Annotated in this window: 53 protein-coding genes (2 of these 53 only partly in view); 22 read left to right on the plus strand and 31 right to left on the minus strand. The window is 62.1% G+C overall.

Going from position 1 to position 57,671, the window contains the following annotated elements:
- The 3 genes from ABR989_RS00530 to ABR989_RS00540 form a co-directional block, all read left to right on the plus strand.
- On the plus strand, window positions 1-547 hold the 3' portion of the coding sequence (locus ABR989_RS00530) for a ketopantoate reductase family protein (RefSeq protein WP_428125037.1). 449 nt of this gene lie to the left of the window's left edge; only the last 547 of its 996 coding nucleotides appear in the window; the start codon falls outside the window, past its left edge; it ends in the stop codon at window positions 545-547.
- Complete coding sequence (locus ABR989_RS00535; protein ID WP_428125039.1) at window positions 544-1,047, plus strand: M67 family metallopeptidase; 504 nt, start codon at window positions 544-546, stop codon at window positions 1,045-1,047. Before ABR989_RS00530 ends, ABR989_RS00535 begins: the two co-directional genes overlap by 4 nt.
- Window positions 1,048-1,281: 234 nt before the next feature.
- Window positions 1,282-1,668: a HigA family addiction module antitoxin gene (locus ABR989_RS00540; RefSeq protein ID WP_428125040.1), complete on the plus strand. Its 387-nt coding sequence runs from the start codon at window positions 1,282-1,284 to the stop codon at window positions 1,666-1,668.
- 162 nt (window positions 1,669-1,830) lie between these two features.
- Here the strand turns inward: ABR989_RS00540 and ABR989_RS00545 are convergent, their stop codons facing one another.
- The 4 genes from ABR989_RS00545 to ABR989_RS00560 all read right to left on the minus strand — a co-directional run bounded on the left by ABR989_RS00545 (window position 1,831) and on the right by ABR989_RS00560 (window position 6,116).
- Window positions 1,831-2,112: a type II toxin-antitoxin system Phd/YefM family antitoxin gene (locus tag ABR989_RS00545; protein WP_428125042.1), complete on the minus strand. Its 282-nt coding sequence runs from the start codon at window positions 2,110-2,112 to the stop codon at window positions 1,831-1,833.
- A gap of 476 nt (window positions 2,113-2,588) precedes the next feature.
- Entirely contained in the window at window positions 2,589-3,905 is a 1,317-nt protein-coding gene (locus ABR989_RS00550) for an MFS transporter (RefSeq protein ID WP_428125043.1), read from the minus strand.
- A gap of 18 nt (window positions 3,906-3,923) precedes the next feature.
- Window positions 3,924-4,367 (minus strand): nitroreductase family deazaflavin-dependent oxidoreductase, encoded by a 444-nt coding sequence (locus ABR989_RS00555; protein WP_428125044.1) that lies wholly within the window; start codon window positions 4,365-4,367, stop codon window positions 3,924-3,926.
- 120 nt (window positions 4,368-4,487) lie between these two features.
- Entirely contained in the window at window positions 4,488-6,116 is a 1,629-nt protein-coding gene (locus ABR989_RS00560; protein WP_428125045.1) for an NAD-dependent malic enzyme, read from the minus strand.
- A 171-nt stretch (window positions 6,117-6,287) separates the two neighbouring features.
- Between ABR989_RS00560 and ABR989_RS00565 the strand changes: the two genes are divergently transcribed.
- The 3 genes from ABR989_RS00565 to ABR989_RS00575 all read left to right on the plus strand — a co-directional run bounded on the left by ABR989_RS00565 (window position 6,288) and on the right by ABR989_RS00575 (window position 9,700).
- Complete coding sequence (locus tag ABR989_RS00565) at window positions 6,288-8,102, plus strand: phosphoenolpyruvate carboxykinase (GTP) (RefSeq protein ID WP_428125047.1); 1,815 nt, start codon at window positions 6,288-6,290, stop codon at window positions 8,100-8,102.
- Between the two features lie 294 nt (window positions 8,103-8,396).
- Window positions 8,397-9,173 carry a hypothetical protein gene (locus ABR989_RS00570; RefSeq protein WP_428125049.1) on the plus strand — a complete coding sequence of 259 codons (777 nt, stop codon included), beginning with the start codon at window positions 8,397-8,399 and terminating at the stop codon, window positions 9,171-9,173.
- Between the two features lie 47 nt (window positions 9,174-9,220).
- Window positions 9,221-9,700: a hypothetical protein gene (locus ABR989_RS00575; protein WP_428125050.1), complete on the plus strand. Its 480-nt coding sequence runs from the start codon at window positions 9,221-9,223 to the stop codon at window positions 9,698-9,700.
- Window positions 9,701-9,955: 255 nt separating this feature from the next.
- Here the strand turns inward: ABR989_RS00575 and ABR989_RS00580 are convergent, their stop codons facing one another.
- The 16 genes from ABR989_RS00580 to mraZ all read right to left on the minus strand — a co-directional run bounded on the left by ABR989_RS00580 (window position 9,956) and on the right by mraZ (window position 26,378).
- Complete coding sequence (locus ABR989_RS00580) at window positions 9,956-10,381, minus strand: type II toxin-antitoxin system VapC family toxin (protein ID WP_428125051.1); 426 nt, start codon at window positions 10,379-10,381, stop codon at window positions 9,956-9,958.
- Window positions 10,382-10,621 carry a type II toxin-antitoxin system Phd/YefM family antitoxin gene (locus ABR989_RS00585; RefSeq protein WP_428125052.1) on the minus strand — a complete coding sequence of 80 codons (240 nt, stop codon included), beginning with the start codon at window positions 10,619-10,621 and terminating at the stop codon, window positions 10,382-10,384.
- 133 nt (window positions 10,622-10,754) lie between these two features.
- On the minus strand, window positions 10,755-12,029 hold the full coding sequence (ftsZ, locus tag ABR989_RS00590) for a cell division protein FtsZ (RefSeq protein WP_428125053.1): 1,275 nt from the start codon (window positions 12,027-12,029) through the stop codon (window positions 10,755-10,757).
- Between the two features lie 68 nt (window positions 12,030-12,097).
- Window positions 12,098-13,315, minus strand: a complete 1,218-nt coding sequence (ftsA, locus tag ABR989_RS00595; protein WP_428125055.1) for a cell division protein FtsA — start codon at window positions 13,313-13,315, stop codon at window positions 12,098-12,100.
- Window positions 13,312-14,106 carry a cell division protein FtsQ/DivIB gene (locus ABR989_RS00600; protein ID WP_428125056.1) on the minus strand — a complete coding sequence of 265 codons (795 nt, stop codon included), beginning with the start codon at window positions 14,104-14,106 and terminating at the stop codon, window positions 13,312-13,314. The genes ftsA and ABR989_RS00600 overlap by 4 nt, the downstream gene beginning before the upstream one ends.
- A gap of 20 nt (window positions 14,107-14,126) precedes the next feature.
- Window positions 14,127-15,029, minus strand: coding sequence for a UDP-N-acetylmuramate dehydrogenase (gene murB / locus ABR989_RS00605; RefSeq protein ID WP_428125057.1), 903 nt, complete (start codon window positions 15,027-15,029; stop codon window positions 14,127-14,129).
- Complete coding sequence (gene murC / locus ABR989_RS00610; protein WP_428125285.1) at window positions 15,016-16,437, minus strand: UDP-N-acetylmuramate--L-alanine ligase; 1,422 nt, start codon at window positions 16,435-16,437, stop codon at window positions 15,016-15,018. The genes murB and murC overlap by 14 nt, the downstream gene beginning before the upstream one ends.
- 5 nt (window positions 16,438-16,442) lie before the next feature.
- Window positions 16,443-17,525: an undecaprenyldiphospho-muramoylpentapeptide beta-N-acetylglucosaminyltransferase gene (gene murG / locus ABR989_RS00615; RefSeq protein ID WP_428125059.1), complete on the minus strand. Its 1,083-nt coding sequence runs from the start codon at window positions 17,523-17,525 to the stop codon at window positions 16,443-16,445.
- Window positions 17,522-18,670: a putative lipid II flippase FtsW gene (ftsW, locus tag ABR989_RS00620; RefSeq protein ID WP_428125060.1), complete on the minus strand. Its 1,149-nt coding sequence runs from the start codon at window positions 18,668-18,670 to the stop codon at window positions 17,522-17,524. Before ftsW ends, murG begins: the two co-directional genes overlap by 4 nt.
- The gene (gene murD / locus ABR989_RS00625; RefSeq protein WP_428125061.1) at window positions 18,624-20,000 is read right to left on the minus strand and encodes a UDP-N-acetylmuramoyl-L-alanine--D-glutamate ligase; all 1,377 of its coding nucleotides are present in this window, start codon (window positions 19,998-20,000) and stop codon (window positions 18,624-18,626) included. Before murD ends, ftsW begins: the two co-directional genes overlap by 47 nt.
- Window positions 19,961-21,040, minus strand: a complete 1,080-nt coding sequence (gene mraY / locus ABR989_RS00630; protein WP_428125063.1) for a phospho-N-acetylmuramoyl-pentapeptide-transferase — start codon at window positions 21,038-21,040, stop codon at window positions 19,961-19,963. The genes murD and mraY overlap by 40 nt, the downstream gene beginning before the upstream one ends.
- 18 nt (window positions 21,041-21,058) lie before the next feature.
- Entirely contained in the window at window positions 21,059-22,597 is a 1,539-nt protein-coding gene (locus ABR989_RS00635) for a UDP-N-acetylmuramoyl-L-alanyl-D-glutamate--2,6-diaminopimelate ligase (RefSeq protein WP_428125064.1), read from the minus strand.
- A gap of 3 nt (window positions 22,598-22,600) precedes the next feature.
- Window positions 22,601-24,697: a penicillin-binding transpeptidase domain-containing protein gene (locus tag ABR989_RS00640; protein ID WP_428125065.1), complete on the minus strand. Its 2,097-nt coding sequence runs from the start codon at window positions 24,695-24,697 to the stop codon at window positions 22,601-22,603.
- A complete protein-coding gene (locus ABR989_RS00645; protein WP_428125066.1) occupies window positions 24,694-24,981 on the minus strand; it encodes a hypothetical protein in 288 nt (95 codons plus the stop codon). The genes ABR989_RS00640 and ABR989_RS00645 overlap by 4 nt, the downstream gene beginning before the upstream one ends.
- Window positions 24,978-25,898 (minus strand): 16S rRNA (cytosine(1402)-N(4))-methyltransferase RsmH, encoded by a 921-nt coding sequence (gene rsmH / locus ABR989_RS00650; RefSeq protein WP_428125067.1) that lies wholly within the window; start codon window positions 25,896-25,898, stop codon window positions 24,978-24,980. Before rsmH ends, ABR989_RS00645 begins: the two co-directional genes overlap by 4 nt.
- A gap of 6 nt (window positions 25,899-25,904) precedes the next feature.
- A complete protein-coding gene (gene mraZ / locus ABR989_RS00655) occupies window positions 25,905-26,378 on the minus strand; it encodes a division/cell wall cluster transcriptional repressor MraZ (protein WP_428125069.1) in 474 nt (157 codons plus the stop codon).
- A 296-nt stretch (window positions 26,379-26,674) separates the two neighbouring features.
- On the opposite strand from mraZ, the gene ABR989_RS00660 reads away from it, so the two are divergent.
- On the plus strand, window positions 26,675-27,466 hold the full coding sequence (locus ABR989_RS00660) for a 3-keto-alpha-glucoside-1,2-lyase-like domain-containing protein (RefSeq protein WP_428125070.1): 792 nt from the start codon (window positions 26,675-26,677) through the stop codon (window positions 27,464-27,466).
- 93 nt (window positions 27,467-27,559) lie between these two features.
- Window positions 27,560-27,808 carry a hypothetical protein gene (locus ABR989_RS00665; RefSeq protein WP_428125072.1) on the plus strand — a complete coding sequence of 83 codons (249 nt, stop codon included), beginning with the start codon at window positions 27,560-27,562 and terminating at the stop codon, window positions 27,806-27,808.
- 47 nt (window positions 27,809-27,855) lie between these two features.
- Here ABR989_RS00665 and ABR989_RS00670 read toward each other — a convergent pair whose 3' ends face one another.
- The 9 genes from ABR989_RS00670 to ABR989_RS00710 all read right to left on the minus strand — a co-directional run bounded on the left by ABR989_RS00670 (window position 27,856) and on the right by ABR989_RS00710 (window position 38,548).
- Window positions 27,856-29,277, minus strand: coding sequence for a hypothetical protein (locus ABR989_RS00670; RefSeq protein ID WP_428125073.1), 1,422 nt, complete (start codon window positions 29,275-29,277; stop codon window positions 27,856-27,858).
- Window positions 29,174-30,316: a hypothetical protein gene (locus tag ABR989_RS00675; protein WP_428125075.1), complete on the minus strand. Its 1,143-nt coding sequence runs from the start codon at window positions 30,314-30,316 to the stop codon at window positions 29,174-29,176. The genes ABR989_RS00670 and ABR989_RS00675 overlap by 104 nt, the downstream gene beginning before the upstream one ends.
- Window positions 30,317-30,500: 184 nt before the next feature.
- The gene (locus ABR989_RS00680; RefSeq protein ID WP_428125076.1) at window positions 30,501-31,223 is read right to left on the minus strand and encodes a hypothetical protein; all 723 of its coding nucleotides are present in this window, start codon (window positions 31,221-31,223) and stop codon (window positions 30,501-30,503) included.
- A 138-nt stretch (window positions 31,224-31,361) separates the two neighbouring features.
- Entirely contained in the window at window positions 31,362-31,829 is a 468-nt protein-coding gene (locus ABR989_RS00685) for a hypothetical protein (protein ID WP_428125078.1), read from the minus strand.
- Between the two features lie 90 nt (window positions 31,830-31,919).
- Window positions 31,920-33,191, minus strand: coding sequence for a serpin family protein (locus ABR989_RS00690; RefSeq protein ID WP_428125286.1), 1,272 nt, complete (start codon window positions 33,189-33,191; stop codon window positions 31,920-31,922).
- A 152-nt stretch (window positions 33,192-33,343) separates the two neighbouring features.
- On the minus strand, window positions 33,344-34,156 hold the full coding sequence (locus ABR989_RS00695) for a mechanosensitive ion channel family protein (RefSeq protein WP_428125079.1): 813 nt from the start codon (window positions 34,154-34,156) through the stop codon (window positions 33,344-33,346).
- Window positions 34,157-34,279: 123 nt separating this feature from the next.
- A complete protein-coding gene (locus ABR989_RS00700; RefSeq protein ID WP_428125080.1) occupies window positions 34,280-35,473 on the minus strand; it encodes a CaiB/BaiF CoA transferase family protein in 1,194 nt (397 codons plus the stop codon).
- A gap of 22 nt (window positions 35,474-35,495) precedes the next feature.
- The gene (locus ABR989_RS00705) at window positions 35,496-36,659 is read right to left on the minus strand and encodes an acyl-CoA dehydrogenase family protein (RefSeq protein WP_428125081.1); all 1,164 of its coding nucleotides are present in this window, start codon (window positions 36,657-36,659) and stop codon (window positions 35,496-35,498) included.
- Window positions 36,659-38,548: a DUF4838 domain-containing protein gene (locus ABR989_RS00710; protein WP_428125083.1), complete on the minus strand. Its 1,890-nt coding sequence runs from the start codon at window positions 38,546-38,548 to the stop codon at window positions 36,659-36,661. The genes ABR989_RS00705 and ABR989_RS00710 overlap by 1 nt, the downstream gene beginning before the upstream one ends.
- Before the next feature lie 128 nt (window positions 38,549-38,676).
- Here ABR989_RS00710 and ABR989_RS00715 point away from each other — a divergent pair, with 128 nt between their 5' ends.
- The 6 genes from ABR989_RS00715 to ABR989_RS00740 all read left to right on the plus strand — a co-directional run bounded on the left by ABR989_RS00715 (window position 38,677) and on the right by ABR989_RS00740 (window position 46,556).
- Window positions 38,677-39,744, plus strand: a complete 1,068-nt coding sequence (locus ABR989_RS00715; protein ID WP_428125084.1) for an Mrp/NBP35 family ATP-binding protein — start codon at window positions 38,677-38,679, stop codon at window positions 39,742-39,744.
- Between the two features lie 3 nt (window positions 39,745-39,747).
- Window positions 39,748-40,500 (plus strand): glycosyltransferase family 2 protein, encoded by a 753-nt coding sequence (locus tag ABR989_RS00720; RefSeq protein ID WP_428125085.1) that lies wholly within the window; start codon window positions 39,748-39,750, stop codon window positions 40,498-40,500.
- A gap of 215 nt (window positions 40,501-40,715) precedes the next feature.
- Window positions 40,716-41,657 (plus strand): IS110 family RNA-guided transposase, encoded by a 942-nt coding sequence (locus ABR989_RS00725; protein ID WP_428125087.1) that lies wholly within the window; start codon window positions 40,716-40,718, stop codon window positions 41,655-41,657.
- Window positions 41,658-41,820: 163 nt separating this feature from the next.
- Window positions 41,821-43,572 (plus strand): ABC transporter ATP-binding protein, encoded by a 1,752-nt coding sequence (locus tag ABR989_RS00730; protein WP_428125088.1) that lies wholly within the window; start codon window positions 41,821-41,823, stop codon window positions 43,570-43,572.
- Between the two features lies 1 nt (window position 43,573).
- The gene (locus ABR989_RS00735; RefSeq protein WP_428125089.1) at window positions 43,574-45,415 is read left to right on the plus strand and encodes an ABC transporter ATP-binding protein; all 1,842 of its coding nucleotides are present in this window, start codon (window positions 43,574-43,576) and stop codon (window positions 45,413-45,415) included.
- A 22-nt stretch (window positions 45,416-45,437) separates the two neighbouring features.
- A complete protein-coding gene (locus ABR989_RS00740) occupies window positions 45,438-46,556 on the plus strand; it encodes an aminopeptidase (protein WP_428125090.1) in 1,119 nt (372 codons plus the stop codon).
- Here ABR989_RS00740 and ABR989_RS00745 read toward each other — a convergent pair.
- Window positions 46,553-47,176 carry an alpha/beta hydrolase gene (locus ABR989_RS00745; RefSeq protein ID WP_428125092.1) on the minus strand — a complete coding sequence of 208 codons (624 nt, stop codon included), beginning with the start codon at window positions 47,174-47,176 and terminating at the stop codon, window positions 46,553-46,555. The two genes, ABR989_RS00740 and ABR989_RS00745, sit on opposite strands and share 4 nt — an antisense overlap.
- Before the next feature lie 86 nt (window positions 47,177-47,262).
- On the opposite strand from ABR989_RS00745, the gene ABR989_RS00750 reads away from it, so the two are divergent.
- The 6 genes from ABR989_RS00750 (at window position 47,263) to ABR989_RS00775 (ending at window position 54,039) form a co-directional block, all read left to right on the plus strand.
- On the plus strand, window positions 47,263-47,718 hold the full coding sequence (locus ABR989_RS00750) for a Mut7-C RNAse domain-containing protein (protein ID WP_428125094.1): 456 nt from the start codon (window positions 47,263-47,265) through the stop codon (window positions 47,716-47,718).
- Window positions 47,719-47,836: 118 nt separating this feature from the next.
- Window positions 47,837-49,111 carry a DUF7453 family protein gene (locus ABR989_RS00755; RefSeq protein ID WP_428125096.1) on the plus strand — a complete coding sequence of 425 codons (1,275 nt, stop codon included), beginning with the start codon at window positions 47,837-47,839 and terminating at the stop codon, window positions 49,109-49,111.
- A 9-nt stretch (window positions 49,112-49,120) separates the two neighbouring features.
- On the plus strand, window positions 49,121-49,786 hold the full coding sequence (locus ABR989_RS00760; protein ID WP_428125097.1) for an O-methyltransferase: 666 nt from the start codon (window positions 49,121-49,123) through the stop codon (window positions 49,784-49,786).
- Window positions 49,787-49,810: 24 nt separating this feature from the next.
- Entirely contained in the window at window positions 49,811-50,341 is a 531-nt protein-coding gene (locus tag ABR989_RS00765) for a GNAT family N-acetyltransferase (protein ID WP_428125098.1), read from the plus strand.
- An 87-nt stretch (window positions 50,342-50,428) separates the two neighbouring features.
- Window positions 50,429-52,864, plus strand: coding sequence for a leucine--tRNA ligase (gene leuS / locus ABR989_RS00770; protein ID WP_428125099.1), 2,436 nt, complete (start codon window positions 50,429-50,431; stop codon window positions 52,862-52,864).
- Between the two features lie 404 nt (window positions 52,865-53,268).
- Window positions 53,269-54,039, plus strand: coding sequence for an enoyl-CoA hydratase/isomerase family protein (locus ABR989_RS00775; RefSeq protein WP_428125100.1), 771 nt, complete (start codon window positions 53,269-53,271; stop codon window positions 54,037-54,039).
- 12 nt (window positions 54,040-54,051) lie between these two features.
- Here ABR989_RS00775 and ABR989_RS00780 read toward each other — a convergent pair whose 3' ends face one another.
- Window positions 54,052-55,089 carry a hypothetical protein gene (locus ABR989_RS00780; RefSeq protein ID WP_428125102.1) on the minus strand — a complete coding sequence of 346 codons (1,038 nt, stop codon included), beginning with the start codon at window positions 55,087-55,089 and terminating at the stop codon, window positions 54,052-54,054.
- A 233-nt stretch (window positions 55,090-55,322) separates the two neighbouring features.
- On the opposite strand from ABR989_RS00780, the gene ABR989_RS00785 reads away from it, so the two are divergent.
- Window positions 55,323-56,474 (plus strand): pyridoxal-phosphate-dependent aminotransferase family protein, encoded by a 1,152-nt coding sequence (locus ABR989_RS00785; protein WP_428125103.1) that lies wholly within the window; start codon window positions 55,323-55,325, stop codon window positions 56,472-56,474.
- A gap of 7 nt (window positions 56,475-56,481) precedes the next feature.
- A protein-coding gene (gene serA, locus ABR989_RS00790; protein ID WP_428125104.1) for a phosphoglycerate dehydrogenase crosses the window boundary here: on the plus strand, window positions 56,482-57,671 show its 5' portion. The gene runs 406 nt beyond the window's last position; 1,190 of the gene's 1,596 nt are visible here — the first part of the coding sequence; the start codon lies at window positions 56,482-56,484; the stop codon falls past the right edge of the window.

The following is a 57,671-nucleotide window of genomic DNA, read 5'->3' on the forward strand; positions in this document are numbered from 1 at the left end:
GGTCGCAATCGGACCCGCACCCGCGATTCATCGCGAGGACTCGCCGGCACTCGCGGCGCGCGCCCGCGCGATCGCCGCAATGATCGACGCCGCCGGCGTTCCCGCGGTCGGTGTTGACGACATCATGCCCGTCCTGTGGACCAAGGTTCTGTACAACGTGGCGCTGAATCCGCTCGGCGCAATTTTGCAGCAGCACTATGGAGCGCTCGCCGGCGATCCGGACGTGAAGCCGATCATGGATCGCGCGATCGAGGAGGCGTTCGCGGTCGCGCGCGCGCTCGGCGTCGCCCTCCCCTTTTCGAGTGCGGCAGAGTATCTAAAAGTTTTTTATGAGCAGATGATCCCGCCGACGTCCGTTCATCGGCCGACGATGATCCGCGATCTTCATGTCCGCGGGCGCACCGAGATCGGCGCGCTGAACGGCAAGATCGTCGAGCTTGCCGATCGCCTGGGAATCGGCGCGGAGACGAATCGGATGCTGACGCGGCTGATCAGGGCCGCCGAGCGGGCTCGGCGCCGAGCAATGAAAACTCAGGGAGAACGATGAAGGCGGCATCGATACGCCGCGCGAGCATGGATGCGATCGTCGCGCAGGCTGAGCGCGAGTTCCCCTTCGAATGCTGCGGCTTGATCATCGGCGACAACGAAAACTCGGTCGAGGAAGTCCGCCCGGTCGCCAACATCCAGAACCGCATGCACGCCGAAGACGCGGCGGCGTTCCCGCGCGACGCGCGCACGGCTTTCCTGATGGAGCCGAAGGAGCACCTGGCGGCGATGATCGAGGCCGATCGCCGCAAACTCGCGATCCGCGCCGTTTACCATTCGCATCCCGATCGCGACGCGTATTTTTCCCCGACCGATCGCGCGCAGGCGTGCTCATTCGATCCGCCGGAGCCCGACTATCCCGGCGTCGTTTACATCGTGATCTCGATTCGCGCCGGAAAATTCGCGCGCGCAGCGGCGTTCGCCTGGGATTCCGAAAGGAAGGAATTCGCCGAGACGAAGCTGACCGTCGAATGCAGGGGTGACCCCTGCACCCAATGTTAAGTAGGCAGGCGCACTGGCAGTCACTTTTTTCAAAAGTGGTCGGAAAGGGTGCTGAAGTGCTGGGGTTATTAGGAAAATGTTTCACGTGAAACATTTTTTAGTTCAGGAGAACGAAACACGAATGTCCGGAAAAAGAGAGGCGTGGGACTCCCCGGCGTTATCGACGCGGCGCTGGTGCGAAAGCGAAGATACGAACAGGCGCCCAAGTTCCACTCGTTCGAGGAGTGATAATCTGTGAAAATTGAAAAAGGGGCGCAAGCCGAGGCGTTGGGAATTATGCCGATGAAGAATCCGCCGCATGTCGGCGGTTTAATCCGCCGCGAAGTGATCGAGCCTCTCGGACTGACAGTGACCGAGGCGGCGAAAGTCCTCGGGGTCGGGCGGCAGGCGCTTTCCAGCCTGCTGAACGGGAAAGCGGCTCTTACGAGTGAGATGGGCCTCCGGATCGAGAAGGCGTTTGGGCCGAAGATGGAGCACCTGATGCGGATGCAGCTTGCTTTCGATCTGGCTCAGGCGCGCAAAGCGGAGCGCGGGATCTCGGTAAAGCGATACCTTGGGAAAAGAGAGGGGATTATCCGGGATGCTCCAGAAAAAAAGCCGCGCAGCGTATCCACGGCGTAGGTTCTTCTGCGCCCGCAGACCTGTTTGATCGCGCGCAAATCGTCCGGCGGCACGGCTCGGATAAAAATGGCCTCAAAAAATAGCCTCTGCCGGGCGGGACGCATCGCAGCCACAATTCTGAAATACCCCGCGCAGAACTCGACCGCGTAGGCCATCGCGTTGTCAGATCAGACCCAGTTCCTTTTTCAGCCGCGTCCACGGAGTCGTCCCCTTGCGTTTGGCCTCGCGGATCGCCGCGCGGGCGGCCTTCAAGTCGTCGCGGTCCTCCATCGCTTCAAGCAGCGCGACATCCTCGATCGGCACCACAGCCGCCAGCGGACGGCTGCGGCGGGTTAGCAGAATCCGGTCCTTGCCGTAAGCAACGCGGTTGATAAGGTCAGAGAAGTGCTGACGCGCCGCAACTGTAGTGATCGCTTCACTGCTGGATTTCTTCCTGGCTGGCATCGGCAAATGTGCTCCCGTTCGCTGAAACTGAGTCAATTGTACATTTACGCTGTAATGTACACCAGCGCCGGGAGCTGAAATTCACCGGGCAGGGGTGACCCCTGCACCCAGTATTAGGGCCGCCCGCCGCTGGCGGGCGCGGAAAATAATGACCCGATCAGGTTACGCAAAGGTCTGTAAGGGAGAGGCAAAGAAAAAGATCCGGGGTCCCTCGACTTCGCTCGGGATGACGGAGAGGAGCGCCATCGTTCGGGATGACGCCGGGGGCGCGACATCGCTCGGGATGACGGATTAAGACGGGATGGGGGAGGAATTTGGAATTTGGAACCGCACCCGACGCTCCGCGTCGGCCTCGCCCTGTCAGGGCGAGGCAAAGATCCGGGTTCCTTCGCTGCGCTCAGGATGACACAAAAAAGTGAGCAGGCGGGCTTTTGCGATGCGCTCGCAGAACCCTTGTATCTGCGAAGTCGCCGGGGTTAGTTCTCGGAGGCGGTGAATTCGGATTCCTTGCCGGACATCTCGAGCGACATCCCGCGAGTTTCGTCGATCATCAGACCGAACAGGATCGCAGCCGGGATTCCAACAATCGACAGCGCGCCGACGACGATCGACAGCCCGCCCATCGCGTTCGCCAGCATCGCGACCGCGGCATTGCAAATGACGGCGCCGATGGCGCCGACCAGCGCGAACCAACCGATCATGGTGCCGCGCAGCGGGGTGGGAAACAGTTCGGTCGCGGCCGCGTTGGTCGCGACGGAGCCCCCGTTGTCGCATACGTTGAACCAGAAGAAGCCGCCCGACAGCCACATCAGCGGCCACGCGAAATGCGCCGGCGGTCCCCAAAAAAACCACAAATGGCCGGCGGTGATGAAAATGCCGAAGCCGACCACCGTCGGCACGCGGCCGAAGCGCTCCGACGCCCACGCGCCGATTGGAAAACCAACCAATCCTAATCCGCCGGCGACGATGGTCATCGTGCTGGCGGCGGCGGCCGACAGGCCGACAACGGAAACCGCGTGGTAGTAGCCAAAGGCGTTAGCGGCGGTGGTCGAGATTGCGACGGCCAGCGCGCATACGATCATCGTGATCGAGCGTTTGCGATAGAGCGGCTGAAAGACGTCGTAAAAGTGCGACCTGGCGATGATTCCCGCACTTTCTGAGAGTTCCCATCGATCGCTCTCGGGCAACAGCCGCGCCATCGCGGGCAGCATGGCGACTCCCGCCGCCGAAATCACGAACATCCATCGCCACGACCATCCGTACGCGACAAAGATCGGCATGAGGAATACGCAGAGTCCGGCTCCCACCGAGGCCGCCAGACCGCCGAAGCTTTGGCCGCGTGCGCGACGTGCGATCGGCAGCTCCTCGGAAAGCATCACGATACAGCCGGCGCCGGCGGCGCCGAGGACCGCATAGAGCGCGATCTGAAATGAGGTGAACGCGACAAAATTGGTCGAGAGCGCGGTCCCGATGCTGCAAACGGGAATCGCGGCGACGCACCACAGGATCATGCGGCGACGTCCGTGCCTGTCGATCATCCGTGAAAGCGCGAGCGCGCCCAGGGCGGAGAGCGAGATCCACGCGAACAGGCGGGCGATTCCGGCGCCGTCGAGGTGGAAGCTCGTTCCGATCCACGGCGCCGCGACCGAGACAATTGAGGCCGCGAAGCCCTGGTAGAAGAGCATCGCGACCAGCGCGATAACGGTCACCCGCTCGCGCCCGGCGGAATCAGCGGCGGCATCGAGCTGCTCGTGATTGGGGGCCGGGGCCGTCGGCGGCGCGGGATCGTTCACAAAAGAATTCGAGGACTCTCAGCCGTCGCCGACCAGCTCAAAGACCGGCGTGCGCGACGCGACGGTGCGAAACGCGTCGGCGGGCGAGCCGGCGGGCACGTCGAAGAAACGCTGAACCTGGGAGGCGAAGCGATCGAGGAACGCTTTGATAATCTCGGGCTTGTCGGCATCGGCAAGCTCGCGAACCGTCAACGATTCGGAACCGGCGCCGCGCCGCAGGACGACGCGACCGGCGGCGCGCGCATTGCGGGCCCATGCAGTCTCGCCGCGAGCAGCAACCAGCCATCGGCGACCCTGGAATTCGAGGAGGTTGACGGGGGTGGTGAAGGTCATCCCCGATTTTCTGCCGCGGACCTCGAGCAGGCGCATGTATCGCGGCGCGATTCCGAGCTTGACGGCGCGGCCCATCAGGCGGTTCAAGAATCGAGCGAGTGCGCTTTCCTTCTGAAAAGTCTCGGGCACGATGCAGGGGCCTCCCGCGGCGACGGGTATATAGCGAGCATATCTCAAGGACGCGCGCGCTCGAAACCGCCGCAGATGCGCGCCGGCGCAATATCCACCGGAATACCGCGGCGGGTGATTTTATCTCAGAAGATGGTATTCGGGTTTGTAGGTCTGCGATCGGACGAATTGCGCGATATCTTGAGGCACCGGGACGCGCGCAAAGCCGCGCGCGAAAATCACCTCCGCCACGCGCTCGGCAGCATATAACTCGGTGTTGAGTATCGTTGACACGGGAGGATAGATGAGCCCGGCATCGAGCTCGGCCGCACTCACCTGCTCCGCCACCGCGCGAGCGGCAACTATGAACATCTCATTCGTCACGCGCCTTGCGCGGGTGGCATAGACCGCCAGACCTATCGCGGGAAAGATGTAAATGTTGTTCCCCTGTCCGGGCACAAAGGTCCTGCCGTTAAGGAGCACCGGAGGAAACGGGCTTCCGCTGGCGAAGATGGCACGGCCCTCCGACCAGCGGTAAGCCTCTTCCGCCGAGCACTCGGAGTGCGAGGTCGGATTCGAGCAGGCGAAGATAATCGGGCGCCGATTGATTCGCGCCATCGTTTCGATCACGCGCTGGTTGAAGGTCTTGGCAACCGTGCTGACGCCGATGATCGCGGTCGGCTTGATCGACTCGATCGCATCGACAAAATCTTTGGTCGGCGAGTGGCGATGCGCGTAAGGCTTGTGGAAATCAGCCAGGTCATTGCGGGTTGTTTCCAGCAGTCCGTTTACGTCGAACAACCACAGTCGAGCGCGGGCATCCTCGGCTGAAATCCCCTCGAGCATCATCCTTTCGGTCAACAGGCCTGAGATTCCGATAGCGGCGGAACCGGCGCCGAGGAACAGGAAGGTCTGCTCGGAGAGTTTTCCGCCGATTATGCGAAGCGCTCCAAGAATTCCCGCAAGCGCGACCGCCGCGGTGCCCTGGATGTCATCGTTGAAGCAGCAAATCCGGTCGCGGTAGCGGGCAAGCAGCCGGATGGCGTCGGCGCCCGCCCAATCCTCGAACTGGACGCAGCAATTAGGGAACTCTTCCTGGACCGCGGTTATGAATTCTTCGACAAACTCATCCAACTGCGCCACTGGCGGGCGCGTCTGCCGCAAGCCCAGGTAGAGCGGGTCGCGCAGCAACGTCTCATTGTTAGTGCCGCAGTCGATGAGGATCGGGAGAGAGTATTGCGGCGGCACGCCGGCGCACGCGGTGTAGAGCGCCAGCTTGCCGATCGGGATTCCCATGCCGTTTGCGCCGAGATCGCCAAGCCCCAGAATCCGCTGCCCGCTGCTGACCACGATAAAGCGCACGTCGCGCTGCGGCCAATTGCGGAGAATTTCGCGGACGCGGCCCTTGCGTTTGATCGACAGGTAAAGGCCCTTGGGCCGGCGCATGATGTGGCCAAACTGGAGGCAGGCCTCGCCCACCGTCGGGGTGTAGACGAGCGGCAGGAATCGCACCGGGTCCGACATGAGCACGCAGTAAAAGAGCGTTTCGTCGTTATCCTGCAGTTGCGACAAGTAGATGTACTTTTCCAGATCGTTCGGCTTTTGCGACAGCTGAAGGTGCACCCGCTGGATCTGAGCTGCCTCGGTATCGATCCCTTCCGGCAAGAGGCCGAGCAGGCCCAGCGCCTCGCGCTCAGACTCAGTGAACGCGGTCGATTTATTCAGTTGCGGATCACGCAGAAGCGCCAAACCGTGCGGTATACCTGTCATTCCGCCAGCCTAATAGTAAACTTGATAGTTCACAAGCAAGCCTAATATCAATTTAGTAGTTTACAGGTAAAATGGAAGTCCGCGATTACGATCCCACGTTGGCTGGATTGCATTTCGCACCTCCGTTGGAATAGGAGTTACGTCTCACAAATTTCGACGTGGAGCGATGAAGTGACACCCAACCCCGACGCAATTAGTTCACCGACCAGCAGCCGCGCGTTGCGCGATTGGGTCAACGAAGTCGCCCAGCTCACCCGGCCCTATGCGATTGTGTGGTGCGACGGTTCCGAAGCGGAGAAAAATCGCCTGACCAAACAGGCCGTCGCGGTGGGAATACTGATCGAGCTCAATCAGGCCAAACGGCCCGGCTGCTATCTGCATCGCTCGAATCCCAACGACGTTGCGCGCACCGAACAACTGACCTTCGTCTGCACTCCGAAGGAAATAGACGCCGGGCCTACCAATAATTGGTCGGAGCCCGCAGCGACATACGCCAAGTTGCGCGGATGGCTCCAAGGGTCGATGCGCGGGCGCACGATGTACGTGGTGCCGTACCTGCTGGGCCCGATCGGGTCGCCGTTCTCGAAGGTCGGCGTCGAGCTCACCGACAGCATCTACGTCGTGCTGAACATGCGAATCATGACGCGGATGGGCGCGGTGGCGCTCGCTCAGCTTGGCGAGTCGGACAATTTCAATCGCGGAATTCATTGCCTGCTCGACTTGAATCCCGAGCGCCGCCTGATTTGCCACTTCCCCCAGGACAACACCATCATCTCGGTCGGCAGCGGGTACGGCGGCAACGCACTCCTCAGCAAGAAATGTTTCGCGCTTCGGATCGCAAGTTGGCTCGGCCGTGACGAAGGATGGTTGGCCGAGCACATGCTGATCCTCGGCCTGCAAAGTCCCGACGGCGAGACCACTTATGTCGCCGCCGCGTTTCCCAGCCTATGCGGCAAGACCAATCTCGCGATGCTGACGCCGCCGGCCGAGTTCAAGGGCTGGAAGGTGTCCACGATTGGCGACGATATCGCGTGGCTGCGGGTCGGTCCGGACGGCGGCCTGTGGGCGGTTAATCCCGAGAACGGCTACTTCGCCGTCGCGCCCGGAAACAGCGAAAAATCGAACCTGAACGCGATGAGGATGCTACAGCATGATTCGATTTTCACCAACGTCGCGATGACTCCCGACGGCGGCGTGTGGTGGGAAGGGATGGACGTGCCGGCGCCCGACGGTCTGCTCGACTGGCAGGGACGCCCGTGGAAAAAAGGCTCGCCGGACAAGGCCGCGCATCCCAACAGCCGCTTCACGACTCCGATGCGCAACAATCCCGTCTGGTCGCCGCTGGCGGACGATCCGCGCGGTGTGCCGATCTCCGCGATCATTTTCGGCGGACGGCGCGCCACGACGGTGCCGCTCGTGCTCGAATCGATGGACTGGACGCACGGCGTCTTCATGGGCGCCACGATGGGTTCCGAAACGACGGCTGCGGCTACAGGAGCGGTCGGCGTGTTGCGGCGCGATCCGATGGCGATGCTGCCGTTCTGCGGCTACAACATGGGCGATTATTTCGCTCACTGGCTCAAGATGCGCAGCGCGATCAAGAAGCCGCCGCGCGTATTCATGGTCAACTGGTTTCGCAAGGACGCCGCCGGCAACTTTATCTGGCCCGGCTACGGCGAAAACCTGCGCGTGGTCAAATGGATGCTCGATCGAATCCACGGACGCGCCGGTGGCCGCAATACGCCGGTTGGAATCGTTCCCAATGAGGCAGACCTCGATCTCAAGGGCCTCGATCTGCCCGAGAGTGCTGTGCGAGACGCGCTTGCCATAAATCCCGCGGAATGGAAAACGGAACTCGAATCCGCCGGCGAATTCTTCGAAAAGATCGGGCCGACGATGCCGGAGGAATTGAAGGAACGCCGTCAAGCGATCCTCAAATCACTCAACAGCCACGCATCCGTGCAGCAGGCCGCCGCCGACCGCTGATATATTTGCCGCGATACGGCAGGTCGGCGAACTGCTCGGACATTCGAGCGCGTATATGACTTCGCGCTACGGGCATCTCGACCGACGATCCGCGCCTCAAAGAAAAGTAGCCGCCGCTGTTTGCAGCCACCATCGCGCCGACGCGAAACCGCACCCGTACAGGGATTTGAATCTGATCGCGGGCACACGCTGCCGCCATGTCTGATCGGTGTCTTGACGCGGGCCTGTCCGCCATTTGTCGGTCGCACGACAGTCTGCTAACTCACTGTGTTTGGTAATCTGAATCTCACTTTTATGGAGACCGAAAGCGCCAGAGCACTCTTGAGAATCCCCTTCGTCATTTTGTTCGTCGTGGCGATGGTTCTCGCTGTTTTGGGGGGATTCTGGCTGTGGCTTCTCTATGTAGGAGCGATTGAGGACTGGTTCCAACCGCACATCAGCACTTTCCTGTCTCTTTGGGTCGGGGGAGCGGTCGGGCTTTTCACTTCTCCCGGCGTCCTAATCTTCCCTGCCCTGTTCTACCTTATCGAAGGCCATCTGCCTTGGCATTATCTTCACGTCTATGTTGCTTCAATCGCGTGCGTTCTGTTGGGAGTGTTCTCGAAAGCTCTTTCCGACTGGATAGCCGAGCAGGAGTCGCGTTCGAGCCACGGCGAACTGCCTACGCGATGGCTCAGATTCTACATCATCTTGCTCTGGGTGAAAGTCGCTGTAGCGGGGACAGCGGCCCTACTTGCGCTAGCTGTCATGAGGCATCGCGCAATGCCGTGGCTCATGGTCTCGGCTTTTGAAGGCGCCGCCATCGCGCCGATTTCCGCTTTCGTGGCGCACGGTCTGTGGCGAAGAAAACTAGTCGCTTGGCGCTGGAACTGGGTAGCGCTGGCGTTCGACTGTATACCGCACGTCCCTGCTTCACAGGCTGGCATCCCGCGCGGCTTCAACGCAGCGCTCGTTTTCACGGCAGTGGCCCTTTGGTCTTTTTTTTGGTTCCTTCCCAACTACGTGTATTTCAAAAGGCGTAAGGTCTTGTTCGGTGGCGCGACCGACGACCCGCACCTCAATTCAGAATAGACCGGCGGACAGTTCTGCTGAAAGGCGGCCCAACGAGAGAGGTGTCAATGCCAAGCTGGAAGCAGCAAGCGAGTCGGCTGTTTTGGAAGTGCGTTCCTGAGAAGATACGTATCCGCCACAGCCTGCGGAAGCTGAACCGTCAGTACGATGGCGAAATCGAGCAAGCAAGACGGCGGGGCGACTGGAACAAAGAGCAAGAACTGGCATCGGAGTTTTTCCTTTACTCCGACGGCTATTATGGCCGGTTGTATGAAATGGATACCAACTATTGGCGACGGAAAGCCCGCCGTTACCATGTCCCGATTCCCGAACGTGGCAGCGAGGAAGACAGTAACTGGAAATGCATCGAAGACCGCGAAGACGGCCACAAGTATTGGTATCTCACTGAGACCGGAATATTTGCGGTGCGCAGTTTGATCCGTGAAGAACAAAAGTACAGAAGAGACAGTATGTTAGCAGTTATAGCCGCATTCACTGGAGCCGGTGGAGTACTAATCGGGATTTTATCTGCCCTGCACAGCAAATGAGTCCCAAGGCGCCCCTTCTACCGTCGCGCATGTTTCCCTGACATATCGACCACGACACGAAACCGCACGGGCGCAAGGCTTCACCGGCTCTGCGCGAGCCAGAGAAGCCCCGTGTCTGATCACCACGATTAACCCGACCATCGGGCACGCGAGCGGCGCCGTAAGCCCTCAGACTCCGGCACCGCAACTGTTTGTGCGATCGACGGCGCTAGTCGAGATGCTTGCGCAGGAAGGTCGGGATGTCGAGGTCCTCGTCTATTCGCCCGATACCGCAGGTTCGAACGGGTTCAAGCATCGAACGCCGCTACGCTCAATGTCTTTGAGGTTGCGCGTTACCAGAGTCAGGCCATGAGCCTCGGCCGTCGCGGCTAGGATCGAATCAACCACAGGCAAAGGCTCGCGTGCGTTTATACGACCCCAGATCTGCGCGACTCGCTCATCGACGGGCAGTACTCGTTCTCCGAACGAAGCCAAAATCTCTTCCAGCCAATGTTCCAGCGCGTTAGCTCGCTGCCTATTTCGCGGACGCAGCCGTTCGATTCCCTGTCTTATCTCCCCGACGACCAGAACGCTCAGGAAAAGTTCGTCGTCGCGGATATCGCGATACCAGGCGGCCACGTGGCGATCGCAACGCCGGCCTTTGCCAACTTCCGATATGATGTTCGTATCAATCAGGTACATTCAAAGTTGAATGATTCGCGCTGTGTCACGCGACCGTCGTATCTCTACGCCTTCCAGCGGCGCCGACGCGAGCAATGCCTTGAAGGTCTTGCCCCCGGCGCGCAAACGCCGATATTGGTCGGCCCTGACCAGGACGGCCACCGGTTTGCCGTGACGGGTTACCGTTTGCGGCCCTTCTCTCAGAGTACGCTCGACCATTTCGCTGAAGCGCGCCTTGGCTTCTTGAATCTGCCATCTCATGAGCATCAGTCTAGTCAGACTAGACCGTCGAGTCAAATTTCAGTGACCCCCCAGAGCCGTTAAACAAGGCCAAAAAGTACGCGCCGCGACTCGTAAGACCCCGCCACCGCAACTGTTTGTGCGATCGCCCGCGCTAGTCGAGATGCTTGCGCAGGAAGGTCGGGATGTCGAGCTTGTCATCGCCGTCGAGCAGCGAAGTCGGCTCCAGCTTCTCTCCATCCGCCAGGCCCGCATCCTCGCCGCGCCGCCTGAAAGTCGGAATGTCCAGCGAACTGTCGTCCACGACCATTCCCATCCTGCGCACCGGCTTGTTGCCCGGGAACATCCTCACCTGCCCTGCCTGGGCCGGCGCCGGCTTGACCTCCATGGGATCGACGGCCCGGGTCGAGGCCGCCGCGATCGGGGTGGTGACGGGAGCGCCCGACGGCGAATAGCGTGGCGAACCTCGGTCGAGATCGCCGAATCCCGTAGCGATAACCGTGACGCGAATCTCGTCCGTCATCGCGTCGTCGATCACGGCGCCGAAAATGATGTTCGCGTCCTCGTGCGCCTCTTCCTGGATCAAACTCGCCGCCTCGTTGACTTCGTAGAGCGCCATGTCCGAGCCGCCGGTCACGTTGATCAGCAGGCCGCGCGCGCCCTTGATCGAGACGTCTTCGAGCAGCGGGCTCGAGATCGCACGCTGCGCAGCCTCGACTGCGCGATTTTCGCCCGACGCCGTCGCCGCGCCCATCATCGCCATGCCCATCTCGGCCATGATCGATCGCACGTCGGCAAAATCCAGGTTGATCAAGCCATGGACGGTGACCAGTTCGGAAATTCCGCGCACCGCCTGCAGCAGCACGTCGTCGGCCTTCTGAAACGATTCCTTCAACGACGTATTTTTGCTCGCGACCGAGAGCAGGCGTTGATTGGGAATCGTGATGAGCGTATCGACCGCGTTCTTGAGCTCGCGCAGTCCGTCTTCCGCCTGCGCCATGCGGCGGCGTCCTTCGAACTGGAACGGCTTGGTCACGACGCCGACGGTCAGCGCGCCGAGCTCGCGCGCGACCCGCGCAATCACCGGTGCGGAGCCGGTTCCGGTGCCGCCGCCCATCCCGGCGGTCACGAACACCATCTCCGCTTCCGACAGGATTTCGCGGATCCGTTCTTCGTCTTCCAGCGCGGCCTTGCGTCCGATTTCAGGATTGCCGCCGGTGCCGCGTCCGCGCGTGATCTGGTCGCCGATCTGAACGCGCAGCGCCGCATGATTATTCTGCAGCGCCTGGATGTCGGTATTCACGGCTATGAAATCGACGTTGCGCAGCCCCACATTGATCATGTGGTTGATCGCATTGCCGCCGCATCCACCAGCGCCGATTACCTTGATCCTCGCGCCCGGGTCGGGATTACTCACCAACTCAATCATTACAGATCCTCCTCCACCACCTACCGGCAAAGTTTGTTGCCCGATTAATTTTTTGTTCCGGCGACTTCTCAAAAGAAGTCCCTCATCCAATCGCTAAGTCGCGAACGCAGCCGCCACAGCCGGCCCGTTCTTCCCACGCCGTTGCCAATTCCACCCGCCGCGCTCTGGTACAGCAGCAATCCCGCCGCCGCCGTGTACATCGGCTTCATCAGTTCTTCGGGCAGCCCTTTCAGGTTGATCGGAAGTCCGCGCCGCACCGGCACGCCGAAGACGCGCTCGGCCAGTTCCTGCGTGCCCTCCAGCAGCGACGTCCCTCCCACCAGCACCACGCCCGAGGCAAGCCCGTCCGAAACCCCCGAGCGCAGCAGCTCGCGCTGCACCATCGCGAAAATCTCTTCCATCCGCGGCTCGATTATTTCTCCGAGCAAGCGGCGCGCGATCACCCGCGGCTCGCGTCCGCCGACTCCCGGCACCTCCACCATCTCGTCGCGGCGCACGACCTGGTTGGTCGCCACGCCGAACGTAGTCTTGAGCCGCTCCGCTTCGGAAATCGGCGTGCGCAGTCCCGCCGCGATATCGCTGGTAAGATGGTTTCCGCCGATGGGCAGCACGGCGGTATGCATCACCGCGCCGCCATGAAACACGATGATGTCCGTGGTGCCGCCGCCAACATCGATCAGCGCGACTCCGAGCTCGCGTTCCTCCGGAAACAGCGCCGCGTCCGCCGACGCCAGCGGCTGGAAAACCATCTCCGACGGCGTCACGCCCGCGCGCTCGCAGCACTTGGTAAGATTCTGGCCGTAGCTCTGCGCCGCGGTCACGATATGAATGCGCGCCTCGAGGCGCACTCCCGCCATCCCATGCGGCTCGCGCACGCCCTCCTGCTCATCGACCGCAAACTGCTGCGGCAGGATATGCAGCACTTGCCGATCGAGCGGGATTGCGACCGCGCGCGCTGCGTCGATCACTCGATCCACATCGCGCGAACCGACTTCACCGCCCCGCACCGCGACGATCCCGTGGCTGTTGAGGCCCTTTATATGCGGCCCCGCAACCCCAACCACCGCCGAACCCACCCGCACGCCGGAACTTTTCTCCGCTTCCTGGACCGCCGATCGGATCGCATCGACCGTCGCCTCGATATTGACCACCACGCCCTTGCGCAACCCGGTGCATGGCGCGATTCCGAAGCCAAGCGTCGCTAATTGGCCGTCGGGCAGCGACTCGCCGACGATTGCGCACACTTTGCTGGTGCCGACGTCCAATCCGGTGAGCAGATTTCTCATCGCGTCACGGACTCCCCGTTCGGCTGGAGCGAAACCTTTCGAATCCCGCCCTTGTGTTTCGAATGGTTACCCTCGCCTGCATGCAGGCGCACGACCACCAGCCCCGGCGTAGTCAAATCGAGTGCGGCGATCAGGTTCTCGCGCCCCTGCCATTGCTGTCGCACCTCGATCGCGCGCTGAATTTCCGTCGTCGCGCGATCGAGGTCGATCACCACCTCGGTACGCTCGCGTTCCAGAAAGAGCGACGCGGTCGCGTCATCATTAACTCGCATTTCCGAGACAATTTCGGACAACTGCGCTTCCGAGCGCACCAGCACCGCCGCATAATCGACCATCTGCGGTCCGCGCGCGTTGTCGAGCACCGCGCCGCTCAGCACCGGCAGATCGCCCTGCTTGCCGGGCGAGACCGGCCCGCGAAGTTCGCCGCCGCTGAATAGCTCGTAGAAGCCGTCGCGCCGCTCGACGATCGCGATCGCGCCTTCACGCATGTCCCCCGCCGACAGCGCCGTGACGCCCGGCCCGAGGCTGGCGCGATGGTAAATTCCAGCGCGCCCGGCCCATTCGGTCAGCACGGCAGAGTAGCTCGCGGCAGCCGTGCGCGCGGGCGCGAGCGAGTCCATTATTTGATTCCGATATGAGCTGAGAGTCGCGCAAGCTCTGAGCGTGATTGCGCGGCCGGTCGTGCTGAATCCCGTCATCACGCCCAGCGCAAAAAAGGCGCACACGACCAGCCCGCCCAACCGCGGGCTCCATCCTGCCACCGCCCTATTTCCGCCTCTGCGAACCGCCACCCCGCCACCTCAATCCCGCGTCACCAATCGCCGACCAGCCTAACCTCCGGTTCGAGCCAGACGCCGCTCTGCTCCTTGACCTTGTTGCGCGCCATGTCGATCAGCGCGCGCACTTCCGCGGCCTGAGCGCCGCCAAGATTCACGATAAAATTTGCATGCTGATCCGAAAAAGCCGCGCCGCCCAGCCGCGTCCCCTTCAGACCCGCGCCTTCCAACAGCTTGCCCGCGAAATTTCCCGGCGGGTTCTTGAAGATCGAACCCGCATTGGGCACGCCACGCGGCTGGCGCGACGCACGCCTGGCCTTCATCTCCGCGACTCGCGCCATCAACTGCGCGCGATCGCCGCGAGCTAGCTCGAAATCGACTCGCGTGATTACGAAGTGCGCCGGCAACTCGGTGCGCCGGTACGAAAACTTGACTTCGTCCCTGCTCAGCGCAATCGCCTCGCCAGCCCCGGTGACGCCGTGCACCAGAGTGACCACCTTGGCGATTTCGCCGCCGAACGCGCCCGCATTCATCACCAATCCGCCCCCGACCGTGCCGGGAATACCCTCGCCGAATTCGAGCCCCTCAAGACCCCGATCGACCACCGCCTGGACCAGGGTACCGAACGCGGCGCCAGCGCCCGCAACGACTTTCGTGTCGTCAATTTTTATTTTCCCGAAGCCATCGCCGAGCCTCACTACCAGCCCGCGCATCCCGCGATCGCTCACCAGCAGATTGGTCCCTGCGCCGAGGCAGAAGCATGGCACGCCGGCGCGATACGCCGCCGCCTTCGCATGCATCAGCTCGGTTTCGTCCTCGACGGCAACGAACAAGTCAGCGGGTCCTCCGATCCGAAATGAGGTCAGCTCCGCCAGCGGCATCGCGGCGCGGATTCGCGCGCCAAATCTCTCGCGCAGCTCGCGTTCAAGCGCCTTCATGGATTTTGACCTCGGCGTTGAGCGCATCCAGTATTTCGCCGCCCATCTTGTAGATATCGCCCGCGCCTAAAGTCGCGATCACGTCACCCGCGCGCGAGCCTGACGCGATGCGCGCCGCGGGATCTTCCTCGGCGCCGAGGTAATGCACTTCGAGATGCCCCCGTGCGCACAGCGCCTCGTACAGACGCCGCGCGCAGACGTCGGCAATCGGCTCCTCGCCGGCCGGATACACATCAAGCAAGTAGAGCACGTCGGCATCGTCGAATGCCGACAGGAAATCGTCGAACAAATCGCGCAGCCGCGTGTACCGATGCGGCTGAAAGACTGCTACCACCCGGCGCTTGAACGATGCCCGCACCGCGGCCAGCGTCGCGCGCACCTCCGCCGGGTGATGCGCATAGTCGTCGAGCACGATTCGTCCCGCCGCTTCGCCCTTGATCTCGAATCGCCGGCTGATTCCGCCGAACTTGGCCAGCGCCGCCGCCGCGCGCTCGAAGCTGATTCCAATTTCCATCGCGACTGCGATCGCCGCGAGCGAGTTCATCGCAACATGCACGCCCGGCGTCGGTATAGTCACTCGGCCAAGATGCTCGCCGTTGCGGATCACCTCGAAGCGAGTCGAAAGGCCGTCTATCACGATTTTCTCGGCGCGCAGATCCGCGTCCTGCGCGACGCCGTAGGTCACCATCGGCTTGCGAATCGACGCCATCAGGCCGCGCACGTTCACACTGTCGATTCCGAGTACGGCAACGCCGTAGAACGGCACCCGGTTGATAAAGTCCGCAAACGCCTGCCGCACTCGATCCATCGTGCCGTAATGATCGAGATGCTCCGGATCGATATTCGTCACCACTGCGATCGTCGGGATCAGCAGCAGAAACGACGCGTCGCTCTCGTCGGCCTCGGCAACCATGAAATCGCCGCGTCCCAGCCGGACGTTGGTGCCCGTATTGCGAATATTTCCGCCCACCGCGACCGTGGGATCGAGATTTGCCTCTTCCATGATCAGCGCGATCAGACCGGTCGTGGTCGTCTTGCCATGAGTGCCCGCGACCGCCACGCCGAGCTTGGCCATCCGCAGCAGCTCGCCAAGCATCTCGGCGCGCGCGATTACCGGAATTTTCATCTCGCGCGCTCGCGCGACTTCAGGATTGGAAAATTTTATCGCCGACGAGATTACCACCGCGTCGATACCAGCCTCATCCTTCACGTGCGCCGGATGATGCCCCTGGCTGATTTCGGCACCCAGCGACGCCAGCCGCGCGATCGTCGCCGAAGGTTTCACATCGCATCCGCTGACCCGCATCCCGAGCTTCAGGCACAGCTCGGCGATTCCGCTCATGCCCGCGCCGCCGATTCCGATGAAATGCAGCCGCCGCTGACGCGTCAAAAGACCATTTGCGTGCAGTTCACTCACGCTGCTGCTTTCTCCGCAACTTCAAAACATATTCTGGCTACGTGGCGAGCGGCGTCCGGATGCGCCGCCTGATGCGCCCGCAGACCCATCTCGTCCAGCCGCGCCGGATTCCGGATCAGCGCGTCAAGTTCGCGCGCGAGATTGGACGCAAGCTGCTCGTCGTCGCGGACTATTATCGCTCCGCCGCGCTTTTCAATCACGCACGCGTTGTGCAGTTGTTGCAAATCCTTATGGAACGGATAAGGCACAAAAATGGCCGCGCGCGCGCCAAGAGCAATGTCCGTGACCGTCATCGCGCCTGAGCGCGCGATAACCAGATCGGCGCGATGCAGCGCGTCGGCGACGTCGTCGATAAACGGCGCCACCTCTGCCGCGACGCCCATTTCGCGGTATGCACTCCTCACCAACTCCTCATCCGCCTCCCCAGTCTGGTGAACAATGCTCAAATTTATAACACTTTTTCCGCAGATTTTGAAAGCCCCTACAACGCCAATATTCAGGCGATGCGCTCCCGATGAACCGCCTAAAACAAGGATTTGTAATTGCCCACCCTCCCGGCGCGATCGGTCAGGATGGTATTGAAACCGGGTCGGATTGCCCGTGACCGCGACTTTGGAAGAACTGAAATAAGCCGCACTGTCACTGAAGCCGACGCAGATTTTGTCCGCGAATCTCGACAACATCCGATTCGCCAGACCCGGCCGCGTGTTCTGTTCCATCAACACCAACGGTGTCCGCGTCATGATCGCCGCCGCACCCATCGACGCCGACGCATATCCACCCGCGCTCACCACAATGCTCGGACGAAAGCGCCTGACCAGCGACACCCCGAGCCCAATCGCGCGAATGAATTCCGCCGACGCGCGCGCCCTCTCGATCACGCTATGCCCGCGAATTCCATGCATCTCGAATAATTCGTAACTATGCCCGCTTCTCGGCAGCCACTTCGCCTCAAGACCCGCGCTCGTGCCGACAAACAGCACCTCGATACCGGGACGCTCGCGAATCAGTTCCTCGCCCAGCGCAACGGCCGGAAAAAGATGTCCTCCCGTGCCGCCGCCTGCGATTATCACCTTCATCGCACCGCCGGCCGGCGCCCGAGCGCGAGTAGCGCGCCCAACGCCGCCATCGCGATGATGATCGAAGTGCCGCCGTAACTCAGGAACGGCAGCGGCAGCCCCTTGGTCGGGATCAGTCCGATCACCACCGACATGTTGATCAGCGCCTGAATCGAGAGCAGCGCGGTCAGTCCCACCGCGAGCAAGCTCGCGAACGGATCGGGCTCGTCATGCGCGATTCGCATCCCCCGAAACAGAATCAGCAGGAACAGCGCGACCACAACGGCCGCCCCGACAAGGCCGAACTCCTCGCCAACCACCGCGAAAACAAAATCGGTGTGCGCCTCCGGCAGATAGAACATCTTCTGACGGCCCGCGCCGAGACCTACGCCCCACTTACCGCCTTCGCCGAGCGCGATGAAAGATTGCACCAATTGGAAGCCGGCGCCGCGCGCGACCGACCACGGATCGAGGAACGTCGTCAGCCGCTTCATGCGGTACGATTTCGCTACCGCCTGGAACACCAACAGGCCCAGGGCCCCGCTGCCCGCGGCCGCAAGATGCTGCCAGCGCGCGCCCGCCGCCCACAGCATCGCGAACAGGATCAGCGCGATCATCACGGTACTGCCGAAGTCCGGCTGCTTCAGAATCATCAGCGTGATTGGCCCGACGATCAGAAAGACCGCCAGCGGTCCATGCGTGAACTTGCGGATCCGCTCCTGGCGCTTGCTCAGGAACCCGGCGAGGAAAAACACCAGCGCGAATTTCACCAGTTCCGACGGTTCCGCAACCACCGGTCCCAGCTTGAGCCATCGCCGCGCGCCGCCCTTCATCAGCCCGAGCCCTGGAACGTAGAGCAGCACCAGCATCACGACCGACACGATGAACAACGGCATCACGATTCGACGCAGACCCGCCAGCGAGAATTGCGACAGCAGGATCAAAATGACGAAGCCGGCCACGATGTGCGCCAGGTGAAGCTTGAAGAAATGGAACGCGTCGCCTTTTTTCTCGATGCCGAGAAAGTAGGTCGTGTTCAGCACCATCAGCAGCCCGAGCAACAACAGCACCGCCGCCGGCAGCCACAGCCACGGGTCGGGACGCCGATAGGTTACCCCGTCAAAGCGCCCGAACCAGCTCTTTATATACGTTGCCGCGTTCCGCATAGTCCTTGAACTGATCGAAGCTCGAGCACGCCGGCGACAGCAGCACCGTGTCGCCCGGCCGCGCCTCGCGCGCCGCATGTTCGACCGCCTCGCTTAGAGTCGCCACCAATTCGATCTGCGTGGCACCTTCGAGCGCCGCCGCCATCTTGTCCCGCGCCGCTCCGTTCAAAATCGCAAGCTTGACCTTGTCGCCGAGCGGCCGCCTCAGCGGCGCGTAATCTCCGCCCTTGTCGAGACCGCCTGCGATCAGAATTATCGGCGCCGCAATCGCGTCGATCGCCTCGACCACTGCGCCGACGTTGGTTCCCTTCGAGTCGTCGATATAAGTCACGCCGCCATGCGCATGTACGACTTCGATTCGATGCGGCAGCCCGCAAAATGACGCGAGCGCGCGTTCGATTTCTTCCATCTCGACACCAAGCGCGAGCGCCGCTGCCGACGCCGCCATCGCGTTGGATATGTTGTGCCGCCCACGCAGACGAAATCCTTCAAGGCTGATTCGCCCGCGACGCGCGCCATCGAAACCTAAATCGAAGACGATCGCGTTTGACCGATCGTCGAACCAAATCGACGCCCCGCCGCCGCCGCGCGCGTGCCCGAAGCCGATCACGCGCGAGCGCACGCCGTTGGCAAGCTTCCAAACATTGGGATCGTCGCGATTCAGAATCGCGTAGTCCGAAGCCTGCTGGTTTTCGAACAGCCGGGCTTTCGCGCGCCCGTAGTCCGCAAGATCGCGATAGCGATCGAAGTGATCGTCGCTCAGATTCAGATGCACGCCGGCGTGCGGCCGGAATTTCTCGATCCATTCGAGCTGAAAACTCGACACCTCGACGACCGCAACTTCCCACTTGCCATCGACCGCGTCGATTAACGGCGTGCCCAGGTTGCCGCCGACGAACGTGCGCCGTCCCGATGCCTTCAAAATCTCGCCGAGCAGCACCACGACCGTGCTCTTGCCGTTGGTGCCGGTGACCGCGGTGATTGGCGCCTCGAGGAAGCGGCCGGCGAGTTCGATTTCTCCGATTACCGGAATTCTCCGCTCGGTCGCAGCCCGCAGCAGAATCGAATCGCGCGGTACTCCCGGACTCGTGACGACCAGGTCGACGCCGTCCATCCAGCCTGCATCTTCGGCTCCCAGCTTCAGCGCACCTGCGGGTAGTTTGCTGCGCTCGACGTCGACACGTCGATCCGTCATCACGAGTTTCGCGCCGCGCGAGGCAAGGAACCGCGCCGCGGCGACTCCGCTGACTCCCAGTCCCACCACCATCACGCGCTTGTCCGACAGTTCCATCAACGCAGCTTCAGCGTGCTCAGTGCGACCAGCGCGCACACGATCGATACAATCCAGAATCTGATCACGACCACGGTTTCGGGGATGCCTTCGAGTTCAAAATGGTGGTGCAGTGGCGCCATCAGGAAAAACCGCTTGTGCGTCGCCTTGAAATAGTAGCGCTGAATGATCGTTGACACCGCCTCTGCCACGAACACGCCGCCGGCTATTATCAGCGCGAGTTCCTGCTTGGCCAGCACCGCCACCGTTCCGAGCGCCCCGCCCAGCGCCAGCGCGCCCACGTCGCCCATCATCATCGAAGCCGGGTACGCGTTGAACCACAGAAAGCCAAGCGACGCGGCGATCAGCGACGCACAGAAAATCGCAACCTCGCCGACGTTGGCGACATACGGTACCTGCAGGTAGCTCGCGAACTTGATGTTGCCGGCGACGTAGGTGAACGTCCAGTACGTGAACGCGACCGTCATCACGGGTCCAATCGCAAGACCGTCGAGTCCGTCGGTCAGGTTCACCGCATGCGAGCATCCCACGATCACGGCCATCGCGAACGGGATATAAAGCCACCAGTGCAGATCGGGATGAACGTTCTTCAGGAACGGCACCGTCAGATGCGTGTCGAAACCGAGATACAGGAACAGCCACGCCGCCGCGATGAACGCGCACGAAAATGACCAGGCCAGCTTCGCCGGGCCGCTCAGTCCAAGCCCTTTGCCGCGCGTGAGTTTGAAGTAGTCGTCGCTGAAACCGATCGCGCCGAAGGTCAGCGTCACGAAGATCGCGATCCAGACGTACGGATTCAGGATGTTGGCGAGCAGCAGCGTCGCCGCCAGCATCGACGCCACGATCAGCAGACCGCCCATCGTGGGCGTGCCGGCTTTCTTCTGATGCGCCTGCGGAACGACTTCGCGAATCGTCTGACCGATACGCAGCGTGCGGAACCGTTCGATCACAATCGGTCCCAGAGCCAACGACAGCGCCAGCGCCGTCAGCCCGGCCAGCACCGATCGCAGCGTCTCGTACCTGAGCGCGTTGAAGCCGGAATAATATTTGTGCAGGGGGTAGAGCAGCAGGTAGAGCATCGCGCGGCTCGCCGAGTATCAACTCTGCCCGCCGCCGAGTTCCGCCGCAATCTCGCGGACCACGACCCGATCGTCGAACGGGAGTACGCGCCCTGCCACCAGCTGATAGTCCTCGTGTCCCTTGCCCGCGATCAAGACCGCGTCGCCCGCGGTCGCGATTCTGAGCGCGATGGCGATCGCGGTGCGCCGATCCGGCTCCACGATATATCCGCCGCGCGTTGCAGCAATCGCAAACTCTTTCGGATTCCCGATTCGCGCACGTCCCGCCGCGATCAATCCCTTCTCGACGCCCGCAATTATCGCCATCGGGTCTTCGCTGCGCGGATTGTCGGAGGTCAGCACCGGGAGATCGGCGAGCCGTCCCGCAATCTCGCCCATGATCGGCCGCTTGCCGCGGTCGCGGTCTCCGCCGCATCCGAACACGCAAATGATCCTGCCCGCGCCGATGCGACGCAGCGCCGTCAGCACCGCCTCCAACGCGTCGGGCTTGTGCGCGTAATCGACCAGCACCGTGACTCCCGGTTTCGCCTGGATCGCTTCGAGTCTGCCGGGGGCCCCTGGGCATCGCCGCACCCCATCCGCCACCGCTTCCGATTCGACACCCAGGGCCGCCGACAGAGCCGACGCGCCCAGGATATTGAGCAAATTGATTTCGCCGATCAGCGGCGAATCGATCTCGATCTTTTTGCCGAGTACCGACAGCGTCGCGCGAAGTCCGCTCAAGTCCGCGTCGAATTTCTCGGGATGGACGTCGAGCGAGCGGTCCAGCCCGAAACTTATTTTCGAGCCCTTGACCGATTCGAGCACGCGCCGGCCCAACGGATCGTCGCCGCGCACCACCGCGACCGTGTCTGCCCGCCGGCTGCGCGGCAGTATCTCGGTGAACAGGCGCAGCTTCGCCGCGAAGTAGTCCTCGATCGTCGCGTGATAGTCGAGATGGTCGCGGCCCAGGTTGGTGAACATGCACGCGCGAAAGCTCAGCGCATCGACCCGCCCTTCCGCGATTCCAATCGACGACACTTCCGCCACCGCGTGACGCACGCCCGCGCGCTCCATTGCCGCCAGCGCAGACTCGAAGTCGATCGACTCGGGCGTGGTAAGTCCGCTGTAGATTTTCGTCCCGGCGATGAAGATGCCGATCGTGCCGATGATCCCCATGGGCATGCCGGCCGCCTCGAAAATCGACGCCAGGATGTAGCTGGTCGTGGTCTTGCCGCTGGTTCCGGTGATGCCGATCAAATCGACGCGCTCGCTCGGCGCACCGAAGAAACGCGACGCGGCCGCGCCCATCAGCAGGCGCGGCCGCTCGCTCTCGACCAGGGGTACCGCGGGGCGCGCCATTCCACCGTCCCATCCCGCAACCACCACAGCGCGCGCCCCACGGCTTAATGCATCGTCAATGTTGGCCCGGTTCCGCTTTGGATCGCGGGCCGTCGAGAAGTAGAGATGACCGGGCCTCGTCTGACGCGAGTCGTAGCTGAGGCCCGTAATTTCCACGTTCAGGTCACCGTCGATTCGACCGACGTCGAGTCCTTCGAGCAATTCACCAAGTTTCACTTTTCACTTTCGCCCGGCCAGCCCGCCGCCGCCGCTGAAATACGACGCGGGTACGACGCCAGATTGCGTTGCCGTTGCCGCGCCGGCTCCACTGTCCGCGACAATCGGCGCAAGCGTCAGTTTGACCGTCAAATGATTGAGCGGAGCGCCGGCGCCCGGCTCCTGCGCGACCACGTAGCCGCCGCCATGCACATCGACGTTGACGCGCGAGACGCGCGCCAACTCCATCGCGCGCCTGAGACTCAATCCCGCGAAATTGGGGGTCGCCCGCGTCAGTGTCGAACCCGTCAACACGGGCAGATAGTCGTCCACCTCGGCGGACGCCGCGGCAGCGCTCTTCGCGTCCGAATTTCCGCCCGCCGAATCTTTGCCGAAATCGGGCATCGGGATCACGCCGGCAGTATCGTAGGGCTGATTCGGCGCGATGATATTCAAATCACGAACCGCGCCCTGCGCGATTTCGCTGAACACCGGCGCCGCGATCAATCCGCCAAAATGCTCGTGGCCTACATCGTACAACACGACCAGGATCAACAGCCGCGGATCGTCCGCCGGCAAAAATCCCACGAACGACGAAACGTGGCGATTCTGATAGTAGGTGCCGTCTTCCGGATTCACCATCTGCGCCGTGCCGGTCTTGCCCGCCACGATAAACCCGTCAACGCGCGCCTTCGCGGCGGTGCCGCCGTCGGACATCACGACGTTGCGCAGCAGCAGGTTCATCTCATGCGCGATATCCGGCGCAATCGCGCGACGCATCACTTGCGGCGTATGCGTGAGGATCGCCCGCCCTTCCGGTTCGTAAGCAGCCCTCACCACGTACGGGCGGATGATATTTCCGCCGTTCGCGATCGCCGCGTACGCCACCGCCAGCTGGATCGGCGTGACCGCCACGCCCTGCCCAAAACCGTGATTGGCAAGGTCTATTTCCTTCCATCCCGACGGTTTGCTCAGCAAGCCCGCCGCTTCGCCGGGCAAATCGATTCCGGTGCGCGATCCGATTCCAAATGCGCGAAGTCCTTCATGGTAGCGCTCCGAGCCGAGCGTCAACGCGATCTTCGCCGCGCCGATATTCGACGACACTTCGATTATCCCGCCGAGATCGAGCCATCCGTGACGGCTGTGATCGTGGATCGTGTGCCGACCGATCGTGAAGTGTCCGTCCTCGCAGTAGAATTGGCGATCGAGCGTGATCGCGTGATCGGCCAGCGCGATCGAGCCGAGAATTCCCTTCATCGTCGAGCCCGGCTCGAACGCATCCTCCACCGCCGGGTTGTGCAGACGGTCGTGGACGTCGGCCCCGCCGGCGCTGACGTTGGCCATCGCCATCACTTCGCCGGTAAATGGATCGAGCACGATTGCGCTGCCGCGCTTCGCGCCGCTCTGAACTACTTCCGCCGCCAACTCGGTTTCGGCCAGCGATTGGATCGACGAGTCGATCGTCAGCTCGAGCTGCGCACCCGGCGCCGGCGCCTTGAGCGCCAGCGGGCTGTCGAAAATCGGATGCCCCAGCGCGTCACGATAGAAGCTCAGCTCGACCGCTTCGCCTCGCGCCAGCTTGTCGTATTGCAACTCCAACCCGGAGAGCCCCTGGCCATCCATCCCCGCCAACCCCACCACCGACGCCGCCAGGTTGCTCTCCGGGTAAAACCGCTTGTATTCGCTGATCGTGCCGATACCGTCGATTCCGAGCGCTTCCGCGGCCTGCGCTTTGTCCGGTGAAATTCGACGCTCGAGCCACACGAACGGCGCGTCCTTGCTCAGCTTCGATTCCAGGGAAATCGGCGGCATCGTCAGAATTGCCGCGAGCTTCGACCGCTCGGCCGGCGTGCTCGACTCGAGCACCCGGCGCGGCCGCGCGTAAACCGACTGCGTCTCGACCGATAGCGCCAGCGGCTCGCCGTTGCGATCGACGATCGATCCGCGCACCGCTGCGAGTTCGGTCCCGCCGCTATACTCGTGGCGGGCGAGCGAGTTCAATCGCGGCCCATATATCGCCACCAGCAGCACCAGCCGGATTACCGCGAAACCGAACAACGCCGCCAGTGCGAGCGTGAGTGCTCCGATTCGAGCGCGCCGCTGCTTGAACGATGCCTTCATGGGAGCATCACCACCTGCCCGCGGCCGGGCGGCGCAAGATGATATTGCGGCGCGAGCGCGCGCAGGCGATCCTGCGAGCTGAGCTGCGCGGCCGTCAGGCGCAGCCCGCGATTTTCGTTCTGCAGCTTGGTGATTTCATCGTGCAACTCGGGAATCCGATAGCCTTCCCGCGTCACTTCCAGCCGTATCATCAGCGTCGCGAATCCGACGACCGCGATCAGCGCGCCCAGCACCGCCGGCGCCGCCTTCGACGGCCGCCGCGCCGGTTTTACCCGCTCGCTCATCGTGCGCTCCGTTCGATGCATCGGACCCTTGCGCTGCGCGCGCGCGAATTGCGCGAAGTTTCCGACGACGACGGCTTGATCACCTTGCGCGCAATCGCCGTGTAGTCGCCGGCGCGCGCCAGCTCCCGAAAGCGCTCCTTGACCGGACGGTCTTCGAGCGAATGATAAGAGATAACCAGCATCCGGCCGCCGGGATTGAGCATCGCGGGGCCATCGCGCAGGAGGGCCGCGAGACTTTCCATCTCGTGATTCACCGCGATTCGAAGAGCCTGGAAGGTGCGCGTGGCAGGATGCGCTCCGCCGCGTCGATGCGCTCCCAGCGCGCGCTCGACGATCGCGCGCAATTCGCCCGTCGTCTCGATCGGATTGCGCCGGCGCGCATCCACGATCATCCTCGCTATCCGCCGCGACGCCCGCTCCTCGCCGTACGTATAGATGATGCGCGCGAGCTCCTCGGCGCTTTCTTCATTGACGATGTCTTGCGCGCGGATTGCCTGGCGGCTGTCCATCCGCATGTCGAGCGGACCGTCGAGCCGAAATGAAAAGCCACGCTGCGGATCGTCGAGCGCGTAGCTGCTCATGCCGAGATCGGCGAGCATCGCGTCGGCGCCGTCGAAGCCGTGTTGCTTCATCACGGCCGCAACTTCGCCGAAGTCCGCCCGCTCCAGCACGACGCGATCGCCGAATTCCGCCAGCCGCTCGCGCGCGACGGCCAATGCCGCCCCGTCGCGATCCAGCCCGAGCATCCGCGCCCTGGTCGCGCGCAGCATCGCCGCCGCATGCCCTCCGGTCCCGACCGTCACGTCGACGAACGCGAGCGGACCGTGTGCGGACAGCAGCCCGCACACCTCCTCCACCATCACCGGCACATGCCTCCGGTCCGCCGCGTCGTCTTCGTGTATCGCCGCCAGACTCATCGCTCGTCACAGACCCAGCTTCGCAAAAAATTCCGGATCCATTATCTTCTCCTCGGTGGCCTTCAAAACCTTCTCGAGGATCTGCTTGTCCCAAAGTTGAAAATGATCCTGCCGCGCCGAAAACGTCACCTCGCGATCGAGCGCCGCATATTCGCGAAGCTTGGGCGGAATCAGAATCCGTCCCTGCCGATCCACGGGCGCCTCATGCGCTCCGCCGATGATCAGCGTCTCGAACACCTGCACCCGCGGATCGAATCTCGGCTTCGTTCGCAGAAGCGCGTTGAGCGTCTCCCACTGACTCGGTGGATACAGCGCCAGGCAACGCTCTCCGTCGAACGGGAAATTGGTGATATAAAGACGATCGTGATTCTCGCGCTGGAGAACTTCGCGAAATCGGGCCGGGATACTCACCCTCCCTTTCTCATCGATCGAATGGTCGAAGCGGCCGTTGAACACCGTGTCTCCTCCCCAGCGTCCCACAACATCCCACTCTGCCCCACTTCAGTCAAGCGATCCGCGAGTCCTGCGATGCGATAAAGTGACTATTAGCTCAAATAGTTAGTAAGCGAAGAAAAAGCGAAACTGAGGCTCGCTCTGGCTATTCGACGCGAAACCTACGCACCAAAAAGGGCGCAGCGCCGACCGCCATCGAGCGCTTTCGCTGTGTTCAGCTTGACAGCACCGCCATTCATTGGCGAAACTCGCGCCGACTGGCTGGTCGATCCACCAAATTGGGAATTAAGACCCTTAAGCTCATCGGGGCGGAGAGAGGATAGATGAAGACGGGAAGTTCTTGGCTGCGAAGCGCCGGAATCGTCGCAGCAGGCATAATAGTGGCGGTGCTGGTCATCAGCCCTGCCGCTCATTCAAGGCAGAAAAAGAAACAGGTCGCGACACCGACCGATACCATGACGCCGACCGCCACGCCGACCCCTGAAGTTCACGTGTGGAATTTCGACCAGGACAAAGCGGGCGCCGTGGCCTCGGGATGGAAAGCGCTTGAAGGCGATTGGCAGGTGATTGCCGACCCGAGCGCGCCGAGCAAGCCCAATACATTCGGCTTGCCCCCGGGCCGCCTGCTCAAGTCGCTGACCAACGCGCTCGAGTATTACCCAATGGCGATTCAAACCGATCCGACTGAGTATTCCGACTTTACTCTCGAAGCTCAGTTCAAATCTGCGGGCGGACGTTTCGATTGCTCCGGCGGTCTCATCTTCCGCTACGTCGACGACAAAAACTTCTACCTGCTGTCTGCGGGATGCCCCAGCGATTACTTCGCTCTGTCGCGGATGACCAACGGGGAGCTTGTCTCCCTCAAGCAGAGCGTCGTGCCCACCGACAAAGACACCTGGTACCGGCTCAAGGTCACGGTCCAGGGTGGACACTTCATGTGTTACGACGATGACAAGATGATCTTCGATTCTGACGACAGCAAAATAGCCAAAGGCAAAATCGGACTCTGGGCGCGCGACGATTCGCAGGCGCAATTCGACGACATGAAGATAACGATTCTTGGCTCAGGCGATAGCGGAGCGAGCGCCGCGCCCGCCGCATCACCGTCGCCGTAGTTGATTCGTTCTGAGGTCCGCCGCGGTAACAGTGTTGCCGGGCGCCCGCGCGACGGTTGCATCCGGGCGCTTGGCAACTTACTCTGAACTCTGATGGACACCGTCGAAGAGAAACCCCGCATGGAGGTTCGCGTCGAGCCGCTGCGCGGTCTTCCTCTTGTCAAGGAAGTCGCTGCCGCAGTTGGCCGGGCGTTGGGTCTGACTCTGCTGTGGGGACTTGAAATCGTCCGGGATTCGTACTTCCGCCTTCTCGATCGTCTCAACGTTCGCCCGCGCCACAAACGCGCGAGCGCGTTTCCTCCCGGCCAACCGAAAAAACGCAAGGCCCCCACCACTCGCTAGCCGAATTTCCGCGCGCCGGCTTTTTGGTGCCCTCCGAAGCGTTAGATTTATCCGCGATTGTTCCCCTTCCCACGAGGGAAGCGATTAGGGGCCAGGTTTGCGCTTGTCGCCATCCCCTCTCCGCGCGCCCGCTTCTTTGCGCCATCCCGAGCGAAGTCTGCGCAGCCGAGGGACCCCGCATCCGCTGTCTCATTCTCGTCGAGCACCTGCGCCAGGTATCGCGCAAGCTTCTCGTCGAGCACCCGCACGAGCGCGTCGGTCTGCGCGGCTTGCGTGATCTTCAGAAATCCTTCGAGGCGATGCTCGCGGTCGTGAATGTGAATCAGCCGCGCGATCATGCTATGCGAGAGCGCTGCCAGTTTGATCTCGAGCGCGCGACGAATCCCCTCCATCGCATCCTCGAGTTCCGCCTGCGGCGACGCCGCGCCCAGCTGAAACCCGCAGCTCGAACATCGCGGCGTCGTCTCGGGCGCGATTGCGTCCTTGAGCTCGCATCGCACCACGCGCGCGCTTAGCTCCGCCACCCGCGCCCCCAGATGCTCGCCTTCGGGGGGACCCAGCGCGGCGATCGCGTTGAGCCGCGTGAGCGCGTCGAAGTACCGCCGCGCGTCGCCGGCCGCCAGCTCCAGCCGCTCCATCTTCACACACCATCGCGCATGCGCGCTCAGATAACACTGCACGTACGTCCATTTGAATTTTTGAAAGCGTGCTTCCAGCCCGTCCAGGCTGCGCGGCGGGCCCGTCAGGATTCGCGGCCCAAGTTCCACTCGGAGCAGTTCGCACTCGGTCTCCAATGAAGCAACCGCCGATTCGCGCGAGACACTTTCGGACAAACCGGCCTCGTCCGGCACCGCGCGCAGTCCTGTCGCAGCGAGAAACTCGCGCATCGAGCGCATCCGCGGGATCGACTCGCAAGCGGCCGCGATTGTCTCGTACGCGCCGGCGATTTGGACGGCCGACGCGAGATACGATCGATCGGCCGCCGCCTCGAGCATCGCAGCCGCGCCCGATTCCGCCAGCGCGATATATTCCGCGATCGCCGTGCGATTAGCCGCGGGCATCTCGAAGTTCGCTTCCGCAAGCGCCGACGCAAGCACGTCGCGCGTGCGGGTTGCCGCCTCGACGGCGTCGGCCATCGCGGCTTCGAGTCGTTTCAGCCGTGCATCCAGCCCCTCGCGGTCGCGCGCGAGCGTAAGCCGCGGTTCGAATCGCCGCGCCAGCACGAGCGCCGCGTTGAACGCCGCGAGCTCCGGCGCGCCTGCGGCCTGCGGGTCAAACCGGGCCGCGTCGGTCTCGAAACGGATCACGCCGCCGGTGGACACCTCCAGCCGGCGCAACAACTCGCGCACGGCCGCCAGCGCCCGCTCATCCGCCGTACCGTCGCGCGCGACCATCGGCACTCGCGACTTCAGTTCTTCGATCGCCAGCGCCGCCGTGCGGCGGCACGGCGGCGATCCCGTCGCGCGCAATCTTCCACGCGGCGCGCCCGGCTTCAGCCAGGAGCGCCTTAACCCGGTTTAAAATTACCGCATTCATAGTCAGGTCGGGCGGGTAGATCAGCCGCGCCGGCGATTCGCCGCCGCCGGCGCCGGCGAGAGTCGGCGAGGACAACACTTCGCGCGCCAGGCGCGACAGCGATACGATCGCAGCGACATCGGAACTTTCACCGGCTGCTTTGGGACGGGTGGCGATTGTTCGAAGCGCGCTTAGTGCTACCGGATGGAACGGGAAAATCGCATCGGGCGCCAATCCCGCCGTATCTATTCCAGCGTACGCGATGCCGGCGTCGAGCTCGGCGTCCTCGACAAGTCGTCGTGCGCGCCGCACCGCGACGATCGTTTCCTCGTTCGCGTCGTGCGGCGCCACCGCCAGCGGACGCGTCGCTTCCGGAGCCATCGTGCGTCCGGCCGCGATCACGGTGAACTTCACCTGGCGGAACGACGCGGCAACTTGAGCCAGCATCTTAAAGAAATCCGCCGCCGACTCGCATTGCGAAGTTCCGAAATCTATCGCGACCGTTATCGCCCTGATTCCCGTCCGCCGTGCGGTCTCCAGCCCCACGTTCAACGCGGCCGCACCGCGCATCTGCCGGAAAAGATCGCCTGATGAGCGCGGGTCGCCGCCGATTTGTTCCGCCAGGACGCTCAACAGGAACAGCTCGACCTCTGCCGCACTCACCCGTCCGGCCAGTTCGAGGCCGCACACCAGGCGGCGCATGTTTTGCGCGTCGAGCGCGCCCGCCCGCCTCTGCAGCGCGATTACGTAGTCAAGGAAATGCGTCTTGCCGCATCCCGCCGGTCCGCCAATCCAGAACACCGCCCCTTGCGGCTCAGCAAGGTGCTGATTGAGGACTTCCCACGAGCGTTCGGCCGCGCGCGTGAGCACGTAACTCGCGACGGTCGAGACGCGCGGCGACGTCTCCAGTTTCAATCGTTCGGGTGCAGGCGGCTCAAGCTCGAACCAGCGCCGCGGGCTCGCGCGCCGCCCCCCGCCGTTCTGCAATTCCATCTGATGAGACTATCGCAGTAGTGAGCATCAAAATGTCACGTTATGTGGACCAAAATGTGGAAAATTGGTCACTCCGGGAACCAGCCGGGGCCGGCCCGTGTACCAAGTCAGGAAAGAGACCGAATCAAAGTTAGCGAAACCCACGGTGGGTTTCACATTAAATTTAAGTGGATTTCCTCCTGCCCTACTCCCGGCACTCATTCCATGCCTGCGACGGCGCGTTGTTGTAGTTGAATCTCACGCACGCGACCGACGCACACGCACCAACCAAATCCGCCGTCGGCGGCACGTTCGCCTTCTTCATCAGCCACAGATTCAGCTCATTGACCATCTGCGGACCGAGTCCGTTCAGCTCCGGGACAACTACAATGTAGAGGGCGTCCTCCTGGCGCCGCGCCGTTGACCACGAGCCCCGCCGCGCAATCGACGGGAACGCCTGTATCCTGCGATGCGTTGCCGGACCCTCGACCACCTTCCAGTTGTTCGCAATCTCAACCGCCAGATGACGCGGGAACTCTTCCGTCAGGCCGCGGACATCCGTATCGCCGGGCCGTTCCACGCCGGCCGCGCAAGAGTGAACCTCGTTCCAGTAACGATCGATCGCTAACGCTGCGGCCTTCCTCGCGGCCTCGGTCTTATACTGGCCGTTGGTCTTGACGCGAATTCCGCCGGGCGTAATCAGGTCGGCCGTGAATTCCGTTGGCGACAACTCGAGCGGCCGTTTCCCGACTTCAGCCGGAGCGCCAGTGTCGTTCGACGGATAGTCAGTTGATTGCGTGGGCTCGCACGCGATTAGCGCATTCGAGACCGCGAGCGCCAATGCGACCGCCGACGCGCGCCGGATCGTCGCGCGAAACCGCCCGCGAGCGACTCCACGCCTGAACCCATCAAATTGTGCGACGCGCATCCGCTCAGATGACTCCGTCGCGCTTTAGGCGTTCGAGTTCGTCGGCGCCAATCCCGATCGACCCGAGTACGAGCGCGGCCCTATCAACTTGCGAATGTAAGCCGGAATTTCCATATCGAACCGGGCTTTCCAAACGAGCTACGCGGGCTTGTATCCTTCCACGCGATTCTCGATTGCATGCCTGAGCGCGTTAATTGAGTCGAGAGTCTGGGTGATCTTCACGAAAGTCTCGATTTTTGCAACCAGCTTGTCTGCCTTCAACTTCGCCCACCTTGTTTCGGCTTCTCTGGGCTTTATGCCATGCAACTCGTACAGTACCGAGATTTGCTCGCGGAAAACATCCAGCGGACCAAGCGCTCCCACCAGTGAGCGCAATTGCTGGATGTTGGCTGCTTTGGTGCGTGATATGCCGTGATGTCCTTCTTCCAACTCTTTGCCCAAGACGTCGAGAGTGGCTTTAAGAGACTCGCTCGCCGCGTCCACGTTCACAGTCTCCAGTAGCGCGACGGCCACGTTGATCTGAGCGGCCGTGTCAGCGATTTCGAGCAGGCGCTCTGACCTTTTGAGTTCGTCAAGCATTTGCTGAACTTTCTTGGTGCTTTCCATAAGCGTGCTCCCTCGTTTATTCTATGGCATAAGCATTTTTCTCGCTCAACGATCTCTATTGAGGGGTGCGTTCGATCTCGGGCGACCTACTCATCGCGCACTACCGGTCAACGTCGGATCCATGACAATGCCGGCAAAGAGCAGCGCGCCGGATTGCTGCTCGGTAATTGCGAAGAAGAACGGGTGATCCACGATCATCACAAACGGAGGCATGGATGCACGAACCGCAAGGGCCACACTGATGCCGATTGAGGTAGCGGCCGCGGCTTCGGTTCCCTCCTCATCGACTTTTACCCACGTCTTATGTTCAACGTCACTGATGAATAGGTAGGGATGAATTCGCGAAAAATCAGCTCTCCCGACATCGAACGCCAACCTCATTCCCATTTCCTTCAGAGTATCATTGAGCTGCTTGCTGTACGTCGTTTCGAACTTTGGGATAACTATCTCTCCGGACCTTCGAGCAAACTGACTTGTCCATTGCGTCCAATGCGTTTCATCGAGTGAGCGGATAAGATCGGGCAGTCCCGCCGTCTTGCGCGGCATAAATACGTACATCGCATAGCGCTGATTGCCATAGGGGATGCGAATGGCCTGGAAGTCCTGATTCTCGAGGTAAGAGTAACTTCCCGATTGATCCATCATTGCGGTCTGGCGCGAATCGCCGCTCAGAAGATGAAACGGCCGCGGCCGCGTTTGTGCTTTTTTGAACTGCGATGACCAGCGGCCTTTGAAGTAGACCGCGTCGGTCAGCATCAGCCGGGTATCGCCTCTAATCCCCGCGACTAAGACCGGAATCCGGTGATGGGTGTTTTTGTCAACCCACGAGTTGATTTCCGCGGCGGCACCTGTCGGATCGCCGATGAAATCCAGACTCGCAGCGTTGGCATCGTAGAAGGATTCGCACACTGTGCGAAAATCCGGATTGATTGGAAAGTCTTTCTGTACCCACAGCGCATTGGCGATTTCAGTCTGCACCGCGGGATCCGCCTCCGCGAGGGTGTGCATCAGGTAGTGATTGGCTCGATTGATGTCCTCATCGCCAAGCGATCCGAGAGCGAGCGTCCTGGCCATCTCCGTTTTGGTATCGCCAGCCGCGCCGTTGTATGCCATCGCGAACGCCGTCGCGACACCAAGCGGGGATATGACGGTGTTTTGAGTCGGGTCCTTGGCCAACGCGTTCAGCAGCCGAAAGCCGAAATCATCCGTCGCTGAAGAAACCCGGCTGATGACCGCCGGGTCGGGAGCGGGGATGTTCGCGGCTGCGATGCCTTCGCCTTTCACCAAAGCGCACGACGTCGCAATCGATGCGAGTACGAGCACGGCCCCTATCAACTTGCGAACGTAAGCGGGAATTTCCATATCGAACCGGATTTTGAAGTCCGCTTCAGCCTTCACGCATATACCACACGGCCCGCCTTTGCACGGCTCCAGCCCAGTTCAATGGTGTCCTGATTTAATTGGCCCCGACATGCTCGAAGCACTCCGACCCGCGCACGATCTCGCCGGCCGCGTCATGGTTGTTCTCCTGAGGCCCCGAACAGGCGGACTTCTCTCACAGGAAAGGGGATCTCGATCTTGCTCGCCCGGAACCGCTCGACGATGGCCTGATACAACTCCCCTCTTGCGGTGATCATATCCGCAATCATTACCCACGGCTGAATAGAAAGTGTAACAGACGAATCGGCAAGCTCGCTGATTCCTATCCAGGCTGCCGGTTCCCTTAAGACGCGCGGGTCTGCCGCAACAACCTGTTTGGCAACAACAAGCACCTCGGTCAGATTCGCGCCGTAGGCAACCCCAACCTTTAGCTGAAGCTGGCGGATCGTGCCGTAGTTATGGAGAATCTCGCCGACGATTTTGTGATTCGGTATGACGATGCGGGATTGATCGAGCTGCGCCAGAGTCGTTGAGAAAAGCTCGATCGTGAGCACCTGCCCCTGAACACCGAGCAGCTCGATATACTCTCCAACTCGATAAGGTTTGGTAAAAACGATCGACAGTCCGGCGATGATGTTTGCGAGCACGCCATGAAAAGCAAAGCCCACGCCCACGCCGGCGACGCCAACCGCGGCAACCAGCGGCGCGATCTGGAAACCAAGCTTGTCGAGCGCCACCAACAGCGTGAGCATAAGGACGAGAATTCGGGTTGCTCGGACGATCAGCAGGCGCATCGGCGCCTCCTTCACCCGAGCTTCGAGGCCTCGATTGGTGAGGTTCGCGACCCAGCGGGCCAGGAGAACGCCGACGATTAGAATGATCATCGCGCCAAGGATTTGGAATCCGTACCGGATGATAAGGTCCAGGGTGATGTCTTTTGCCGTCATGATGCAGCCTCCTTTGAGGGTGTTTTCTCTATTCGCTCAAACTCCTTTCCGCGGGCAAGAGAGACGCCATTCCAATGTCCCTTGAGGCGGACACCACCCCAGTTTTTGGCCCGGGGACTTCGCTCAGATGACTCCGTCGCGCTTGAGGCGTTCGAGTTCGTCGGCCCCGATTCCGATCGAGCCGAGCACTTCGGCGTTATGCTCGCCAAGCTCGGGCGGCCTTCTCATCGGCCGGTCACCTTCCGGCGCATCGGACATCTTAATAGGAGTGCCGGCGACGCGGATTGGACCCCTGGTGGGATATTCGCTGTCGATAAGCATCCGACGCTGAGCGATTTCAGGATCGGCGATCACTTCCTCGACCGTGCGCATCGGCGCGCACGGGATTCCCGCCTCGATCAGTCCCTCGACCATCGCGTCGCGCGGCTGCGCTCGCGTCCAATCGGAGACCATCGCGTCGATTTCATCGGCAATCTTCAGACGTGCGCCATGATTCCTGTATCGCGGATCGGCGATCAGCTCTTCGCGTCCCATCAATTTCGCCAGCGTGCGCCAATGCGCTTCGGTCAGGCAAAAGATCAATATCTCGCCGTCGCGCGCTGGATAGAGGTTGGTCGGGCATGCGCCCCAATGACGATTCCCCAGCCGCTCGAGCTTCATCCCTTGCAGCGCGGGCGCAACCGCGCTGGTCAGCGCGGCAATCGCCACGTCGAGCATCGCGACCTCGACATGCTGTCCGCGGCCGGTCCGCCCCCGACGTATCAGCGCGGCCAGGATTCCGCTCACCAGATGACTCCCCGTTCCCATGTCGATGAAAGTGGCGGGGGTCTTCACCGGATGGTCGGGAAATCCGGTGATACTGATGAATCCCGACGACGCCTGGATCGTATTGTCCATCGAGCCAAGCTTCGCGTACCTGCTGTTCGAGCCGTAGCCCTTGCCTGACGCGTAAATCAGCCGCGGAAACCGCGTGGCGATCTGCTCGTATCCCAGTCCGAACGACTCCATCACGCCGTCAAGATAATTCTCGACAAGCACGTCGGCGTCCTCGAGCAGCTTGAGCACGATTTGCTGCCCGCGCCGATCTTTCAGATTGATCGTGACCGAGCGTTTGTTCGCATTGAGCATCAGGAACGAGTAACCGGCGCCGCCCGGCGGCAGTTTCGGCTGCCGCAGCACTTCGCCTGTCACGGGAGGCTCGATCTTGATGACATCGGCGCCCATCGCCGCGAGTTGAAGCGTGCAGTACGGCACCGCGTAAACCTGTCCCAGATCGATCACGCGGACTGCGTCAAGAGGCAAACCCGGCAGACTCATCGCGCCTCTCCTTGTTCAGTCTTCATCGCAAAAGCGAGCGGGCGATCACCATCCGATGCACTTCGCTGGGGCCTTCGCCGATCCGGCGGATTCGCGCCTCGCGGTACCACCGCTCGATGGGGAACTCCTTGCTGACGCCGTAGCCGCCATGAATCTGCACAGCGCGATCGATCACGCGGCCGAGCACTTCGCTCGAATAGAGCTTTGCGATCGACGCCTCGGTGCGGAAATCTTCGCCGCGATCGGCCTTCCACGCTCCTTCCCACGTCAGCCACCGCGCCGCGCGCAGCTCGACCTCCGAATCCGCGAGCATCCACTGTATCGCCTGCCGCTTGGCGAGCAGTTCACCGAAGGTGCTGCGCTGCTTGGCATGATCGATCGCCATCCTGAGGGCAGCCACTCCCACCCCGACATTGCACGCCGAGTACGGAAAGCGCAGCCGCGTCAGCAGATCGAGGCATAGATTCAGGCCCTCGCCCTCGGGCCCCAGGCGCTGCTCGATTGGCACGACGCAATCTTCGAACTGAACCTCATTGGGTACCGCCGAGGTGCGCAGTGTGCGAATCGGCCGCGCCGTGAATCCCGGCGCGCCCTTCTTGATTATGAAGCAGGTGATTCCCTTGCGGCCGGCCTTGGCGTCGGTGCGGGTGAAGACGACGCCCCACTCGGCCTCGTGCGCATGCGAAATGAAAATTTTCGTTCCGTTGAGGACGTAGGTATCGCCCTGGCGAACCGCTTTGCACTGGATCGCGCCGGCCGGATCGGAACCGCCCGACGGTTCCGTGATCGCGAAGAAGGTGTGCCAGGCATTCTTGATGGTGCCGCCGGCGTAGGTGCGCTTCTGTTCCTCGCTGCCCGCGTAGATCACCGGTGGCGGCGTGCGCCCGAAGACCCCGCATCCAGGGTTGTAGAGTCCCATGCGATGCTGCGCCATTTCCTCGGTCAGCACGCACATGTCGAAAGTGCCCAGACCACCGCCGCCGTACTCGCGCGGCGCGCCCATGCACCACATTCCGGCGGCTTGCACCTTGCGCGCGATCGGCCAGTATTCATCCTCGGGAATCTCGGGCGCGTCGGGATCGATCCGCGCTTCGATCGGGATAATTTCCTCGCGGATTATTCTTCCAACTTGACCGCGAAGCGACCTCAGTTCCGGCGACAGTACGAATCCATTGTCAGCGTCCATCAGAACAGTTCCTCCGGCGGTTTTCCGTCTCCATCGAGCCCGCGCGCAAGCGCGTTGAGCCACATCTCGCGGATCCATTCGAGATCGTACGCGCCCCAGGTTCCCTTGATTTCGGGATCGATCCCGCGGATGCGCTCGATGGCGCCCGCGACTTTGGCGATGGCGGCTTCGCCACGTATCCGGCGATCGGCGCCTGCCTCGCCGAGCGCTCCCAGATAGTCAGACAGTCCCGCGAGCACGTCGCTGCTATAGCGCCAGAGACCCTTCTCCGCATCCGCGAGGGGAGTATCCAGGCTCAGCGCAATCTGGTCAGCCGCGGCAATCGCCTCGTTGAACGTCAAGGCGGCTTCTCGCAACTCGTCGCGCTTGCGCGCGGTCCTTTCGGGCGGCATCACCGGCAGCATCACGTCGGCATAGTCGAGGCACAGCTTCGACGCGCGCTCAACAGCGCGATAGGCGGCGGCCATCTCGGGGGCGCATCGCGGATGCCGTCCGACGGATACGTCAACTAAAGTTGTATCGGGCTCGAAATCGGGATCTCGCGATCCGCGAACGAATGCCTCCAGGTTCACAGGATAGGCCATGACGCTGTAGGCGCCAAAAGTCAGGCACGAAATGCTCGTGATCCCAAGCGACCGATAGGCGCGGAGATCGCGCGCCACTACCGCAGGCGTCGCGAAGCCCAAACCGCCGAACAGGATCGCGTCGGCGTAATACTCGAAGACGTGGCCGCGGCCCTTGAAGATCTCGATGTAGCGTTTGAGCGATTCGAGGTAGCGCGGATTAATCTCGCACGCCGGATCGTCGATCGCATGGCTGTAGCATCGTTCGCGCGGCGCCCATTCGAACCATACGTTGTCCAGCGGCCTCAGGCCGGGATGCGGATCGATGGTGTCGTGATAGGCGAGATAGGCGATTGGCGGAGCATCGGAGTCATCGGCGAGTGCACCGGCAATTGCATTAACGACATTCATGTATTGGATCTGCGGCGGGAGCTCGCGGCATTGACCGCATCGGCACCACGCGCCGCGCCATACGTCGGCGCCCCAGATGTGCAGCAAACTGTTCTCGGGATGGTCGTGAACGTAGGCGAGCGCGCCCGCGCGGACGATAGCAACGGCGTCGGGATTGGAGACGCAGAGATTGCCGCGGGCGATTCGAACGCCGTCGTCGCCGGCCGGGAAATACTCCGGGTGCTCCGCGAAGCGATCGCGCGGCAGCAGAAGTTGCAGGACGTGGCCGCCATATTCGACGTCTATTGCGCGCTCGCGCAGAAGCGGCGCGATCTCGTCGATCTTGAGGCGCGTGTCGTGCGCATGGCGGATGTACGAGAACGCGTTGATCCCCTGGCGCGCCATCCATGGGATGAATTCGCGGTCGTGGCGAAGATGCAGATCGAGGCGGTCGGCGAAGTTGTAGTTCCAGGTCATGATGTCGGACACGAATGCGCGACGCTTGAAGGCGGGAGTTACGCGCCAGGGTTCGAGCGCGCCAACGCGGGCACTCTCGATGCGCGGATACGATGGCGCAACGCCCGGTGGGAACTGTGCGCCGAGCTTTTCGAGCAGATTCGACGCCGCATGGATTAGTCCGCGCTCCGTCCCGGCACGAATCACTATCGAGCCGGCGCCGGCGCCGCCGCCTTCGCGTGTGACCTCGAAGCTGTCGCCTTCCAGTGCGATAGGCGCTGCGTGCGCGGAAGGCGCCGAATCGCCGAGCTCAATTCTCATTTCGGCTCGTGGTAGCGACGCGTCCGCGGACGATCCGACCCGAGCGGCGAGCATCGCCGCGAGTCCGCTCGACAGATCGCGAGCGGCGAGCGCCGCGACTTCGCCGCCGGCGCCGCTGAAGCGTACTCGGGGACAGGGGCCGACGCCTGCTTTGCTCACTTCTTATAGAACTCCCGATGTGTTCGACCCGTCGTTTTTCCGGGGGTCCCGGAATGATAACATGAGCGTCGCGCTTTGATAGCGTGGCCGCATCCTAATCGAAACCATCGACAGGTCCGATCCGCACAATGCCGAGTCCAAATGAAATTCTCGCCGAACTCAAGAAAATAAAATACCCGGGCTTCACCCGCGACATCGTGTCGTTCGGGATCATAAAAGATATCGAAGTCGCGTACGCAGGCGTGACCGTCTCGCTCATGGTGGCGTCGGCTAAACCCGAAGTCGTCGAGAAAATCGTGGCCGAGGTGAAGACGACGGTTGCGGCGATGCCGGGCGTGCCTGCCGTCAACGTCCAGGTCGAGCAGGCTCCGCAGAGCGCGCCGAGGGCTGCGGCCGGGATAGCGCAGCCGCGGACAATCGCGGGCGTCAAGCACATCGTCGCGGTGGCCAGCGGCAAGGGCGGAGTCGGCAAATCGACGGTCGCGGTGAACCTCGCGCTCGCGATGCACGCGTTGGGTTGGCGCGTCGGCCTGATGGACGCCGACGTGTACGGGCCAAGCGTGGCGATGATGGTCGGGGTCGAGAAGGCGGTGACGGTCACACCCGAGCGGCGCATCATTCCATTGGAGCGGTACGGAATTCGCTACATATCGATGGCGCTGTTCATCAACGACGAGACCGCGGTCATCTGGCGCGGGCCGATGGTCACCAAGCTCGAAACGGAATTTCTGTTCAACGTCGAATGGGGCGAGCTGGATTGCCTGGTGCTCGACCTACCTCCCGGCACGGGAGATGCGCAACTGACAATCACGCAGCGCGTCGCGCTTGACGGCGGCGTGATCGTGACGACGCCGCAGGAGATCGCGCTGCTCGACGTGAAGCGCGGCGTGGCGATGTTCGAGGAAGTTCACGTGCCGGTGCTCGGCGTGGTCGAGAACATGAGCTACTACGTTTGCCGCAAGTGCAACCATCGCCACGAGATTTTCGGCCACGGCGGCGGCGCCGCGCTGGCGCGTTCGCTCAACGTGCCGTTCCTGGGCGAGCTGCCGCTGGTTCGCGAGCTGCGCGAAGGGGGAGACCGGGCAAGCCCGATCGTCGCGGCCCTCCCGGCTCATCCGGTGAGCGCGGCGTTCAAGTCGATTGCGTCGAAAGTGATCGAAGGACTCGACCGATCGGAAGCCCAGCACGCGTCTTAGCGGATGTCAGAACGGCCAAAGATTTCGCTGATCACGATTACGCGCGACGAAGAGGCGCTGATCGGCCAGTGCCTGAAGAGCGCGTGGTTCTGCGACGAGAAAATCATCATCGATTCGTTCTCGACCGACAAGACGGTCGAGATCGCGCGCCGCCTCGGCGCCGACGTCGTGCAGCATGAGTTCACGAACTACGTGAAGCAGAAGCAGATGGCGCTCGATCGCGCGACGGGAGACTGGGTGCTGCTGATGGATGCCGACGAGCAGGCGACGCACGACCTCGGCGAGGAAATTGTTCGCACGGTATCATCGCCGGCGCCCGCCGACGGCTACCGGATTCGGCGCATCCTGTACCACCTGGGGCATTACTACTCGCACGCGATTTATCCGGACACGCCGGTGCGCCTGTTCCGGCGCGAACGCGGGCATATAGGCGGCCGCGATCCGCATGACAAGGTCGTAGTCGAAGGACGGGTCGAGCGGCTGGACGGGCAGATTTTGCATTTCAGCTACCGCGATATCGCGGATCACGTTGCGACGATTAACCGGTTCAGCTCGCGGGCGGCGATGGAGCAGGAGCCGAACGCGTTCACGCCATTCAAGATGATAGCGAATCCGGCGTGGCGGTTTTTCAATTTTTATATTCTTCGCGGCGGGTTTCGCGACGGCGGACGCGGATTGTACGCCGCGATGACGGCCGCATTCTACGTGTTTCTCAAATACGCGAAACTCTACGAGCGCCGGCTCAAGCAGGGGTGACCCCTTGTATCTTGCGGTCAGGGTCGCAAGATGGATTCAAACCTGGGCGCGGCAGACCGATAACCCCTGGGTCCGCAACGAGCGAGACCGCGGTGCAGCGCGGGTCGCCGCGCCCTGAAAACCAGGTCACAGCCCGAACAGTCGCCGGGGCCGGCGCAAGTGGTCGAGCCCGCACCGCGCAAGGACGGGCGCGGCCGGAACGCAGAGGTGCAGCGATGGAAGCTCAAGTGTACGTCGGGATCGATGTAAGCAAGGCGCGGTTGGACGTGGCGCTGGGGGCAACGGGTAAGTTGTTGGAGGTGGCCAACGATGCCGGCGGGATCGCCAGCTTGGTCGCACGGCTGGTGGAGCTTGCGCCGGCGCTGGTGGTGCTGGAAGCCAGCGGTGGGTTGCAGACCGCGCTGGTCGCCGAGTTGGGCGCGGCCGGGATGCCGGTGGTGGTAGTCAACCCGCGCCAGGTGCGCGAGTTCGCGCGCGCCAGCGGACGGCTGGCCAAGACCGACACGCTCGACGCGCGTGTGCTGGCGCTGTTTGCCGAGCGGATGCGACCCGAAGTGCGCCGGCTGCCCGACGCGCAGGAACTCGAGCTCAAGGCGCTGGTCGCACGGCGCCGCGAGCTGGTTGAGATGCTGACCGCCGAGCGTAACCGGCTCGGCAGCACGCCCAAGCTGCTGCACAAGGAGATCACCGCGCATATTCGCTGGCTGGAGGGCCGGCTCAAGGAGCGTGACGGTGATCTTGACCGGATGCTGCGCAGCTCGCCGCTGTGGCGCGAGCGCGAAGACCTGCTGCGCGCAGTCCCCGGAGTCGGTCCGGTGTTGTGCGCCACGTTGCTGGCCGACCTGCCTGAACTAGGCGCACTCTCGCGCCAGCAGATCGCCAGCCTGGTCGGCGTGGCTCCGCTCAACCGCGACAGCGGCAGCATGCGCGGGCGGCGCACGGTGTACGGCGGTCGCGCCCAAGTGCGCGCCGCACTCTACATGGCCACGCTCGCCGCAGTGCGCTGCAATCCCGCGCTTAAAGACTTTTACCTGCGGCTGCGCAGCATGGGTAAGCCCGCCAAGCTCGCGCTTACTGCGGCCATGCGCAAGCTGCTCACCGTCCTCAACGCCATGCTCAAACATCGCACCCCATGGAGTCCTCAATGCCCCGCCTAAAACAAAAAGCGCGATCCAACCCATCCTCTCAACCCCTTGAGGAGGGTGGGTTGGATCGCGTGTCCAGCTTGACCCCCATCACAGTCGCTGCACCCAACGTTAAGAGCAGGACTGGGGATCCACTTCTATCGCGGCGCAGACCTGATAATTTAACCGACAGCCCATGAAACGACTGCTCTTCTACGCGCGACGCTACCGGTTGCGTTACGCATTCGGGATCTCATGCACGTTCGCGAACGCCACGCTCGCGATGATCATTCCGTTGTTCATCCGCGGCGCGATAAACGCGACCGGCAAGCATCGATTCGACCTGGTCGCGCATTACGCGGAGTTGATGATCGTTTTCGCGCTGATGCTGGGAACAGTCCGCTGGTTCTCGCGCTTCGTTATTTTCAACGTGGGACGCGATATCGAGTACGACTTGCGCAACGATCTGTTCCAGCATCTGACGACGCTTGGCACCGACTTCTACCAGAAGTTCAAGACCGGCGACTTGATGTCGCGGATGATCAACGACCTGACCGCGGTTCGAATGATGGCGGGAATGTTCGTGATGTCGGTCTCGAATACTCCGCTGATGTTCGGGCTCGGGCTGGCTTTCATGAGTTCGCTCAGCCCGCACCTGACGTTGTTCGCGATACTTCCGTACCTTGTTCTGTTCGTCGCGATCCGCTGGCTCATGCGAAGTATGATGATGCGCAGCCTGAGAGTGCAGGAGGGGCTGGCGACGATCGGCTCGAAGGTGCAGGAAAGCCTGGCGGGGATCCCGGTCGTGAAAGCGTACACGCTGGAGGAACACGAGGCCGGGCTGTTCCGCAAAATCAACGACGCTTACAACGAGCAGGGTCTCGCGCTGGCCCGCACGCGCGGCGCGATGATGCCGATGATTCGCGGCGCGGCGGCGACCTCGACGATGGTCGTGCTGATTTACGGCGGGTCGCTGGTGATGAACGGACGAATGTCGCTCGGATCGCTGGTGGCGTTCCTGAGCTACCTGGGCCAGCTCGCGTGGCCGACCATCTCGCTCGGATACATGCTGGCGATTTATCAGCGCGGCAAGGCGTCGATGAAGCGTCTCGACGAGATTTTCAACGCGCGCGGGGCCGATAGCGTCGCAGGGGAGGAGCTCAGGCTCGAGATAAATGGGGCAGTCGAATGGGAAGGAGTCTCGTTCAGCTACCTGCCGAATAATGGCGACGGAGCGAACGGAAAGGTTCCGTACGTGCTCAAGAACATCAACGTCAAAGTGGGCGCGGGAGAAAAGCTCGCAATTGTCGGCCGCACCGGGTCGGGAAAATCAACCATGGTCAAGCTGCTGACCCGGCTGCTGGAACCGACCAAGGGACGAATACTGCTCGACGGCCGCGACATAGAAGAGATGGCGCTGGGCGCGCTCCGACGCACGGTGGGAATGGTCCCGCAGGAGCCGACGCTGTTCACGGACACGCTCGCGCGCAACATCGCATTCGGAAAGACCGATGCGTCGATCGATGAAATCCAGAACGCCGCGCGCATCGCGGGACTCGAGCCGGACATCGCGGTGTTGCCGCATGGACTCGACACGGTAGTCGGCGAACGCGGAATGGCGCTGTCGGGCGGGCAGAAGCAACGCGTCACAATAGCACGGCTGCTCGCCTACAATCCGGCGATCGTCGTGCTGGACGACGCGCTGTCGAGCGTCGATACCGAAACCGAAAAGGCGGTGCTGGACAGTCTCGAGAAGAGCGTACAGGGCCGCACCACCATCGTGGTTTCGCATCGCGCGTCGACGGTGAGGGACTCCGATCAGATCGTGGTGCTCGAAGACGGGGAGATTGCCGAACGCGGCACGCACGAGGAACTGATGGGTCGCCGTGGAATTTACGCAGAGCTGTTCCATCGCCAATTGCTCGAAGAGGAATTAAGCCGCTACTGAAATGCAGGTCGCCGAGGAAAAGGCGCTCGCCAGGACCTACGATGCCGCGCTGGTGCGATGGGTGTGGGGTTTCATCCGCCCTTACCAGGGGCTGTTCTGGCTGGCGACGGTGATGATGCCGCTGGACACGGCGTTTTTGCTCGCACAGCCATACGTGATCAAGCTCACGGTTGACGAATTTCTGTCGGGCTCGCATGGGGCACGGCCACCCGCATGGCTCGCGATGCTGTTTCGTGCGTCGGGCGGACACGGCCTGTTCGTGCTGGGCGCTTTGTATCTGCTGCTGGTGATCGGCGAGTTCGCCGCGTTCTACGCTCAGTTTTACCTGATGATGATGGTCGCGCAGTACAGCCTCTCCGATCTTCGGATGGCGCTGTTTCGCAAGGTCGAGCGTTTGCCGATGTCGTTCTTCGATCGCACGCCGGTCGGCAGGCTGGTCAGCCGAATGACGACCGATATCGATGCGATCAACGATATGTTCTCGGCGGGGTCCTTGACGATATTCATCGATGCGATGACGCTCCTGGGCGTCGTGACGATCATGTTCTCCTTGAGCCCGCGCCTGGCGTTGTCGGCGCTGTGCGCGATTCCGCCGCTGACGCTGGTCATCTACTTTCTGAGTTCCAGATCGCGCATCGTGTACGGCCAGATACGCGACCGTCTCGCCGCGTTGAACGCTTACCTGTCCGAATCGCTGGCCGGCATGATGATAGTGCAGCTCTTCACGCGCGAACGCGAAAGCCGCCGCGAGTTCGATGCGCTCAACCGGCGTTCGCGCGACGTGCAGATGATGGCCAACGTTTACGAGGCCGCCCAATTCTCATCGGTGGAGGCGCTAAGCTCCATCACGGTCGCGGTTATTCTGTGGATCGGCGGCGGCAGCGTGATTCGGCAGTTGGTGACGTTGGGCACGCTGATCGCGTTCATCCAGTACGCTCAGCAGTTTTTCATGCCGTTGCGCGAGATCTCTACCAAGTACAGCGCGCTCCAGTCGGCGCTCGCGGCGGTCGAGAAAATCCACGCCCTGATGGAAGGCGAGAAGATGCTTCCCGTTCCGGCGCATCCGCAGCGGCCGGCGGTCTCGCGCGGGGCGATCGTGTTCGATCACGTCAACTTCGAATATCGCCGCGGCGAACCGATTCTGAAAGACCTGAGCTTCACGGTCGAGCCGGGACAGAAGATAGCGATCGTGGGGCCGACGGGTTCCGGAAAAACGACGATCATCAAGCTGCTGAATCGTTCGTACGATGTGACCGGTGGACGAATCCTGGTTGACGGCGTCGACGTGCGCGAGTGGGACCTCGGCGCTCTTCGCCGCGAAATCGGGTACGTGCAACAAGACGTGTTCCTGTTCGCGGGCGATGTGATGGAAAACATCCGCCTGTCGCGAACCGACCTGAGCGAATCCGAAGTGCGCGATGCGCTGCGGCGGGCGCAGGCTTTGCGATTCGTCGAGCGGTTGCCGAACGGACTCGCAGAGCAGATTCGCGAACGCGGCGCGAACCTGTCGGGGGGGCAGCGCCAACTGCTGTCGTTCGCACGCGCGCTGGCGTACAACCCGCGAATCCTGGTGATGGATGAAGCGACCTCGAGTGTGGACAGCGAGACCGAGCGCCTGATCCAACTGGCGCTGAACGAGTTGCTGGCGGAGCGCACCGCGGTCGTAATCGCGCATCGGCTGTCCACCATCGAGCGCGCCGATCGGATCATGGTGCTGGGCGCAGGCGTGCTGCGCGAAAGCGGCACGCATGACGAACTGCTCGCACAGCGCGGACTCTACTACCGGCTATTCGAATTGCAGTACGCCGCAATGGCGAACAGCGACCGCCTTGTGGCGGGCTGACGCCAGCCTGGTGGACGGAGAAGTGGCTAGCACGACGCGGCGCCCGGCGCGGGCGCGACTTCAGGCGGCATATCTGCTGCGCCTGGCAGCATTGGTCTTCGCGCCGATTGTGCTGGGCGGATGCTACGCGGGTTACCTCGCACGCGCCGCGTACGAGGAAGGCCGAATTCTGTGGAACCGCAAGCCGATTGACGATGCGCTCGCGCGGGGAGACCTTCCGGCGGACATTCGTGCGAAGCTGGAGACCGTGCTCGCGGTGCGCAAGTTCGCGGCCGAAGAACTCGGCCTCAATGTCGGCGGTGCGTATCAAAGCATCGCGCTCGTGGCTCAGAGCGCGGTCGTGCACGTCTTGATGGCGGCGCCGCGCGACTCGCTGGAGCCGTACACATGGTGGTTCCCGATAGTAGGCCGCGTACCGTATCGCGGCTATTTCGACGAGAGCGATGCGACGGCCGAAGCGGCGGCGCTCGAAGCACAAGGGCTCGACACGATGGTGCGGCCGGCGGTTACGTTCTCGAGCCTCGGATTTTTCAGCGACCCGCTGCTGTCGAATCTGCTCAAGCTGGACCGCGTCGAGCTGGCCGGCGTGATCATCCACGAACTTTTCCATCGCACGTATTATCTGGCGAGCGATGCGATGTTCGACGAATCGGCCGCCAACTATGTCGGCAGCGCGAGCGCGGTAGCTTTTTTCGCGGCGACTGACGGTGAATCGGCGCCCGCCACAATCGCGGCGCGTGGCATCCTGGAGAGCGATCTCAAGTTCGCGGGCTTTCTGCTCCAGGAGCAGGCGCGCCTGCTCGACATCTACATGGCGAAGCCGCCGAAACAGGAGCTCGACAAGCGCCGCGAAACGGCCTTCGCAGCGATCAAGGCCGACTACGCTGCGCTGGCGCCGTCGCTATCGGGACTCGAGCGCTTCGACCTCGACAAGCAGCCGCTGAACAACGCCGTGCTGGTGAACTATCTGATCTACTTTCACGACCTCGACAACTTCGCCGCGCTCGATCGGATGAATCACGGCGGCTTGCGCGCGACGATCGCGCAGATCATTTCGATCGCGAAGGCGCATCCCGACGATCCTTTCTACGCCATCTGGGAGGCGACCCGCGCGGCTCCCGCGCCTTCCGGCGGCGGCTAGGTTGCAAGCGCGGCGGCGATTGCGCGCGACAGTTCCGCTTCGCGGCCGCCGAAGAAATGATCCGCGCCGGTTATGATCTCGAGTCGCGCCGAGTCGCCGATTTTGGACATAAGCGTTTTCAGCCCCGCGACGGGCGAGTACGAATCGCGATCGCCCGAAACCAGCAGTATGGGCTTGGATGCGCCATCCGGAATGCGCGCATCAGCCATCGCAAGCGGCAGCGCGACAGCGACTATTCGCGCGATCTCCGCGCGTGAATATCCTGCGCTCACCGCGACCATCGCGCCGAACGAATATCCTGCCATCACGGCGCCCTCTTTGCGCACGCCGGGCTGCGCGAGCACAAACGCCATTGCCGCGACGGCGTCATCGACTTCGCCGGGGCCGCCGTCATGCTCGCCCTCGCTGGCGCCGACGCCGCGAAAGTTGAAGCGCAAGGTCGCATATCCGGCTTGCCACATCGCCGCGAGGATCGCATCGACAACGTTGTTGAACATCGAGCCGCCATAGGCCGGATGCGGGTGACAGACCACCGCTGCAGGCGCATTTGCGCCTGGATTGGCGAGCAGACCTTCCAAGCTCAAATCGCCGGATTGAAACGACACCTGAATTTCCTGCATCGCGCGCCTCTCAAAACTTAAACTGTCACTTCATATTTTCCCGGACTACGGTTCCGTCGATCGCTGATATAATACAGTCCATCGCAATGGATGAAACTCCCCGACTTGCGGCTGACAGGATGCTGATGCGATTAGCGCGATGGCTGCGGCTGCTCGGCGCCGACGTTATTACGGACTCGTCACTGACCGGCGCTGAGCTTCTGAAGATCGCTCGCGCAGACAACAGAATCCTGGTGACCCGCGATAAACGCCTTCGAACCGCGGCCGACGTTTTTTTCATCGAGGGCAACGCGATCAGAAGTCAATTGCGCGAGGCTGTCAGACGCTTCCGGCTCGACCCGCGAGTGATTGCGCTGACGCGATGCTCACGATGCAACCATCTGCTGACGTCGGTTGCACGCGAACTCGTGTCGCGGCGAGTGCCGCCCTACGTCTTTGCCAGCCACGATCGATTTGCCGAGTGCGAGAGGTGCGGCCGAATTTACTGGTCCGAGACGCATCCGGAGCGAATCCATGCGATGCTGGATTCAATCGCGTTCTGACGTCCTGACGCGCAGCCGCGCGGTGGCTTTTTCTTTGCGTTGCATTAGGGAGGCTTTGGCGACTATAAGAATTTCGGGGACCCCAGATTCGAATTACTGATTAGCGGCTGGGGGAAAAATGTTTAATTTCAGGCCTTTCCCATCTGCGCTCGTGATTCTGCTCCTGACTCCACTGAGAGCGCACGCGGTTTCGCTGACCCTCAATGGAAGCAGCGCCGATTTGCAGATGGACAACACGCAGGCGGTCTATGCCAGCGACAGCAACGGCGTCCCGACGCTGATCACCGGAATCGGAATGCCGGCGCCCGGTGGCGGCGTCGTGACCGAAGTCGGCGTGCCGTCGATGATGCCCGATGGACGCGTGATCTTCGGCGCCGAGACGCAGCCCAAGGACACCAATATCAAGGCCCGGTGGAATATCTTCATCGGCAATGCCGATGCCGTACCGAGCCATCGCGTAGTCGCGGCGTTCAATCCCAAGGGGCCAGTCGGTGATTGCAGGCCCGCGTTCAAGGGCGACCCTTACCCGCTGGCAGACATGGACGGAAATATCGCGTTCATGTCGATAGTGCCGCATGGCCGTGACGCGCTGTTTTTTTATTCGCACGGCAAACTCACCTGCATGGCGAAGGCGGGTAACAAAACCAATGAAGGGCACGAGATCGCAGTGCTGAGCTTCGGCAGCCCGCAAATGAGCGATGACGGCCAGGTCGTGTTCACCGGGTTTCTCGGCGAGAACGGGAAGCCGGCTGGACATCGTCAGGCGCTCCTGCTGGCTTCCGTTGACGGCGGCGTTTCGGAGCTTGCGGTCGAAGGCGAATACGGACCGAATCACACGCTCTATCAGCGCCCGTTCGGATTGCCGGCAGCGCTGCCCACTCCGCTTGGGATAATGGTCGCGTTCACGGCCAAGTCGCCCAGCGGCGCGGCGCTGTTCCTGTACAGCGGGGGTTCAATGGCGAGGATCCTGCCGACCGGCACTCTGACTTCGGTCGGTCCGGTGTCATATCTGTCGGCGGGGCGCCCGGGTTTGATGGCTGACGGAACGACCGCGGTGCTCGCGGGATGCGCGCGCATACCCGCAATTTTCCGGCTGACCCGACAGCGCCTCGATTTGCGGATTCAGCGCGGACAGCTAACTCCCTTCGGCACTGAACTGGAGTCGCTGGGCGACCCGGTGCTGACGGCTTCCGGCGCTATGTTCATCGGGGCCACCGATTCTGATGATCACGAAAAGCTCTACGTGCTATCGCCTGACGACGCATTTTTCGAGGTCGGCGAGTCTGAACTGATCTACCGAATCGCGATGGGCGCGCAGAAGCATCATTCGATCTTCACAGGCACGCTGACGGTGAATCAGCACGGCGACTTCGCCTATCTCGGCGGCCGGTGAGAAATAAGCATGGCGTCAGGACCCTCGCAATTTCTCGCGCTCACTCCCAAACTCTATGAATACCTGGTTGCGCACGGCCACAACGGCGATCCGATCCGCGCCGAACTGGCCGCTGAGACCGCAAAATTGGGGTGGATTAGCACAATGCAGATTGCCGCCGAGCAAGGCACTTTCATGGCGATCCTCGCCGGCGCGATCGGCGCGCGCTCCGCAGTCGAGGTCGGGACGTTCACCGGCTACAGCGCACTCTGCGTGGCTCGCGCATTGCCCGCCGACGGGCGGCTTCTATGTTGCGACGTGAACGAGGAATGGACGAGCATCGGGCGCCGCTATTGGGAACGGGCGGGCGTCGCGAACAAGATAACACTCAAGCTGGGGCCCGCGGCCGACACGCTGAAGGCGATCCCGGCTTCGCATAGCTTCGACTTCGCATTTATCGACGCCGACAAGTCAAGCTACGCGATCTATTACGAGGAAATTCTGAAGCGGCTGCGTCCGAACGGACTCATCCTGCTCGACAACGTGCTGTGGAAAGGCGCAATCGTCGATGAAGCGATAAAGGACGCGGACACGCTGGCGCTTCGCGCGCTCAACGACTTCATCGCCAAAGACACCCGCGTCGAGGCCGTGATGATCGGCTTCAGCGACGGCGTCACTATCGTTCGCAAGAAGTAACCGCGCGAACCGCTCGAATCCGGCGTGAACGAAGTCAACACTCGCCGTCTGATCGGCACGCCCGCTGTTCCTGGCGACTTCGCAGATATTCGCATCCTGCACGCCGATCCGCGCGTGATGGCGACGCTGTCCGCCGACGGCAACACTTTCAGCGAAGTGCAGACCCGTGCTTTCCTGAAAAACGCCGCCGAGCATTGGAAGCTGCACGGTTTCGGATTGGGGGTCTTCCGCGAGCAGGTCTCCGGCGAGTTTGTTGGTTACGGTGGAATCAAACACGCCGTCGTCGAGGGCCGCGACGAGATCGAACTCGCGTATGCAATCAGGTCCGACAACTGGGGGATAGGACTCGCGACTGAGATTTCAATCGCGGCGCTGAAGCTGGGTTTCAACGTGATGCGCCTGGAACGAATCGTTGCCTTCACCTTGCCGCACAACCGGGCGTCGCGCGGCGTAATGGAGCATTGCGGCTTCACCTACCAGCGCGACATCGTGCATGCCGGCCTGCCGCACGTCCTCTATATTTTGGAAGCTCGCGACTTCTTCACCCGCTCCTGAAACCATGCATGCGCCGCGACATAGTTGGAGCCGCACGATCGGCACGCTAAACTCGCGTAGTTGAGACGCATATCCGGCGACATCACGATGGACGAACGTTACGACCCAAAAAAAATCGAGCCCGCGTGGCAGGCTGATTGGCAACGCACCAATCTCTACCGCACGCGCGAGGAACCCGGCCGGCCAAAATTCTACATCCTCGAGATGTTCCCCTACCCGTCCGGCGCCGGCCTCAGCGTCGGTCATCTGCACAACTACGTTCCGTGCGACGTCGTCGGGCGCTTCAAGCGGATGGCGGGATTCAACGTGCTGCACCCGATGGGATGGGATGCGTTCGGACTGCCCGCGGAAAACGAGGCGATCCTGAAAGGGTCGCATCCAACCGAAACCGTGCCGCGTTACGCCGCCAACTTCAAGCGCCAACTGACAATCTCCGGATGTGCGTACGACTGGACGCGCGAGATCAACTCGTCGTCGCCGGAGTATTACAAGTGGACTCAGTGGTTCTTCCTGATGCTCTACAAACGCGGCCTGGCCTACCGCGGCACCGGGGCGCAATGGTGGTGCGACAAGTGCCGCACGATCCTCGCCAACGAGCAGGTCGTCAACGGATGCTGCTGGCGGCATACCGACAATCCGGTCAGCAAGAAGGATCTCGAGCAGTGGTATATCAAGATCACCGATTACGCGGATCGATTGCTCGCCGATCTGGATGGGATCGACTGGCCGGAGCCGATCAAGCTGATGCAGCGCAACTGGATCGGGCGCAGCGAAGGCGCGGAACTTGCTTTCCCGGTGGCCCGCCACGCCGGTAAAGAAATCCGCTTTTTCACCACACGCCCCGACACCGTCTTCGGCGTATCGTTCATGGTGCTCGCGCCGGAGCATCCACTCGTCGCCGAGATAACTGGCCCCGCCGAGCGCGCCATGGTCGAGAGTTATGTCGCCGACGCGCGCCGCCAGAGTGAAATCGAGCGGATGTCGACGGTCAAGGAGAAATCCGGCGTCTTCACCGGCGCCTACGCGCACAACGTCTTTACCGGCAAGGACGTCCCTATCTGGATCGCCGACTATGTCCTGATGGGCTACGGCACCGGCGCAATCATGGGCGCACCCGGCCAGGATCAGCGCGATTTCGAGTTCGCTAGAAAGTATGGCCTCGAGATCCCGCGGGTGACGGCACCAGCCGACGGCAGCGCTCCACCGGCGGATCGCGCGTTCACCGAACCCGGCATCGCGATCAACTCGCGCTTCCTCGACGGCAAAACGACGGCTCAAGCGATCGATATGGTAACAAAGTACGCCGAGGAAAACGGAATCGGTCGCGCGACCATCACCTACCGGATGCGCGACTGGCTGATCTCGCGTCAGCGCTACTGGGGATGTCCGATTCCGATGGTGTATTGCAAGACGGATGGAATCGTACCGGTGCCGGATGATCAAATCCCCGTGATGCTTCCTGCGATGAAGGACTATTTGCCGTCGGGCACCGGCCGCTCTCCGCTCGCCAACGTAGCCGAGTTCGTCAACACGACCTGCCCAAAGTGCGGAGGCCCGGCTGAGCGCGAGACCGACACACTGGACGGCTTCGCATGCTCCTCATGGTACTTCATCCGCTTCGCGTCGCCGCATGAAGACAGCCGCCCATTCGATCGCGGGGCGGTCGATTACTGGTTGCCGGTCGATCTCTACGTCGGTGGCGCCGAGCACGCCGTGATGCATCTGTTGTACGCGCGGATGTGGACCAAGGTCATGTTCGACGCGGAACTGATTGGATTCGATGAACCTTTTCCCGCCCTGCGCAACCAGGGTGTGGTGTGGGCCTCCGACGGCCAGCGCATGTCGAAGAGCAAGGGCAACGTCGTCACGCCGGACGCGATGATCGAAAAGTACGGCGCTGATGCGCTTCGGCTCTGGGAGCTGTTCATGAGCCCCTTTGACGAAGCGACCAACTGGAACGAAAGCGGCGTTGCGGGCACGCTCCGATTCATCACTCGCGTGTGGACCATGATTCGGCGCTATGTCGAGGCGGGATGCCCCGGCGCAAAGCCCAACGAAGAAACGCTCAAGCGCGCGCACAAAACGATCCAGCTCGTCACCGATCATATCGAGCGGCTGCGCTTCAACACGGCTATCGCGTCGCTGATGGATCATCTCAACTATTTGGCGAAGCTCAGGCCCGGGGAGATGGACCGTTTCAGCGCGGAGACCTTTGTGCTGATGCTCGCGCCGATGGCGCCGCACGTCACGGAGGAAATGTGGCGGGCGCTTGGCCACGATACTTCCGTTCATCTGGAGGCGTGGCCGAAGTTCGATCCGAAACTGGTGCGCGACGAGATGGTAACCGTCGTCGTGCAGGTTAACGGCAAGGTCCGCGATCGCCTGGAGGTCGGCGCGGGCGCTTCGGAAGCCGACGTGCGTGAACTCGCGCTCAAGAGCGAGGCCGTCGCGCGCCACCTCGCCGGCAAGACGCCGACCAAGTTCATCTTCGTAAAAGACAGGATGCTCAGCATCGTCGCGTAGCCGCGTCAATCGCCGCGCTGGTTCAGTTTGCAGGCCTGATAGGCCGAAAGGGCTCGGAACGGCAATTCATACCATATGTAGTGGTTTTGGGACGGCTGCGCTCTATGGCTAGTTTCGTTCCGTCAGAAATTATTTCTGCTAAAAGCGGAGGCCGCCCGATTTCGGGCGAACCCGGCCAGTATGAGGCATCGTGGGGGTTGTCCATACCGCACGCGTAGCACACTAAATCCGCCGCGGTCAGGCTGAACAGTTCATCCCCAAACCCGGCCTGAAACCCGGGTTCAGCTTCATCGAAACTGAACCAGCGCCCAAATCGTCACGAACCTTGAAGGACGCGCGCCGGGCGTGCGATGCTCCCGCCCACGACATTGGACCCTTTTCATCATCAGCAAGGAGCGACCGATATGGCCGAGGAAGTACTTAAAGTCACACGCCATCCCAATTACGCGGTCTTGACGCTAAACCGTCCCGAAAAGCGCAACGCCCTCAATCAGCCGATGATCGAGGCGCTCAACAATGCACTCGTCAAGTTCGAAACCGACCGCGAAATTCGTGCGCTGCTATTGCGTGGCGAAGGAGCGAGCTTCTGCGCGGGAATCGATCTGAAGGAAGTGGCCGAGGCCAGCGGCAGTCACAACCCGACCTCGCTTGAGTCCGTCTTCGGCCGATTGGAGCGGTTTCCGGTGCCAACAATCGCGGCTATCCAGGGCGCCGCGCTCGCCGGCGGACTCGAACTGGCGCTGCATTGCGACCTTCGAATCGCGTCGGAAAACGCCAAACTGGGCATGACGCTCGGCCGCGTCGGGTTGATGGTGCCGTACGATTTCACGCGCAAGCTGATCGAGGTTTGCGGATCGGCCAACACCGCATGGATTCTCTACACCGCCGACTTGCTCGACGCCGAGCGCAGCCGTCACATGAATATCGTGCATGAGGTCGTGGCTGACGCGAAGCTCGGCGAGGCGGCGAGTGCGCTGGCCGAGCGGATCGCCGACAACGCGCCGCTGTCTTTGCGCGCGATGAAAGCGACGGTGCGCCGATGCATGAGCGAGACCTTCGACGCGTGGCACGACGATCTGTTGCAGATGGCGCGCTCCGTTCGCGACAGCAGCGACGCCCGGGAAGGGGTGCGCGCGTTCCTGGAAAAGCGCAAGCCGGTCTGGAAGGCGAATTAGCGCGCGCGCGTCTCAGTCGGAATGCCTGCCCAGTGCGTTGCGGATCGCGCCGGCACTCTCCAGCAGCGTGCTCGGCAGGTTCAAGGTTCCCGCGACATTTGAATATGGATACAGCCGCGCGTTCAGATGCGCGTGCAGGGGAATTCCCTCGCCCTGGTGAATTTCATAGTCAAGCGGCAACGGCCCAAAGATCGTCAGTATTCGATAGATCGCATTTGCAAATTGCTGCATCTGGTCCGGCGTCAGCTCCGATACCAATCCCCGATAGTTGGGCATCACGACATCGTAGCTGCGCGGGAACCCGCCCATCGGGCTCGCATAGCTGACGACAGAGTCGCCGCGATCGATCACCAGCTTGAGACGCTCCATCAGGGCGACGATCTCGCGCCATAGATGAGGATTCTCACGCTCGGCGCGCGCCTCCGCGAGCACGGCCGGAAACGGCTCCGGCGATCCGATGATCTGCTGATGCAGATGCGGCTGCGAGGCGCCCGACTCGCGCCCCTGATTCTTGCGGATTACAACCGAGCAAACGTCCGGATTCTCCAACGCCAGCCGCATCACGCGCGCATCGGCTTGCATCAGGCGAAGGAAATGACCGCCGCCCAGCGCGCCGGTAAACATCAAATCGGCCTGCGATCGCGGCGCGTCGATAAAATGACGCGGGTCTTCGACCACGATGTACGACTCGTTGCGGTTTCCGGTCAACTCCGCGGGAATTCGCGGGAAGAGATTGCTGATCACGCGCACCACCCAACTCGCGCCATCGGCAGTCTTCGCCCCGTTCCATTCGGGGATTTCATCCGCAGTAATCCGAAAGAGCTCGCGCGCCGCAAGCCTTTCGTTGCCCGCACAGAAAGGACATGACTCGGTCGCGCGGCGAATCGCCTCGGCGCTGAGATGCGGTGTGTCGGGATCGGCACTCTCGCGGCCGCCGAGCGTGAACGCGAAGCTCTTGCCACGAACGTCGACAACGTATGAAATCACGCCGGTGATCGGATTTTTGACCCAGACCAGGGCGCCATCGCGGATTTCGCATTCTATCGGCATCGGAGCGTGACCATCTTTAACAATTGCCGGCGCGCCATTTCAACGTCGGCTCGAAACCGTCGCGAGCCGCGTGTCGCCTTGACTATGCCTCCCGGCTCCGTTATCCCAAGTGCTGAGGACGGGGGAACCGGCGAAACCGGGACAAATCGTGGCCTGGCGATCCGCATGCGCGGGCACCGGCCTTTTTTTTGGCTGCCATCCCGAATCACGAGCGCCCCCGTGAATAGTCAAGAATGCCGCAAATGAAGAAATACCTGTTCACGCCCGGGCCGGCTGCCGTACCGCCCGAGGTTTTGCTCGAGATGGCTCGTCCGATCATCCACCATCGCACGCCCGAGTTCAGTTCTGCGCTCGATCAGGCGCGCGATCGGATGAAACCTCTCTACGGCACCTCGAGCGAGGTAATCCTGCTCGCGTCCACCGGCACGGGTGCGATGGAAGCGGCGGTGACCAATTTGCTGCAGCCGGGCGAACATGCAATCTACGTCAACGGCGGCAAATTCGGCGAGCGATGGGGCAAATTGCTCGCCGCCTTCGGCATGATTGGGCACGAGGTGCGCGTTGAATGGGGCCGCGCCGCACGGCCGGGGCAAATCGAGGATGCGTTCAAGGCGTATCCCGAGTCGCGCGCCGTGCTCGTGCAGGCCAGCGAAACTTCCACTTGCGCGGTGCATCCGGTGGCCGCGATCGGCGAGGTCAGCCGCAAGCGCGGCGCGATGCTGATCGTAGATGGAATCACGTCGGTCGGCGTCTTCGAACAGAAGATGGACGAATGGGGCGTTGACGCGTTCGTCACGGGCAGCCAGAAGGCTCTCATGCTTCCGCCGGGTCTCGGAATGGTCGCTCTGTCGGCGCGCGCTTTGGACGTCGCGAAGAAAATCAAGACGCCGCGCTTCTATTTTGATTTGCTCAAAGAATTGAAGGCGCAGCGCGACGAGCATACCACGGCATGGACTGCGGCCGTGTCGCTGATCTGCGGCCTCAACAAATCACTCGAAATGATTCACGCCGAAGGTCTGCCGCAGGTTTACGCGCGTCACGCGCTGATGGCGGAGGCCACTCGCGACGCTGCTGCGGCACTCGGACTGAAACTGCTGTCGCCCGACAATCCCGCTCCCGGCGTCACCGGCATCCTGGTCCCTGAAGGTCTCGACGGCGGCAAACTGGTCAAGTTCCTGCGCGACAGCCTGGGCGTGTCGGTTCAGGGCGGCCAGGATCAGATGAAGGGTAAGCTCGTGCGCATCGGACACATGGGTCATTTGAGCCCGTTCGACATGCTGATCGCGGTTGGCGCGCTCGAGATGGGACTTAAGCAGATCGGCGCAAACGTTCAACTTGGCGCCGGCGTAGCCGCCGTTCAGGCGCGCCTGGCACGGAGCATCTGAAATCAACATGGCGGAAACTTTCCGCGTCCTTATAAGCGACTCACTTGCGGCGCAGGGGATTGAAGTCCTCAAGCGCTTCCCGCAGCTGCAGTTCGACGTCAAGACCGGCCTCAAGCCCGCGGAGTTGGCGAAAATAATCGCGCCCTACGACGCGCTGCTGATTCGCAGCGGCACGCGCGTCACCCGCGAAGTAATCGATGCCGCCACGTCGCTCAAAGTGATCGGGCGCGCGGGCGTTGGGGTCGACAACGTCGATATCGAAGCGGCAACGCGCCGCGGAATCGTCGTGATGAACAGCCCGACCGGCAACAGCGTCACGACCGCGGAGCACGCGATCACCATGATGATGGCGCTGGCTCGGCATATTCCAGCCGCCAACGCCGCGCTGCGAGCCGGCAAATGGGAGCGCAGCAAATTCACCGGCGCCGAGATATGCAACAAAACGCTCGGCGTAGTCGGCCTCGGTAACATCGGCCGGATCGTCGCCGACCGCGCTCTTGGGCTCAAGATGAAAGTGATCGGCTATGATCCGATCCTGACGGCCGAGGCTGCCGGGCGGATCGGCGTTCAATTGGTCAGCCTCGATGAGCTTTTTGCGAGCGCCGACTTCATCACCGTCCACACCCCCCTGACCGACGAGACCAGGGGCCTCGTAAACGCAGCGGCATTCGCGAAGATGAAGAAGGGTGTGCGAATCATCAATTGCGCCCGCGGCGGTATCGTCGATGAAGCCGCGCTTGTCGAGGCGCTGAAATCCGGCAAGGTCGCGGGCGCGGCTCTGGACGTGTTCGTCGAGGAACCACCTCCCGCCAACCATCCGCTGCTCCAGTTCGACAACGTGATCGTAACGCCGCACCTCGGCGCTGCCACCGACGAGGCGCAGGTCCAGGTCTCGGTCGATATCGCGCATCAGGTGGCCGACTTCCTGATCGAAGGCACCATTCGGCAGGCAGTTAACATCCCGGCGCTATCCACCAAGGAACTCGAAATACTCGGGCCGCATCTAACGCTTGGCGAAAAGCTGGGCAGACTCGCCGCGCAATTGATCACCGACGCGCCCACGGAGCTGACGCTTGCGTTTGGCGGTGAAGCCGCGAATCTCAAGCCCGACGCGATCACCGCCGCTGTTTTAAAGGGATTGATGAGCGGCTTCCTCGACGAGGATCTGAATTACGTCAACGCGCCATTTATCGCTCG

This window comes from Binatus soli (SeqCode) (genome assembly GCF_050015535.1).
Taxonomy (GTDB): domain Bacteria; phylum Desulfobacterota; class Binatia; order Binatales; family Binataceae; genus Binatus; species Binatus soli.

Excerpts from the sequence above, each read along its gene's own strand:
- ABR989_RS00535 (WP_428125039.1), top strand. The coding sequence starts at position 544 with ATGAAGGCGGCATCGATACGCCGCGCGAGCATGGATGCGATCGTCGCG.
- ftsZ (WP_428125053.1), bottom strand. The coding sequence starts at position 12,029 with ATGATTGAGTTGGTGAGTAATCCCGACCCGGGCGCGAGGATCAAGGTA.
- ABR989_RS00745 (WP_428125092.1), bottom strand. The coding sequence starts at position 47,176 with ATGCAGGAAATTCAGGTGTCGTTTCAATCCGGCGATTTGAGCTTGGAA.
- ABR989_RS00735 (WP_428125089.1), top strand. The coding sequence starts at position 43,574 with ATGCAGGTCGCCGAGGAAAAGGCGCTCGCCAGGACCTACGATGCCGCG.
- ABR989_RS00715 (WP_428125084.1), top strand. The coding sequence starts at position 38,677 with ATGCCGAGTCCAAATGAAATTCTCGCCGAACTCAAGAAAATAAAATAC.
- ABR989_RS00725 (WP_428125087.1), top strand. The coding sequence starts at position 40,716 with ATGGAAGCTCAAGTGTACGTCGGGATCGATGTAAGCAAGGCGCGGTTG.
- murG (WP_428125059.1), bottom strand. The coding sequence starts at position 17,525 with ATGAAGGTGATAATCGCAGGCGGCGGCACGGGAGGACATCTTTTTCCG.
- ABR989_RS00570 (WP_428125049.1), top strand. The coding sequence starts at position 8,397 with ATGGAGACCGAAAGCGCCAGAGCACTCTTGAGAATCCCCTTCGTCATT.
- ABR989_RS00760 (WP_428125097.1), top strand. The coding sequence starts at position 49,121 with ATGGCGTCAGGACCCTCGCAATTTCTCGCGCTCACTCCCAAACTCTAT.
- ABR989_RS00665 (WP_428125072.1), top strand. The coding sequence starts at position 27,560 with ATGGACACCGTCGAAGAGAAACCCCGCATGGAGGTTCGCGTCGAGCCG.
- ABR989_RS00675 (WP_428125075.1), bottom strand. The coding sequence starts at position 30,316 with ATGGAATTGCAGAACGGCGGGGGGCGGCGCGCGAGCCCGCGGCGCTGG.
- ABR989_RS00575 (WP_428125050.1), top strand. The coding sequence starts at position 9,221 with ATGCCAAGCTGGAAGCAGCAAGCGAGTCGGCTGTTTTGGAAGTGCGTT.
- ABR989_RS00705 (WP_428125081.1), bottom strand. The coding sequence starts at position 36,659 with ATGGACGCTGACAATGGATTCGTACTGTCGCCGGAACTGAGGTCGCTT.
- ftsA (WP_428125055.1), bottom strand. The coding sequence starts at position 13,315 with ATGAGAAATCTGCTCACCGGATTGGACGTCGGCACCAGCAAAGTGTGC.
- rsmH (WP_428125067.1), bottom strand. The coding sequence starts at position 25,898 with ATGAGTCTGGCGGCGATACACGAAGACGACGCGGCGGACCGGAGGCAT.
- ABR989_RS00780 (WP_428125102.1), bottom strand. The coding sequence starts at position 55,089 with ATGCCGATAGAATGCGAAATCCGCGATGGCGCCCTGGTCTGGGTCAAA.
- mraY (WP_428125063.1), bottom strand. The coding sequence starts at position 21,040 with ATGCTCTACCTGCTGCTCTACCCCCTGCACAAATATTATTCCGGCTTC.
- ABR989_RS00750 (WP_428125094.1), top strand. The coding sequence starts at position 47,263 with ATGGATGAAACTCCCCGACTTGCGGCTGACAGGATGCTGATGCGATTA.
- ABR989_RS00640 (WP_428125065.1), bottom strand. The coding sequence starts at position 24,697 with ATGAAGGCATCGTTCAAGCAGCGGCGCGCTCGAATCGGAGCACTCACG.
- ABR989_RS00560 (WP_428125045.1), bottom strand. The coding sequence starts at position 6,116 with ATGACAGGTATACCGCACGGTTTGGCGCTTCTGCGTGATCCGCAACTG.
- ABR989_RS00580 (WP_428125051.1), bottom strand. The coding sequence starts at position 10,381 with ATGTACCTGATTGATACGAACATCATATCGGAAGTTGGCAAAGGCCGG.
- ABR989_RS00680 (WP_428125076.1), bottom strand. The coding sequence starts at position 31,223 with ATGCGCGTCGCACAATTTGATGGGTTCAGGCGTGGAGTCGCTCGCGGG.
- ABR989_RS00585 (WP_428125052.1), bottom strand. The coding sequence starts at position 10,621 with ATGAGATGGCAGATTCAAGAAGCCAAGGCGCGCTTCAGCGAAATGGTC.
- ABR989_RS00785 (WP_428125103.1), top strand. The coding sequence starts at position 55,323 with ATGCCGCAAATGAAGAAATACCTGTTCACGCCCGGGCCGGCTGCCGTA.
- ABR989_RS00660 (WP_428125070.1), top strand. The coding sequence starts at position 26,675 with ATGAAGACGGGAAGTTCTTGGCTGCGAAGCGCCGGAATCGTCGCAGCA.
- ABR989_RS00720 (WP_428125085.1), top strand. The coding sequence starts at position 39,748 with ATGTCAGAACGGCCAAAGATTTCGCTGATCACGATTACGCGCGACGAA.
- murB (WP_428125057.1), bottom strand. The coding sequence starts at position 15,029 with ATGAAGGCGCTTGAACGCGAGCTGCGCGAGAGATTTGGCGCGCGAATC.
- leuS (WP_428125099.1), top strand. The coding sequence starts at position 50,429 with ATGGACGAACGTTACGACCCAAAAAAAATCGAGCCCGCGTGGCAGGCT.
- ftsW (WP_428125060.1), bottom strand. The coding sequence starts at position 18,670 with ATGCGGAACGCGGCAACGTATATAAAGAGCTGGTTCGGGCGCTTTGAC.
- ABR989_RS00690 (WP_428125286.1), bottom strand. The coding sequence starts at position 33,191 with ATGGAAATTCCCGCTTACGTTCGCAAGTTGATAGGGGCCGTGCTCGTA.
- ABR989_RS00695 (WP_428125079.1), bottom strand. The coding sequence starts at position 34,156 with ATGACGGCAAAAGACATCACCCTGGACCTTATCATCCGGTACGGATTC.
- ABR989_RS00730 (WP_428125088.1), top strand. The coding sequence starts at position 41,821 with ATGAAACGACTGCTCTTCTACGCGCGACGCTACCGGTTGCGTTACGCA.
- ABR989_RS00700 (WP_428125080.1), bottom strand. The coding sequence starts at position 35,473 with ATGAGTCTGCCGGGTTTGCCTCTTGACGCAGTCCGCGTGATCGATCTG.
- ABR989_RS00545 (WP_428125042.1), bottom strand. The coding sequence starts at position 2,112 with ATGCCAGCCAGGAAGAAATCCAGCAGTGAAGCGATCACTACAGTTGCG.
- ABR989_RS00755 (WP_428125096.1), top strand. The coding sequence starts at position 47,837 with ATGTTTAATTTCAGGCCTTTCCCATCTGCGCTCGTGATTCTGCTCCTG.
- ABR989_RS00775 (WP_428125100.1), top strand. The coding sequence starts at position 53,269 with ATGGCCGAGGAAGTACTTAAAGTCACACGCCATCCCAATTACGCGGTC.
- ABR989_RS00685 (WP_428125078.1), bottom strand. The coding sequence starts at position 31,829 with ATGGAAAGCACCAAGAAAGTTCAGCAAATGCTTGACGAACTCAAAAGG.
- ABR989_RS00645 (WP_428125066.1), bottom strand. The coding sequence starts at position 24,981 with ATGAGCGAGCGGGTAAAACCGGCGCGGCGGCCGTCGAAGGCGGCGCCG.